The sequence below is a fragment of the Streptomyces sp. NPDC104096 genome (assembly GCF_055584385.1).
In genome coordinates, this window is record NZ_JBVJMD010000027.1 from 1 (window position 1) to 55,137 (window position 55,137).

Annotated in this window: 53 protein-coding genes and 1 tRNA gene; 27 read left to right on the top strand and 27 right to left on the bottom strand. The window is 70.1% G+C overall.

Annotation, left to right across the window (positions count from 1 at the left end; genetic code table 11):
* Nucleotides 1-107: 107 nt before the first annotated feature.
* The 5 genes from ACZ60B_RS25140 to ACZ60B_RS25160 all read right to left on the bottom strand — a co-directional run bounded on the left by ACZ60B_RS25140 (nt 108) and on the right by ACZ60B_RS25160 (nt 5,486).
* Nucleotides 108-1,142 carry a glycoside hydrolase family 6 protein gene (locus ACZ60B_RS25140; RefSeq protein ID WP_469390581.1) on the bottom strand — a complete coding sequence of 345 codons (1,035 nt, stop codon included), beginning with the start codon at nt 1,140-1,142 and terminating at the stop codon, nt 108-110.
* Between the two features lie 382 nt (nt 1,143-1,524).
* Nucleotides 1,525-1,833: a hypothetical protein gene (locus ACZ60B_RS25145; RefSeq protein WP_469390583.1), complete on the bottom strand. Its 309-nt coding sequence runs from the start codon at nt 1,831-1,833 to the stop codon at nt 1,525-1,527.
* Between the two features lie 125 nt (nt 1,834-1,958).
* Complete coding sequence (locus ACZ60B_RS25150; RefSeq protein ID WP_469390585.1) at nt 1,959-2,738, bottom strand: HAD-IIA family hydrolase; 780 nt, start codon at nt 2,736-2,738, stop codon at nt 1,959-1,961.
* 84 nt (nt 2,739-2,822) lie between these two features.
* Nucleotides 2,823-4,064 (bottom strand): hypothetical protein, encoded by a 1,242-nt coding sequence (locus ACZ60B_RS25155; protein ID WP_469390587.1) that lies wholly within the window; start codon nt 4,062-4,064, stop codon nt 2,823-2,825.
* Nucleotides 4,065-4,268: 204 nt separating this feature from the next.
* A complete protein-coding gene (locus ACZ60B_RS25160) occupies nt 4,269-5,486 on the bottom strand; it encodes an ROK family protein (RefSeq protein ID WP_469390589.1) in 1,218 nt (405 codons plus the stop codon).
* A gap of 56 nt (nt 5,487-5,542) precedes the next feature.
* Between ACZ60B_RS25160 and ACZ60B_RS25165 the strand changes: the two genes are divergently transcribed.
* The 3 genes from ACZ60B_RS25165 to ACZ60B_RS25175 all read left to right on the top strand — a co-directional run bounded on the left by ACZ60B_RS25165 (nt 5,543) and on the right by ACZ60B_RS25175 (nt 8,093).
* Nucleotides 5,543-6,610: a Gfo/Idh/MocA family oxidoreductase gene (locus ACZ60B_RS25165; protein ID WP_469390591.1), complete on the top strand. Its 1,068-nt coding sequence runs from the start codon at nt 5,543-5,545 to the stop codon at nt 6,608-6,610.
* A complete protein-coding gene (locus ACZ60B_RS25170) occupies nt 6,610-7,110 on the top strand; it encodes a heme-degrading domain-containing protein (protein ID WP_469390593.1) in 501 nt (166 codons plus the stop codon). The genes ACZ60B_RS25165 and ACZ60B_RS25170 overlap by 1 nt, the downstream gene beginning before the upstream one ends.
* A gap of 98 nt (nt 7,111-7,208) precedes the next feature.
* A complete protein-coding gene (locus tag ACZ60B_RS25175; protein ID WP_469390595.1) occupies nt 7,209-8,093 on the top strand; it encodes an LLM class F420-dependent oxidoreductase in 885 nt (294 codons plus the stop codon).
* A gap of 39 nt (nt 8,094-8,132) precedes the next feature.
* On the opposite strand, the gene ACZ60B_RS25180 is transcribed toward ACZ60B_RS25175, so the two are convergent.
* The 4 genes from ACZ60B_RS25180 to ACZ60B_RS25195 form a co-directional block, all read right to left on the bottom strand.
* Nucleotides 8,133-8,993, bottom strand: a complete 861-nt coding sequence (locus tag ACZ60B_RS25180) for a fumarylacetoacetate hydrolase family protein (protein ID WP_469390597.1) — start codon at nt 8,991-8,993, stop codon at nt 8,133-8,135.
* Between the two features lie 163 nt (nt 8,994-9,156).
* Nucleotides 9,157-9,876 carry a YidC/Oxa1 family membrane protein insertase gene (locus ACZ60B_RS25185; RefSeq protein ID WP_469390599.1) on the bottom strand — a complete coding sequence of 240 codons (720 nt, stop codon included), beginning with the start codon at nt 9,874-9,876 and terminating at the stop codon, nt 9,157-9,159.
* A 142-nt stretch (nt 9,877-10,018) separates the two neighbouring features.
* Complete coding sequence (locus tag ACZ60B_RS25190; protein WP_469390604.1) at nt 10,019-10,330, bottom strand: DUF6412 domain-containing protein; 312 nt, start codon at nt 10,328-10,330, stop codon at nt 10,019-10,021.
* Between the two features lie 95 nt (nt 10,331-10,425).
* A complete protein-coding gene (locus ACZ60B_RS25195) occupies nt 10,426-10,968 on the bottom strand; it encodes a winged helix-turn-helix transcriptional regulator (protein WP_469390606.1) in 543 nt (180 codons plus the stop codon).
* Nucleotides 10,969-11,091: 123 nt separating this feature from the next.
* On the opposite strand from ACZ60B_RS25195, the gene ACZ60B_RS25200 reads away from it, so the two are divergent.
* Complete coding sequence (locus tag ACZ60B_RS25200) at nt 11,092-12,498, top strand: MFS transporter (protein WP_469390608.1); 1,407 nt, start codon at nt 11,092-11,094, stop codon at nt 12,496-12,498.
* On the opposite strand, the gene ACZ60B_RS25205 is transcribed toward ACZ60B_RS25200, so the two are convergent.
* Nucleotides 12,476-13,249 carry a class E sortase gene (locus ACZ60B_RS25205; protein ID WP_469390610.1) on the bottom strand — a complete coding sequence of 258 codons (774 nt, stop codon included), beginning with the start codon at nt 13,247-13,249 and terminating at the stop codon, nt 12,476-12,478. The two genes, ACZ60B_RS25200 and ACZ60B_RS25205, sit on opposite strands and share 23 nt — an antisense overlap.
* Nucleotides 13,250-13,653: 404 nt before the next feature.
* Between ACZ60B_RS25205 and ACZ60B_RS25210 the strand changes: the two genes are divergently transcribed.
* The 7 genes from ACZ60B_RS25210 (at nt 13,654) to ACZ60B_RS25240 (ending at nt 24,167) form a co-directional block, all read left to right on the top strand.
* Nucleotides 13,654-14,904 carry a cytochrome P450 gene (locus ACZ60B_RS25210; RefSeq protein WP_469390612.1) on the top strand — a complete coding sequence of 417 codons (1,251 nt, stop codon included), beginning with the start codon at nt 13,654-13,656 and terminating at the stop codon, nt 14,902-14,904.
* A 167-nt stretch (nt 14,905-15,071) separates the two neighbouring features.
* On the top strand, nt 15,072-16,547 hold the full coding sequence (locus tag ACZ60B_RS25215) for a glycoside hydrolase (protein WP_469390615.1): 1,476 nt from the start codon (nt 15,072-15,074) through the stop codon (nt 16,545-16,547).
* Nucleotides 16,548-16,634: 87 nt separating this feature from the next.
* Nucleotides 16,635-17,654, top strand: a complete 1,020-nt coding sequence (locus ACZ60B_RS25220; RefSeq protein ID WP_469390617.1) for a hypothetical protein — start codon at nt 16,635-16,637, stop codon at nt 17,652-17,654.
* A gap of 183 nt (nt 17,655-17,837) precedes the next feature.
* Nucleotides 17,838-19,418: an ATP-binding protein gene (locus ACZ60B_RS25225; protein ID WP_469390619.1), complete on the top strand. Its 1,581-nt coding sequence runs from the start codon at nt 17,838-17,840 to the stop codon at nt 19,416-19,418.
* 118 nt (nt 19,419-19,536) lie between these two features.
* Nucleotides 19,537-22,455, top strand: coding sequence for a Z1 domain-containing protein (locus tag ACZ60B_RS25230; protein WP_469390749.1), 2,919 nt, complete (start codon nt 19,537-19,539; stop codon nt 22,453-22,455).
* Between the two features lie 47 nt (nt 22,456-22,502).
* Nucleotides 22,503-23,477: a NaeI family type II restriction endonuclease gene (locus ACZ60B_RS25235; RefSeq protein WP_469390621.1), complete on the top strand. Its 975-nt coding sequence runs from the start codon at nt 22,503-22,505 to the stop codon at nt 23,475-23,477.
* Between the two features lie 171 nt (nt 23,478-23,648).
* Entirely contained in the window at nt 23,649-24,167 is a 519-nt protein-coding gene (locus ACZ60B_RS25240) for a very short patch repair endonuclease (RefSeq protein WP_469390624.1), read from the top strand.
* On the opposite strand, the gene ACZ60B_RS25245 is transcribed toward ACZ60B_RS25240, so the two are convergent.
* Complete coding sequence (locus ACZ60B_RS25245) at nt 24,145-24,399, bottom strand: hypothetical protein (protein WP_469390626.1); 255 nt, start codon at nt 24,397-24,399, stop codon at nt 24,145-24,147. The genes ACZ60B_RS25240 and ACZ60B_RS25245 overlap by 23 nt on opposite strands.
* 709 nt (nt 24,400-25,108) lie before the next feature.
* Here ACZ60B_RS25245 and ACZ60B_RS25250 point away from each other — a divergent pair.
* From ACZ60B_RS25250 to ACZ60B_RS25260, 3 genes are all read left to right on the top strand, one after another.
* Nucleotides 25,109-25,741: a hypothetical protein gene (locus ACZ60B_RS25250; RefSeq protein WP_469390628.1), complete on the top strand. Its 633-nt coding sequence runs from the start codon at nt 25,109-25,111 to the stop codon at nt 25,739-25,741.
* Nucleotides 25,742-25,818: 77 nt separating this feature from the next.
* The gene (locus tag ACZ60B_RS25255; protein WP_469390630.1) at nt 25,819-27,234 is read left to right on the top strand and encodes a ParB N-terminal domain-containing protein; all 1,416 of its coding nucleotides are present in this window, start codon (nt 25,819-25,821) and stop codon (nt 27,232-27,234) included.
* Nucleotides 27,231-29,060 (top strand): DEAD/DEAH box helicase, encoded by a 1,830-nt coding sequence (locus tag ACZ60B_RS25260; RefSeq protein ID WP_469390632.1) that lies wholly within the window; start codon nt 27,231-27,233, stop codon nt 29,058-29,060. Before ACZ60B_RS25255 ends, ACZ60B_RS25260 begins: the two co-directional genes overlap by 4 nt.
* 64 nt (nt 29,061-29,124) lie before the next feature.
* Here ACZ60B_RS25260 and ACZ60B_RS25265 read toward each other — a convergent pair whose 3' ends face one another.
* Both ACZ60B_RS25265 and ACZ60B_RS25270 read right to left on the bottom strand, forming a co-directional pair.
* Nucleotides 29,125-30,255, bottom strand: coding sequence for a DNA cytosine methyltransferase (locus tag ACZ60B_RS25265; RefSeq protein WP_469390634.1), 1,131 nt, complete (start codon nt 30,253-30,255; stop codon nt 29,125-29,127).
* Between the two features lie 358 nt (nt 30,256-30,613).
* Nucleotides 30,614-31,246, bottom strand: coding sequence for an ATP-binding protein (locus ACZ60B_RS25270; RefSeq protein ID WP_469390636.1), 633 nt, complete (start codon nt 31,244-31,246; stop codon nt 30,614-30,616).
* A 218-nt stretch (nt 31,247-31,464) separates the two neighbouring features.
* On the opposite strand from ACZ60B_RS25270, the gene ACZ60B_RS25275 reads away from it, so the two are divergent.
* The 5 genes from ACZ60B_RS25275 to ACZ60B_RS25295 all read left to right on the top strand — a co-directional run bounded on the left by ACZ60B_RS25275 (nt 31,465) and on the right by ACZ60B_RS25295 (nt 34,006).
* Nucleotides 31,465-32,310 carry a helix-turn-helix domain-containing protein gene (locus tag ACZ60B_RS25275; protein WP_469390638.1) on the top strand — a complete coding sequence of 282 codons (846 nt, stop codon included), beginning with the start codon at nt 31,465-31,467 and terminating at the stop codon, nt 32,308-32,310.
* Entirely contained in the window at nt 32,311-32,508 is a 198-nt protein-coding gene (locus ACZ60B_RS25280) for a DUF397 domain-containing protein (protein ID WP_469390640.1), read from the top strand. It begins immediately after the preceding gene.
* A gap of 189 nt (nt 32,509-32,697) precedes the next feature.
* Nucleotides 32,698-32,994: a hypothetical protein gene (locus tag ACZ60B_RS25285; protein ID WP_469390642.1), complete on the top strand. Its 297-nt coding sequence runs from the start codon at nt 32,698-32,700 to the stop codon at nt 32,992-32,994.
* Between the two features lie 105 nt (nt 32,995-33,099).
* Complete coding sequence (locus ACZ60B_RS25290; RefSeq protein ID WP_392610853.1) at nt 33,100-33,402, top strand: hypothetical protein; 303 nt, start codon at nt 33,100-33,102, stop codon at nt 33,400-33,402.
* 154 nt (nt 33,403-33,556) lie between these two features.
* A complete protein-coding gene (locus ACZ60B_RS25295) occupies nt 33,557-34,006 on the top strand; it encodes a hypothetical protein (RefSeq protein ID WP_469390645.1) in 450 nt (149 codons plus the stop codon).
* Nucleotides 34,007-34,061: 55 nt separating this feature from the next.
* On the opposite strand, the gene ACZ60B_RS25300 is transcribed toward ACZ60B_RS25295, so the two are convergent.
* Both ACZ60B_RS25300 and ACZ60B_RS25305 read right to left on the bottom strand, forming a co-directional pair.
* Entirely contained in the window at nt 34,062-35,579 is a 1,518-nt protein-coding gene (locus ACZ60B_RS25300; RefSeq protein ID WP_469390647.1) for an MFS transporter, read from the bottom strand.
* Nucleotides 35,580-35,679: 100 nt separating this feature from the next.
* Nucleotides 35,680-36,942, bottom strand: coding sequence for a DUF445 domain-containing protein (locus ACZ60B_RS25305; RefSeq protein WP_469390751.1), 1,263 nt, complete (start codon nt 36,940-36,942; stop codon nt 35,680-35,682).
* A 275-nt stretch (nt 36,943-37,217) separates the two neighbouring features.
* Between ACZ60B_RS25305 and ACZ60B_RS25310 the strand changes: the two genes are divergently transcribed.
* Complete coding sequence (locus tag ACZ60B_RS25310) at nt 37,218-38,549, top strand: SGNH/GDSL hydrolase family protein (RefSeq protein ID WP_469390649.1); 1,332 nt, start codon at nt 37,218-37,220, stop codon at nt 38,547-38,549.
* A 109-nt stretch (nt 38,550-38,658) separates the two neighbouring features.
* Here ACZ60B_RS25310 and ACZ60B_RS25315 read toward each other — a convergent pair whose 3' ends face one another.
* From ACZ60B_RS25315 to ACZ60B_RS25330, 4 genes are read right to left on the bottom strand one after another with little or no spacing between them, the layout of a single operon-like run.
* Nucleotides 38,659-39,501: a DUF1707 SHOCT-like domain-containing protein gene (locus ACZ60B_RS25315; protein WP_469390651.1), complete on the bottom strand. Its 843-nt coding sequence runs from the start codon at nt 39,499-39,501 to the stop codon at nt 38,659-38,661.
* 33 nt (nt 39,502-39,534) lie between these two features.
* A complete protein-coding gene (locus ACZ60B_RS25320; RefSeq protein WP_469390653.1) occupies nt 39,535-40,620 on the bottom strand; it encodes an ABC transporter ATP-binding protein in 1,086 nt (361 codons plus the stop codon).
* Between the two features lie 14 nt (nt 40,621-40,634).
* Nucleotides 40,635-41,399 (bottom strand): ABC transporter permease, encoded by a 765-nt coding sequence (locus ACZ60B_RS25325; RefSeq protein ID WP_469390753.1) that lies wholly within the window; start codon nt 41,397-41,399, stop codon nt 40,635-40,637.
* 49 nt (nt 41,400-41,448) lie between these two features.
* Nucleotides 41,449-42,249 (bottom strand): ABC transporter permease, encoded by an 801-nt coding sequence (locus tag ACZ60B_RS25330; protein WP_469390756.1) that lies wholly within the window; start codon nt 42,247-42,249, stop codon nt 41,449-41,451.
* 472 nt (nt 42,250-42,721) lie between these two features.
* On the opposite strand from ACZ60B_RS25330, the gene ACZ60B_RS25335 reads away from it, so the two are divergent.
* Nucleotides 42,722-45,418, top strand: a complete 2,697-nt coding sequence (locus ACZ60B_RS25335; RefSeq protein WP_469390758.1) for a transglycosylase domain-containing protein — start codon at nt 42,722-42,724, stop codon at nt 45,416-45,418.
* A gap of 16 nt (nt 45,419-45,434) precedes the next feature.
* Here the strand turns inward: ACZ60B_RS25335 and sugE are convergent, their stop codons facing one another.
* From sugE to ACZ60B_RS25350, 3 genes are all read right to left on the bottom strand, one after another.
* On the bottom strand, nt 45,435-45,755 hold the full coding sequence (gene sugE / locus ACZ60B_RS25340; protein ID WP_469390656.1) for a quaternary ammonium compound efflux SMR transporter SugE: 321 nt from the start codon (nt 45,753-45,755) through the stop codon (nt 45,435-45,437).
* Between the two features lie 232 nt (nt 45,756-45,987).
* Nucleotides 45,988-46,290: a GroES family chaperonin gene (locus ACZ60B_RS25345; RefSeq protein ID WP_450661011.1), complete on the bottom strand. Its 303-nt coding sequence runs from the start codon at nt 46,288-46,290 to the stop codon at nt 45,988-45,990.
* Nucleotides 46,291-46,392: 102 nt separating this feature from the next.
* On the bottom strand, nt 46,393-46,731 hold the full coding sequence (locus ACZ60B_RS25350) for a DUF3618 domain-containing protein (RefSeq protein WP_469390658.1): 339 nt from the start codon (nt 46,729-46,731) through the stop codon (nt 46,393-46,395).
* A 95-nt stretch (nt 46,732-46,826) separates the two neighbouring features.
* Between ACZ60B_RS25350 and bcp the strand changes: the two genes are divergently transcribed.
* From bcp to ACZ60B_RS25370, 4 genes are all read left to right on the top strand, one after another.
* The gene (gene bcp, locus ACZ60B_RS25355) at nt 46,827-47,294 is read left to right on the top strand and encodes a thioredoxin-dependent thiol peroxidase (RefSeq protein ID WP_384724442.1); all 468 of its coding nucleotides are present in this window, start codon (nt 46,827-46,829) and stop codon (nt 47,292-47,294) included.
* A 141-nt stretch (nt 47,295-47,435) separates the two neighbouring features.
* Nucleotides 47,436-48,077, top strand: a complete 642-nt coding sequence (locus ACZ60B_RS25360; protein ID WP_469390660.1) for an HNH endonuclease signature motif containing protein — start codon at nt 47,436-47,438, stop codon at nt 48,075-48,077.
* Complete coding sequence (locus ACZ60B_RS25365) at nt 48,074-48,802, top strand: HNH endonuclease signature motif containing protein (protein ID WP_469390662.1); 729 nt, start codon at nt 48,074-48,076, stop codon at nt 48,800-48,802. The genes ACZ60B_RS25360 and ACZ60B_RS25365 overlap by 4 nt, the downstream gene beginning before the upstream one ends.
* Nucleotides 48,767-48,839 (top strand) — tRNA-Leu (locus ACZ60B_RS25370). Before ACZ60B_RS25365 ends, ACZ60B_RS25370 begins: the two co-directional genes overlap by 36 nt.
* Nucleotides 48,840-48,890: 51 nt before the next feature.
* On the opposite strand, the gene rdgB is transcribed toward ACZ60B_RS25370, so the two are convergent.
* From rdgB to ACZ60B_RS25390, 4 genes are all read right to left on the bottom strand, one after another.
* Nucleotides 48,891-49,493 (bottom strand): RdgB/HAM1 family non-canonical purine NTP pyrophosphatase, encoded by a 603-nt coding sequence (gene rdgB / locus ACZ60B_RS25375; RefSeq protein WP_469390664.1) that lies wholly within the window; start codon nt 49,491-49,493, stop codon nt 48,891-48,893.
* A gap of 34 nt (nt 49,494-49,527) precedes the next feature.
* Entirely contained in the window at nt 49,528-49,929 is a 402-nt protein-coding gene (locus tag ACZ60B_RS25380) for a hypothetical protein (RefSeq protein ID WP_469390666.1), read from the bottom strand.
* Between the two features lie 151 nt (nt 49,930-50,080).
* Complete coding sequence (gene rph, locus ACZ60B_RS25385; protein WP_469390668.1) at nt 50,081-50,818, bottom strand: ribonuclease PH; 738 nt, start codon at nt 50,816-50,818, stop codon at nt 50,081-50,083.
* Between the two features lie 78 nt (nt 50,819-50,896).
* Nucleotides 50,897-51,130 carry a PTS sugar transporter subunit IIB gene (locus ACZ60B_RS25390; RefSeq protein ID WP_152892847.1) on the bottom strand — a complete coding sequence of 78 codons (234 nt, stop codon included), beginning with the start codon at nt 51,128-51,130 and terminating at the stop codon, nt 50,897-50,899.
* A 177-nt stretch (nt 51,131-51,307) separates the two neighbouring features.
* On the opposite strand from ACZ60B_RS25390, the gene ACZ60B_RS25395 reads away from it, so the two are divergent.
* Together ACZ60B_RS25395 and ACZ60B_RS25400 are read left to right on the top strand one after the other, a co-directional pair.
* Nucleotides 51,308-52,594, top strand: coding sequence for a PTS transporter subunit EIIC (locus ACZ60B_RS25395; protein WP_469390670.1), 1,287 nt, complete (start codon nt 51,308-51,310; stop codon nt 52,592-52,594).
* Between the two features lie 204 nt (nt 52,595-52,798).
* Nucleotides 52,799-54,049: a PTS transporter subunit EIIC gene (locus ACZ60B_RS25400; RefSeq protein ID WP_469390672.1), complete on the top strand. Its 1,251-nt coding sequence runs from the start codon at nt 52,799-52,801 to the stop codon at nt 54,047-54,049.
* 121 nt (nt 54,050-54,170) lie between these two features.
* On the opposite strand, the gene ACZ60B_RS25405 is transcribed toward ACZ60B_RS25400, so the two are convergent.
* Nucleotides 54,171-54,923 (bottom strand): MBL fold metallo-hydrolase, encoded by a 753-nt coding sequence (locus ACZ60B_RS25405; protein WP_469390674.1) that lies wholly within the window; start codon nt 54,921-54,923, stop codon nt 54,171-54,173.
* Between the last annotated feature and the right edge of the window lie 214 nt (nt 54,924-55,137).

Genomic DNA, 55,137 nt, shown 5'->3' on the forward strand with positions numbered 1-55,137 from the left:
CGCCCCCTCCGCGGCCGGGGGCCCCCGCCCCCCCCGGGCCGGGGGGGGGGGGGGGCCGCCGGCCGCAGCGCGGGGAACCCGCCCGCCGGGTGAGCGTGCCGCCGGTCTCAGTGCGTGGCCCGCGCCAGGTCCAGCGCGTACTGCGGCCACCACTGGCCCGCCTTGGGGCCGCCCTTGCACTCGCCGTCCGACTCCCCCGGTCGTTTGACCCACAGGTAGGCGTCGGCCAGCTCGTCCGCCGTCCTGGTCGTCGGCGGCGTGCCCAGCGCCCGGCCCGGCGGGTTGCACCAGCGCTCGTCCGGATCGCCTTGTGAGTAGGGCCCGTTGCCGTTGCGACTGGTGTCGACGACGAAGTGCTTGCCGTCGACCTTCGCCGAGAGCCGCCTGCCGTAGGCGAGGGAGTCCTTCGTGGAGTAGAAGTTGGAGACGTTCACCGCGAAGCCGTCGGCCTTCGCGACGCCCGCCCGCCTCAGCGCGTCCGCCACCTGGTCGGGGTGGCCCCAGCCCGCGTTGCCCGCGTCGAGGTAGACCTTCGTGTTCTTCAGGGACTTGAGCTTGTCGACGGCACCGCGCAGGAGGTCGTAGCGCTCCGCGTGGAAGTCCTCCGGGGTGCAGCCGTCGACCAGGTGCAGCAGGGCGTCCGGTTCCAGGACCACCGTGCTGGGACGGTCCCCGATGCCCCGGGCCACGCCGTCGATCCAGGCCCGGTAGGCGTCGCCGTCGCCGGCGCCGCCCTGCGAGTACTGGCCGCAGTCGCGGTGCGGGATGTCGTAGAGGACCAGTAACGCGGTGCGGCCCACCCGGTCGGCGGCCTCCGTGAAGCCCCGGGCCTCCTGCTCCGGGTTCTCCGGGCCGATCCACTCACCGGTCGGCTGCTCGGCGATCTTGCGGATCTGCCCGGCCTCGTCCTTGCGGCCGGCCTTGGCGTAGGACGCGAGCTGCCGTGCCGCGTTGCCGTCCGGGTTCACCCAGAACGGGTCGGTGCGCTCGGGCTGTTGAGTGATCCCGGCGCTCGCCGCGCCGCCCGGCTCGCCGTCGTCCCCGCCGCCCGAGGAGCATCCCGTGACAGCGAGCGCCGCCCCCAGCGCCACCACGGAGATCCCACCCCGGACCGAAGACCGCGCCCCCCTCGTGCGATACATCCAACTCCCCCTAGAGCGCACTGTTCTGCCCAGTTTTTCCCGGTGCCAATCCTGGCATACCTCCCCGTACGCCCACGGGATCGCCCGGACTTGTCAGCGAGCTGTTACGGCCTCGACGCGGCACGCTCCGGGCCATCCACGGCAGTTGACGGAGAGCCACGGCGGGGGAACCCGGTGTCAGACGCCCTCTAGGCCCGCGGACCCATCCGTTCTACAGTCTTCTCGGACGGCCCCGGCCCCGGCCGGCCCTGCACTCACCGTGGCCTTTGCGACCTCCCGCGTCGCTCGCCGGGTTACTCCCGCGACCCGTGCGCACGCGGTCGAGGACCGGCCCGGCCGGCGTCCCCAAGGGGGAGCGGGCCGCCGGCCGGGCCGGTGACCTTCAGTCCGTCCCGCGGCCGCGGCGCGTGCCGCGGAGCATCACCGCGGTGGCGGCGACGCCTGCCAGGACCAGGCCGGTGACCGGGCGGGAGGCGCCCGGCCCGTCGGCGTAGATGTCCACCGAGACGAAGGGGGCGCCGCCGTCGCCGTCCACGGCACCGGGGGCGACCGCGGGGGCGTGCGCGGCCGTCGCCGCGGGGGCGACGGGGGCGGTTGAGGGCGCGTGTGCGACCGCCGCGCGGGCCGCCGGTGCCAGTACCGCTACGACGGCCGCGACACCGGCACAGAGAGCGACGTTCCTTGAACCCATCGTGAAACCTCCTGGTACCTGGAGGCTCCTCCGGAGAGCCCGACCGCGCATCCACAGCCGGGGCCGCGCTGCTCCGTACGGGTGGATCTCCCGGTGCCGGGCGTTTCGGATCCGTTCCGATCCGTTCAGATCCGTTCGACGAGATCCGCGATGGAGTCCACGATCTCCGACGGCCGGTACGGGAAGTCCTCGACCTGCTCGGGCCGGGTCAGTCCGGTGAGCACCAGGAACGTCCGCATCCCGGCCTCCATGCCGGCCAGCACGTCGGTGTCCATCCGGTCGCCGATCATCGCGCTGTTCTCGGAGTGGGCGCCGATCGCGTTGAGGCCGGTGCGCATCATCAGGGGGTTGGGCTTGCCGGCGAAGTACGGCTTGCGGCCGGTCGCCTGGGTGATCAGCGCGGCCACGGCGCCGGTGGCGGGCAGCGGGCCCTCGGCGGACGGGCCGGTCTCGTCCGGGTTGGTGCAGATGAAGCGGGCACCGCCGAGGATCAGCCGCACCGCCTTCGTCATCGCCTCGAACGAATACGTCCGGGTCTCGCCGAGCACGACGTAGTCCGGCTCGTGGTCGGTGAGGATGTAGCCGATGTCGTGCAGCGCGGTCGTGAGGCCGGCCTCGCCGATGACGTACGCCGTGCCGCCCGGCCGCTGGTCGTCCAGGAACTGGGCGGTGGCCAGCGCCGAGGTCCAGATGGACTCGACCGGTACCTCGAGGCCCATGCGCCGCAGCCGTGCGTGCAGGTCTCGCGGGGTGTAGATCGAGTTGTTGGTGAGCACGAGGAACGGCTTGCCGGACTCACGGAGTTTCTTGATGAAGGCGTCGGCGCCGGGAATCGGGACGCCCTCGTGGATCAGCACACCGTCCATGTCGGTGAGCCACGACTCGATGGGCCTGCGGTCTGCCATGTGCGAGGTCTCCTGCCGTACGCGGTACGTGAGCCCCAGCCTAGACACAGGCCCGATCTTGTGGAACGGCCGTCCGCTCCCCGGTCAGCGCCGCCTGCGCACCAGTACCAGCACCAGCACACCGCCGGCGAGCAGCAGGGCGAGGGACGCGGCGAGCACGGCGGCCGGGGCACCGAGACCGGTACCGGCGAGTTCCTCGACGAAGGGGAGGTCGTCGGCGGAGGCGGAAGCGGCCGGGTCGTCGGGGTCGGTGGAGTCCTCGGAGGCGGCAACGGACGCCGAGGAGGTGCCCGAGGCGCTGGGCCGCGGGGCGGCGCTGGGGGCGGGGGAACCGGCGGGGGTGCGTGGCGCGGCGTCCGGATCGTTGCCGGTGCCGGGACCGGGACTCGGGCGGGGGGACGGCGCGGCGGGCGGGCGCACGGTGCCGGTGGCGGCGGGGGCGTCGGTGCGCGCGTGGCCGCCCGCCTCGATGTCCGGGTTCGGGTTCGGGTTTGGTTTCGGGTTCGGGTTCGGGTTCGGTTTCGGGTTCGCGTCGGAATGCGCGCCTGTACCCGTGGTCGAGTTCGTGTCGGCGTCGGCGTCGGCGTCGGAATGGGCGCTGGAGCCGGCGCCCGTCGCGACGCGGAAGCGGTAGGCGTTGGACTCGCCGACCCAGTCGCCGTCGTCCTTGTGGCGCTGGACCACGGCCGCGTTGACGGTGATGTCCTCGGCCGCCGTGTCGGAGGTGAGGGCGAGCCGGACCTTCACCGTGAGGGTCTTGCGCGGGGCCACCGTGAAGCCCGCGAAGTCGTCCTTGCCGTCGTCCTCCGCGTCGAACGCCCCGACCAGTTCGTCCTCGTCGGTCGTCTCGAAGTGGACGGCACGCGGGCGCGGGCCGTCGTAGAACTCCAGGAGCGGCTGGGTCGGCTTCAGGGCGTGCTGCCCGTCGACCAGCACGACGACCGGGTGGATTCCCTCGCAGGGGCGGGTGGTGGTGTTGGTGAGGTCCAGGTACCAGGTGCCGTAGCCGCCGCCGGGCTCGTAGGAGCCGGGGCCGCCGCGGATCCGGGTGGTGAGGGGGAAGGCGCGGCCGTCGGAGGTGGCACACGTCGGATCGGGGGCGGCGAGAACCGCCGAGGCGTTCGCCATGGAAGCGGTCGCCGCCGAGGCGGTCGCGACGGGACCCGTCGCCACGGAAGCCGTCGCCACGGAAGCCGTCGCCGCCGAGGCGGTCATGGCAGCGGCGGTCGCCGCGGGGACGGTCGCCGCAGAAGCGGTCGCCGCGGACACGGGCAGCAGGGCGGCGGCTGCCGCCAGGCACAGGGAGGCGGGCGTGCACGGTCGCATGGTCAAGTGACCCTGCCCGACAAGGACGGCCGCGCCCTGACGCCGTGCCGGGCCGAAGGCCGACAGAACTCGAACGAGTGTGCAATTCCGGCTGATCGGCGCACCCCCGGTTGCCGCCCCGGAAACCGCGGCCCCGCACCCCGCAGCATCCCGCTCCCGGAGTCCCGTGCCCGGGAGCCGCACCCTCCCCCGCGGCTCCCCGCCTCAGGTGTCGTCCCGCCCGAACAGCGGCCCGAGCAGCAACTGCGCCGCCCCCTCCGCGACCGCGCGCGCCCCGCCCGGCGCCACCCGTACCGGCACCGCGTTCTCGACCGCGCCCCCGCGCCGGGCCCGCGCGTCGAGCACCTGCGCCACGCCCCGCACGAACCGCTCCGGCGCCGCGGCGACCGTACGTCCACCGAGCAGCACCTGGTCGATGTCGAGCAGTCCCACCAGGTTCGCCGCGCCCGCGCCCAGCACCCGGGCCGCCTCCTCGATGTCGCCGCGCGCCACGGCGTCCAGGCACAGGGCCTCGATGCAGCCGCGGTCGCCGCAGCCGCACGGCGGCCCGTCGAGCTGGATGACCTGGTGCCCGAACTCCCCCGCCCCGGTGCGCGCGCCCCGGTGGACGCCGCCTCCCACCACCAGGCCGGCGCCGAGTCCGGTGCCGAGGTGCAGATAGGCGAAGGAGCCGCCCTCGCCGCCGACGGCCAGCCCGAGCGCCGCCGCGTTGGTGTCCTTGTCGACGACCACCGGCACCCCGCCGAGCCGTCCGGCGAGCGCGTCCCGCAGCGGGAATCCGTCCCACTCGGGGAAGCCGGTGACCCGGTGCAGTACGCCGTGGGTGTGGTCGAGGGGACCCGGCAGGGCCACGCCGACCCCGAGGAGGGAGCCGGAGCGCCGGGCCGCGGCCAGGAGTTCCGCCTCCCGGGCCACCGCCGCGACCACGGCCTCGGCCCCCGCGCCCAGGTCCAGCGGACCGCCCCGCTCCGCCACCACGTTCCCGGCGAGGTCGACCAGGACGGCCCGCGACTCGTCCCGGTCCAGGTGCACGCCGACCGCGTACCCCGCCTCGGGCACCAGCCGCAGCACCGTGCGCGGTTTGCCGCCGGTCGAGGCGCGCCGCCCCGCCTCCGTCGCCAGCCCCTCGGCCCGCAGCCGGGCGATGATCTTGCTGACGGCCTGCGGGGTCAGCCCGGTCCGCTCGGCGAGTTCGAGCCTGCTTATGCCGTCCGCGCCCCCGGTGCCCGCCGTGCGCAGCAGGTCGAGGACCAGCGCGGTGTTGTGGCTGCGCAGCGCGAGCAGATTGGCGCCGGCGGTCGCGCCCGTACGGCCGCCGCCGTTCCCGCCGCCACCGCCGGTCCCGGTCCCAGCCCCGCTCCCGCCGACCGCACCGCCGCTGTCGGCGCTCCCGCCGACGCTGCCACCCCTGGTCCTGTTCACCCCGCCATTCTCCCCCGCGCTTGCACTTTGGCAACAGCGTTGCGAAAGTAGGAGGCATGACTGCTACCCCCCTCCGCGTGGGCCTGATCGGCTACGGCCTGGCCGGCTCCGTCTTCCACGCCCCGCTGATCGCCGCCACCGAGGGCCTGGTCCTCGACACGGTGGTCACCTCGAACCCCGAGCGCCAGGAACAGGCCCGCAAGGAGTTCCCGGACGTCCGCGTCGCCGTGAACGCCGAGGAACTGTTCGACCGCTCCGCCGAACTCGACCTGGTCGTCATCGCCTCGCCGAACAAGACGCACGTCCCGTTCGCCACGGCCGCGCTGAAGTCCGGTCTGCCGGTCGTGATCGACAAGCCGATCGCGGGCACCGCGGCCGAGGCCCGCGAGCTGGCGGCCCTCGCCGAGGAGCGCGGCCTGCTGCTGTCCGTGTTCCAGAACCGCCGCTGGGACAACGACTTCCTCACCCTGCGCAAGCTGATCGAGGGGGGCGAGCTGGGCGACGTCTGGCGCTTCGAGTCGCGCTTCGAGCGCTGGCGCCCGCAGCTCAAGGGCGGCTGGCGCGAGTCCGGCGACCCGGCGGAGATCGGCGGTCTGCTCTACGACCTCGGCAGCCACGTCGTCGACCAGGCGCTCGTCCTGTTCGGCCCCGTCACGCAGGTGTACGCCGAGTCGGACGTCCGGCGCGCGGGCGCGGCGGCGGACGACGACACCTTCATCGCCCTCACGCACGCGAGCGGTGTCCGCTCCCACCTCTACGTCTCCGCGACGACCGCCCAGCTCGGCCCACGCTTCCGGGTGCTGGGCTCGCGGGCGGGCTACGTCAAGCACGGCCTGGACCCCCAGGAGGCGGCGCTGCGCGACGGCGAGCGCCCCGGTGCCGGCTGGGGCACGGAGCCCGAGCCGCTGTGGGGCCGTCTCGGCTCCGGCGAGTCCCCGCTGTCCGGCGGCGGCGACGCCGTACCGACGCTGCCCGGCGACTACCCCGCCTACTACGCGGCGGTGGCGAAGGCCCTCACCGACGGCGGTCCGAACCCGGTGACCGCGCTGGAGGCGGCCGCGGCCCTCGACGTCCTGGAGGCGGCCCGCCGCTCGGCCCGCGACGGTGTGACGGTGAACCTGTGATGAGCGGTCGCGAGATCACCCCCCGGTTCGCCCCCGAGATCACCCCGAGCGTGGAGGACCTGGAGGTCCAGGAACGCCGGCTGGTCTTCCGTCAGTTCACCCACGACGACGCCTGGGCCCTCGGCTCCCTCCTGGTGGAGCTGGCCCGGGAGCGCCAGGCCCCGGTCGCCATCGACATCCACCGCGCGGGCCAGCAGCTCTTCCACGCCGCGCTGCCGGGCTCCACCCCCGACAACGACGCGTGGATCGCCCGCAAGCGCCGGGTCGTCGAGCGCTACGGCGCGGCGTCCTACCTCGTCGGCGCCCGGTTCCGGGCCAAGGGCACCACGTTCGAGGACTCCTCCCGCCTCGACCCCGACGCGTACGCGGCGCACGGCGGCTCCTTCCCGATCAACGTCGAGGGCGTCGGCGTGATCGGCTCGGTGACGGTCTCCGGACTGCCGCAGCTGGAGGACCACCGGTTCGTGGTGGCGACGCTGGAGCAGTTCCTGGGTCTGTGAGCCCGGTCCGTACGCGGGATTACCGCGCGGCTCCCTCCGGTTGGCACGGACGTGCACGACGATCACTGCACGACAGCCACCCGGAGGGAACGGACCCGATGACGGAGTCGACGAGCGGCCCCCGCACCATCAAGGAAGCGATCGGCAGGTACGGCGTCTGGAGCACGGGGCTGCGCTCGGAGGACCCGGCCCGGCGCGGCGAGATCGCCGAAGCGGCCGCGGAACTGGAGGAACTCGGTTACGGGGCTGCCTGGCTGGGCGGCAGCAGCGCTCCCCGGCACGCCTCGCCGCTCCTCGAAGCGACGTCCCGGCTGGTCGTGGGCACCAGCATCCAGAGCATCTGGCAGTACGAGGCCGACGAGAGCGCGGCCGCGTTCGCCGAGCTGGAGTCGTCCCACCCGGGCCGCTTCGTGCTCGGCCTGGGCGTGAGCCACGCGAAGCTCACGGACCAGTACCGCCGTCCGTACTCGGCGCTGGTCGCCTATCTGGACGCGCTGGACACGGCCGGAGTGGCCGCCGGGCACCGCGTGCTGGCCGCCCTCGGCCCGAGGACCCTGGAGCTGTCCCGGGACCGGGCGGCGGGCGCGGTCCCCTACCTCGTCACGCCCGAGCACACCGCGAGCGCCCGCGAACTCCTCGGCGACGGTCCGCTGCTGGCCCCGGAGTTCGCGGTCGTCCCGGAGGCCGACCCGGCCCGTGCCCGCGCCCTGGCCCGCGGGCACCTGGCGCTGTATCTCTCGCTGCCCAACTACACCGGCAACTTCCTGCGTCTCGGCTTCGCCGAGGACGACCTGGCCGACGGCGGCAGCGACCGCCTGGTCGACGCGCTGTACGCGTGGGGCGACGAGGAACGGATCCGGGACCGGGTCGAGGCCTTCCACCGGGCGGGCGCCGACCATGTGGCGATCCAGGTGGTGGACGCGGGCGACAGGGACGGCCTGCCGCGCGAGACCTGGCGCAGGCTCGCGGCCGTACTGATGTGACCGATGGGGGCCCGGCCGCCGCGCCCCGGCCGGCCGGGCCTACGCGTCCTTCAACTCCTGCCGCTGACGGCCGAGTCCCTCGATCTCCAGCTCCACCACGTCCCCGGCCCGCAGGAACGGCTTCGGCTCGGGCCGCCCCACGGCGACCCCGGCCGGAGTCCCGGTGTTGATGACGTCACCGGGATACAGGGTCATGAAGTGGCTTACGTACCGCACCACTTCGCCCACCGGGAAGATCTGCTCGGCGGTCGTCCCGTCCTGCATCGGCTCCCCGTTGACCCACAGCCGCAGCGAGAGGGTCTGCGGGTCCCCCACCTCGTCGGCGGTGACCAGCCACGGGCCCAGCGGGTTGAACGTCTCGCAGTTCTTCCCCTTGTCCCAGGTCCCGCCGCGCTCCATCTGGAACTCGCGCTCGGACACGTCGTGCGCCACCGCGTACCCCGCGACATGGGCGAGCCCCGCCTGCGCCGACTCCAGGTAGCGGGCGGTCCGTCCGATGACGACGGCCAGCTCCACCTCGTAGTCCGTCTTGGTGGAGCCCCGCGGTACGAGAACCGTGTCGTTCGGCCCCACGACGGTGTCCGGCGCCTTGAAGAAGACGACGGGCTCGGTGGGCGGCTCGACCCCCATCTCCCGCGAGTGGTCGTGGTAGTTCATCCCGATGCACACCACTTTGCCGATCCGCCCCAGTGGCGGCCCGACGCGCAGCCCGGCCGGGTCCAGTTCCGGCAGCCCGCCCTCGACGGCTTCGGCGGCGCGGATCCGGTCGAGTGCGGCGTCGTCGGCGAGCAGCGCCCCGTCGATGTCGGCCACGAGACCCGACAGGTCCCGCAGGACGCCTCCGGCGTCGAGCAGCGCGGGCCGCTCCGCGCCCGCCGTCCCCACTCGCAGCAGCTTCATGGTCACCGTCTCCTTCGCTCGCGGGCGCCCGGCCGACAGGTGCGGCCATCGAAGAACCGGTCGATCATCCAAGCTCCGCGTCCAGTCCGCAAGACCGTGTTCACGGACCGGACCGAACCGGACGGAACCGGACCGAACCGAATCGGTGAGGCTGGGCGGCCCGTCAGCGATACAGCGCCGCCCGCTCCACCGCACTCCAGGCCGCACTGGTCACCACGTACAGCGCGGCCGCCAGCGGCATGACGGCCACGGTGAAGAGGGTGAGGAAGGACATGTACGGCATGACCTTGCCGACCGCGCCGAGACCGGGCGGCTGCTCGCCCGCGCCACCCCCGTCGCCGACCCCGGCCGCGGCCGTGGCCGTCCGCTTCGCACGGCGGTAGCCGAAGGCGGCGACGGCGGCGACGACCACGAAGAGTCCGAGATACACGACTCCCGCCGCGCCGAACATCCCGCCGTCGGCCAGGGCGTCGGCCCAACGGCCGCCCAGGGGCGCGGCGAACAACCGGTGATCCAGCAGGCCGTTGGGGACACCGCCGATCGTCCGGTTCGAGAACAGGTGGTACAGCAGGAAGAACGCGGGCAGTTGGAGCAGGCTCGGCAGACAGCCCGAGAGCGGCGACACCTTTTCCTCGGCATGCAGTTCCAGCACCGCCCGCTGGAGCTTCTCGGGGTTCTTCGCGTGCCGCCTGCGCAGTTCGGCGATCCGCGGTTGCAGCGCGGCCCGGGCCCGCCCGCCGCGGGCCGCGGCCCGGGACAGGGGATGCACCAGGAGTCGTACGAGAGCGGTGAACAGGACGATCGCGGCGGCGGCCGCGGAGGCGTGGAAGAGCGGTTCGAGCAGGTCGGCGAGCTGCTCGACGAGGTGCGCGAAAACGGACATGGCTGAGCCCTCCGGGGGTCTCGTCGTGCCGGGAGCGGGTGGCTGTGCGACGGCATGACGATCCGGGTGCGGACACGCCGGAGGGTGCGGGGTCACCGCAGGAAGGAAGTGCGGTGCCCTGATCGCGCCCGGCCGACGTGCTTTACCCGGAGATCGCCGGGAGGGCGGGTCCGGGGGCCCGGGGCCTGCGCCGGCCGGGGGCGTCGGGGTCGCGCTGGGGCAGGAACGCCGTACGGCGGGCCCGGTCGCGGATGGCCGTACGCACCCGGGTGGGCGGCACGGCGGGTGCGCAGCGCGCGGCGAGGCGGGAGCAGAGGCAGAGGGCGGAAGCGGCCGCGGCGGTCGCGGCGAGCGCGACGGTGGCCGAGAGGCTGCCGGTGTCCAGCAGCGCGATCTGGAGCAGCAGGACCAGCAGCACGGCGAGCGGGCGCACGGCGGCCCGGCTGCGGATCATCGCCCCTTCTCCTCTCGCCCTCTCGTACTCATCCGTGTCCTGCCGGCCGTACGTGTGCCCTGCCGGTCGTACGCGCTCCGCCGGCAGGGGATCCGTCAGGCGGGTTCCGCGCCGGCGGGTTCCATGACGACGGGTTCCAGCAGTCGCCTGGGCTTCAGCAGGGCCCGGCTGACCGGGTTCGCCGGGTCCGGATCGAGGTCCGGTCCCGGCAACATGAGGACGTCCGGAACCGGCACGACGGTTGCGCAGGCGGGGCACTCTCCGTACGAGCCGAGTTCCGTGCCGCAGTCGGCGTGCCGGAACTCGCGCAGCACGGACCCGTCGATGTTCTCGCGCCCCCACCGGCCGAGTGAGCGCAGCACCGGCCACAGGGCCGTGCCGCGCTCGGTGACGACGTACTCGTCGCGCGGCGGCGACTCCTGGTAGCGGTGCTTCTCCAGGATCCCCTCGGCCAGCAGCGACTGGAGCCGGGAGGCGAGGACCGCGCGCGGGATGCCGAGGTGGACGAGGAAGTCGTTGTAGCGCCGTACGCCGTACAGGGCGTCGCGGATCACCAGCAGCGTCCAGCGCTCGCCGACGATCTCCAGCGCTCGGGCGATCGAGCACTCCTGCGATGCGTAGTCCTTGCCCAGTGCCATGACGTCCACTGTAGCCACTTTCCCCCTTGTTGGTTCAATGACCGAACCATGAGTGCTACGGTCGAGGACGTCGGTAAGTTCAATGACCGAACCCGCACGGACGCCGTCCACGGAAGGGCAGTCATGACCCGGCTCGACTCCACCGCCACGACCACCGGCACGGCCACCGGCTCGAGCACCGGCGCCGTGCCCGGGCAGCACCCGGACCCGCCCGCGCGCCCCCGGGCGACCCTGGCCCTGACCAGCGCCGCGACCGCCGTGGCGCTGATGACGTACACCGCGCCGATGGTCACGCTCCCCGACATGGCCGTCGATCTGCACACCCCGGTCTCCGCGCAGGCCTGGCTGCTCAACGGCACCCCGCTGGGCCTGGCCGCCCTGCTCCTGGTCGCCGGCAGCCTCGCCGACGACTACGGCCGCCGCCGGATCTTCGTGGCCGGCACGCTCGCGCTCGGTCTCACCACCGCGCTCGGCGCGCTCGCCGGCTCGACCTGGCTGTTCACCCTGGCCCGGGTCGCCCAGGGCGCGGCGAGCGCGGCCCTGCTCGCCAGCAGCCTGGGACTGCTCGTGCACGCCTTCCCGACCCCGCGCGGCCGACTGCACGCGACCGGCGTGTGGGGCGCGTTCGTCAGCGGCGGCATCGCCGTCGGCCCGCTGCTCACCGGGTCGCTGCCCGACTGGCGGCTGGGCTACGCCGTCCTCGGCGTCGCCGCCCTGGTCGTGGCCGGGCTCTCGGCGCGCGCCCTGTCCGAGTCGCGCGCCCCGCGCGGCGGCCGCCCCGACCTCCTCGGAGCGGTGACCTTCGGGCTGGCGCTGGTCGCCCTCGTCGCGGCGCTCACCCTGGGCCGGGACGGCTGGCTGCGCGCGCCGGTCGGCCTGCTGCTGGCCGCGTTCGTGCTGCTGACCGGTGCCTTCGCCCTGGTCGAACGCCGCTCCGCCACCCCGATGATCGACCTCGCGCTGCTGCGCAGGCCCCGCTTCCTCGCCTCCTCGGCGAGCGGGCTGTTCACCGGTCTCGCCGTCATCGGCCTGTTCAGCTTCCTGCCGACCCTGCTGCAACGCTCCCTCGGGCTCTCCGCGCTGGAGACGGCGTGGCTGTTCCTGCTCTGGTCCGGGCTGTCCTTCACGGTCGCGTTGCAGGCCCGGCGGCTCGCGGGCCGGATGGCTTCGCGCCACCAACTGGCCCTCGGTTTCGCGCTGCACGCGGTCGGCGTGCTGGCCATGCTCAGCGCGCTCGACGCGGGATCCTGGCCGCGGCTGCTGCCCGGCCTGCTGATCGCGGGTGTGGGCAGCGGCCTGCTCAACGCCGCCCTGCCGCTGCTCTCGGTCGAGTCCGTACCGGCCCAGCGGGCCGCGATGGGCTCCGGAGCGCAGCAGACCTTCCGCTACATCGGCTCCTGCGCGGGCGTGGCCCTGACGATCGCGATCGCCACCTCGGCCGGCAGTCTGGCGCACGGCGCGGACGTCGCGATGGTGGTGTCGGCGGCCCTCGCCGCGGTCGGCGCGGTCAGCGTGGCCGCATGGAAGTGAGCGTGCCCCACACCACCAGGCGGTAGCGGGAGGTGTACTCCGGGGTGCACGTCGTGAGGGTGAGGTAGTGGCCGGGGCCGCGGTAGCCGTAGCCGGGCCGCACCAGACTGCGGGGTACGGGGGCGATGACGCCGGAGTCGCGCGCCGAGGTCTGCGGGAGCGTCCGGTCGACGGTGTACGTGTAGACGGCGCCGGCGGTCTCCACCCGGACCTCGTCGCCCTTCCGCAGCCGGTCGAGGTGCCGGAACGGCTCGCCGTGGGTGTTGCGATGCCCGGCGACGGCGAAGTTGCCCGCCCGGCCCGGCTGTTGGGTACCGCGGTAGTGGCCGACGTAGCCCTTGTTCAGCACATCGCGCTTGCCGGTCCCCTCGGCGACGGGGACGCGCAGGTGGAGGCGGGGGATGTCGAGGACCGCGTAGGCCTGGGACCACCGGGGTGCCGTGGACTGCCGGCCGGCGGTGGCGCGGGTGCCGCTCGGCCCGCCGGACACGGCCGACTCGGGGGACGCGGTCCCGGGGGCTGTTCCGGAACCGGCGGTACCGCTGCCCGTGGACGGATCCGTCTCCGTGCCCCACTGCCGTTCCAGCGCCTGCACCTTGCGGTCGGCGCCCTGCCGGGCCTCGCGGTTGGTCCACCACAGCTGATGGACGACGAGGAGCAGCAGCACGAGCCCGGCGGTGACGAGGAGTTCACCCGTCCCCCACAGTGCGCGCCGCAGCCGTGCGCGGTGGCGCCGGGTGCGATGCTCCACGACCCGGGAGCGCGGCCGGACGCGGGGCCAGGGCCGCCCCCACGCCCACACCCGTAAGCGTGGCCGCGTACCCACACGTATACGTGGACTCGTACGCACATCTGGGCTCGTACGCACACGGGAACTCGTACGCATCCGCACGCCGTCACCTCCGCCCGCCGGGGCCGACCGCAGGACGGACGGCCGCAAGATAGACGGCCGCGGCCGAAGTCTCCAGGCCCGCGCACCGCCGACCGTCCGCCCAAGGCCCACGCACCCCTGCCCCTCGCCTCCCTGACCCCCTGCCCCCTGGCCCCCACGAACGGCCGCACCGACGCGCGCCCGGCCGCGGGCTCGGGCAGGCTGTCCATGGCGGAAGCCCCAGCCGGCTCCCGGAACCCCAGGACGCACGGGAGTGGTGTGCCATGCCCTTCGACCCCGACTCCGAGCCCTCCACCGCCTCGGGTGCCGCCGCACCGCCCCCGCCCGTGCGGTTCTGGCCCGTCGACGACCTGCCCGCGCTCGACCCCGACCCCTTCCTGGACGGGCTCCTGCGCGACGAGCCGGTCACCCGGATCAGGCTGCCGCACGGCGAGGGGCACGCCTGGCTGGTCACCCGCTACGAGGACGTCCGGTTCGTCGTCTCCGACCCGCGTTTCTCCCGCGCGGAGCTCGTCGGCCGCTCGGTGACCACCATGCGGCCCACGCCGGTGGCGTCCCAGACGGCCGGACTCCAGTACATCGACGCGCCCCGGCACACCGAGCTGCGCCGGGTCGTCGCCCGCGCGTTCACCGGCAGAAGCATGATGCGGCTGCGCCCGATGGCCGAGCGCACGGCCGCCGGGCTGCTCGACGCGATGGAGGCGGCGGGTCCCCCGGCCGACCTCATGCAGCAGTTGCACGGCCCGTTCCCGATCGCCGTGATCCGCGACTTCCTCGGGGTGGAGGAACGTGACTGGCAAAGCTGGGCGCAGACCGGCGAGGCCCTGCTGTCCGCGGGCGCGGACTCCGAGGAGCGCGCGGCGGCGGCCCGGGCGGCGACCCGCGCCCGTGTCGTCGACCTCCTCGCACGACGGCGCGAGGACCCGCGGGACGACCTGGCCGGCGTCCTCGCGCAGGCCGCCGCCACGGGTGAGATCACGGACGACGAGGCGGTGTCCCTCGCCATGGCCATCCAGGTCAGCGGGGGTCACGCCGTACGCAACAACAGCGGCTCCATGATGTACGCGCTGCTCACCCACCCCGAGCACCTCCAGCGGCTGCGCCGCGAGCCCGAGCTGCTCCCGAAGGCGGTCGACGAGCTCTTCCGCTACGTGCCCCACCGCAACGGCGTCGGCATCCCCCGGGTCGCCACCGAGGACGTGACGGTCGGCGGTCATCTGGTGCGCGCGGGCGAGGTGATCTACAACGCCTATGTCGCCGCCAACCGCGACCCCGACGTCTTCCCCGACCCCGACGCCCTCGACTTCGACCGCGACGGCGCCGGTCATGTCGCCTTCGGGCACGGCCCGCACCACTGTCTGGCCGCCATCATGGCCCGCATGGAGGCCGAGGTGATCATCAGCTCGGTGCTGGACCGCTTCCCCGGCATCCGGCTCGCCGTACCGGCCCGGGAGGTGGAGTTCCAGCTCCAGGGCCTCATCCGCGGACCACGGACGCTCCCGGTCACCTGGTGACCCCGGTCGCCCGTCCGCCCAAATCCCGGCTTTTTCCATAGGTTTGAGAAAGGGCTGTCAGAACGCTCGACATCCCACGCGTCACACCCGATGCTTCCTGTTGCCATGAACGGGACAGGCACCAACGCCGGTTCGACAACCGGTGGTTGAGGGAATCGGAGACGCGAATGATCCGACGCAGAACCCTGCTGGCCGCGGCGGGAGCCGGAGTCCTCGGCAGCACCCTGGCGACGGGCACCGCCCGCGCCGACGCCACGATCGCGGTGAACCCCTCGGTGGGTTACGGCACTTGGGAGGGCTGGGGCACCTCGCTCGCCTGGTGGGCCAATGTCTTCGGCGCCCGGGACGACTTCGCCGACGTCTTCTTCACCACCAAGTCGGTGACGTACAACGGCACGGCCCTGCCCGGCCTCGGCCTGAACATCGCCCGCTACAACCTGGGCGCGTGCAGCTGGAACAGCGTCGGCGGCGAGAGCATGACGGCCTCCGCCAACATCCCCGCCTTCAAGCAGATCGAGGGCTACTGGCAGGACTGGAACAACGAGGACCCGACCTCCACGGCCTGGAAGTGGACGGCGGACGCGACCCAGCGGGCGATGCTGGTGAAGGCCACCGCCCGGGGCGCGACGACCGAGCTGTTCGCGAACTCCCCGATGTGGTGGATGTGCCTGAACCACAACCCGTCGGGCGCGGCCGACGGCGGCAACAACCTCCAGTCCTGGAACTACCGCCAGCACGCCTCCCACCTGGCCGCGGTGGTGCTGTACGCGAAGTCGAACTGGGGGGTGAACTTCGCGACGGTCGACCCCTTCAACGAGCCCAGCTCCAGCTGGTGGACGGCGACCGGCACCCAGGAGGGCTGCCACATGGACGCCACCGTCCAGGCGGCCGTACTGCCCTATCTGCGCAGCGAGTTGGACAAGCGCGGCCTGACGGGCACCAGGATCTCGGCCTCGGACGAGACGAGTTACGACCTGGCCCGCACCACCTGGAACTCCTTCAGCTCGACGACGAAGGGGTACGTGAACCGGGTCAACGTCCACGGCTACCAGGGCTCGGGCGGCCGTCGCGACCTCCTCTACACGGACGTGGTGACGACGGCGGGCAAGGCCCTGTGGAACTCGGAGACCGGCGACAACGACGGCACCGGCCTGACCCTGGCGAGCAATCTGCTCTACGACTTCCGCTGGCTGCACCCGACCGCCTGGGTCTACTGGCAGGTCATGGACCCGTCCACGAACTGGGCGATGATCGCGTACGACGCGAACACCCTGGCGGCCGGCGCGGTGACGACCAAGTACTACGTGATGGCCCAGTTCAGCCGCCACATCCGCCCCGGAATGAAGATCATCGACACGGGTGTGAGCTACGCGGCCGCCGCCTACGACGCGAGCGCGAAACGCCTGGTGGTCGTCGCCGCGAACACCGGGACCTCGGCCCAGACCCTGACCTTCGACCTGTCCCGCTTCACCACCGTGACCGGCGGTTCGGGCGGCCTGGTCCCGCGCTGGAACACGCTCACCACCGGCGGCGGCGACCTCTACACCGCCCGTTCGGACACGTATCTGAGCGGGAAGACGGTGAGCGTGCCGTTCGCGGCGAAGTCGGTGCAGACGATCCAGGTGGACGGCGTGACCGTCTAGGCCCCGTCCGCCCGGCGCCTTCCGGGCCCGGCGCCCTGGCCAGCAGATATCTCACTTTCCGCCGGGCCCGGCAGTACGGTGTCAACCATGCGCCCCGACACGCCTGCCGAGAACGTCGACCACACCGCCGAAGCGGCACGCCTGGAGCGGACCGCCGGCCTGTATCCCGAGGACGCGGAAGCCCTGCTGCTGCAGGCCGCGGCCCATCTGGAACTGGCCGGCGACCGCCCCGCCGCGTCCACCCTCTACGACCGCCTGCTGAGCACGTCCGACCCGCTGGACAACCCCCACCTGGTCCGCGCCCTGAAGGCCTCGAACCTCTGGGAGTACGGCCACGAGGCGGAGGCGCGGGCGATCATCGACGGCATCCGCACGGCCGCCCCGCGCGACCCGGCCCCCTGGGTGATCGTGGCGGAGTCCCTGGAGTCCCACGACGAACTGGAGGCGGCGCAGGAGACGTTCACGGAGGGCGTACGGCTCCTCCTCACGGACACCTCGGAGCCCCCGTACGCCACCCACCCGCTGCTTTTCGGCCGCCACCGGGTACGCCGCATGCTGGGCGTGGCGCACGACGACTGGGACACCCTGGCGGACTCCCTGCACTCGTCCCCGATCCCCCTGGACGAACTCCACGACCCCAAGCGCGTCTGGTCGCTGGGCTCCGACAACCCCGAGGAGCTCGCGGCGGAGATCTCCCGCCTGCGCGCCGAACTCGGCACCTACCGCGAGGCCCTCTCCCGCCCCTTCCCGGTCGCGGTCCTGCACTGGCCGACCCAGGAACTGACGGAACTCCTCGCCGCCTACCCGCCCCTCGCCTCGGAGTACCCCTCCCACGAGGAGCACCTCGCGACGATAGAGGCCTCCCTGCGCGAGCTGTCCGCGTCCGGCACCCCGAACCTCGGCATCGTCACCGGCACGGTCCCGTCCTACGAGGCCTTCGCCGCCTCGGAAGCCACCACCCCGTCCGACTCCGCCCTCCTCCCCCAGTACGCCACCACCCTGGCAGCCCGAGGCCGAGCCATCGTCTGGCCACCGCAGCGCGGGGCGGTCTGCTGGTGCGGATCGGGGCGGGGGTACGAGGGGTGTCACGGGATCCAGGCGACCTGAGACCGGGTGGCGTCGCGCTTCCCGGCCCCCCCCCCAGAAGACGCGTCGACGGACACCGAGTGCATTTGTTCCGATCCCGTTACACCCCGCACAAGTCGCTCACGATAACTTCACACGTGAACAGCTGAAACTGGCACGCCCGCACGCACTCCGGGCATGTCCCGGCCCGCGAGGAAGACCTGCATGCCGCCCTACCAGCCGTCCTCGGACTGGCAGTTCGACGTACCCACCAGTGGAAGCAAGCGGCTCCCCCCGGCGGCCAGGTCCTTCGAATCGCTCGCGCACCAGGGCTACGGCTTCGAGGCGGCCATCGCCGACCTGATCGACAACTCGATCGACGCGAAGGCCCGCAACGTCGTCGTGAGCTTCCTGCGGGACACCGGTGAGCGCGGCGGCCGGGACCGTCTCGTCGGGCTGCTCGTCATCGACGACGGCGAAGGCATGGACGAGGCGGGTCTGGACACGGCGATGACCGTCGGCGGCCGCGAGCGCTACGCCGCCGACGCTCTCGGGCACTTCGGCGCCGGTCTGAAGGCCGCCTCGCTCTCGCACGCCGACGCGCTCACCGTGATCAGCCGGACCAAACGCAGCCCGTCGGTCGGCCGCCGCTGGCTCACCGCCCGCGCGCAGGCCGACTTCACGTGCGACATCGTCGACGCGACGTACTGCCAGAACCTGGTCGACCGCTACGACGGGATCATCGGCTGGCACGGCACGATCGTGCGCTGGGACCAGGTCCGCGCGTTCGAGACCATCGTCGCCGGCCAGACCGACCGCTATCTCAACGACGCGATCGAGCGGTTGGAGACCCACCTCGGTCTCTACCTCCACCGCTTCCTCGCCCGCGAGGGCTTCCACATAGACATCGTGGTCGAGGACGTCCACACCCGGGAGGAGCTGGACCACCGGGGCGTGGAGCCCATCGACCCGTTCGGCTATCGCGTCCCGGGCCGCGCGGGCTATCCCCGTACCTACCTCGCGCCCGTCGAAGGCGTCGGCGACGTCGCGCTCACCGCGCACATCTGGCCCGCCAAGTCACCGCTCGTCGCCTACCGGGGCATCGGCCCGCTCGCCGAACGCCAGGGCTTCTACCTCTACCGCAACGACCGGCTCGTCCAGGCGGGCGGCTGGAACGACACCCGCAGCCCGGAGGGCCACCTCGCCCTCGCCAGGATCGCCGTCGACCTGCCGCCCGAGCCCAACGACGTCTTCGCCCTGACCGTGAAGAAGGACGGCGTCCAGGTCACCCCGGCGTTCGCCCGAGGTCTGGAGCAGGCGGCCGTCCCCGCCACCGGCCACACCTTCACCGAGTACGTCCACGAGGCCGACGCGGTCTACCGGGAAGCGGCCAGACGGAACACCGAGGTCAAGCGCACGGCCGTCATCCCGCCCGGCAAGGGCATGGACCCGAAGCTGAGGCGGACGCTGCGGGACGAACTGCCTCAGCTGGAGGGCGACGACCCCATCACCTTCACCTGGGCCCGGCTCGACGTGCCGTCCGGCACCGATTCCGCCGAACTGCTCTTCACCGTCGACCACAAGGAGCGCGTGGTCGTCCTCAACAAGGACTACCGGCAGGCCTTCAACGGCGGCCGGCGCGGCGGCTCCAACGACGCCCCGGTCCTCAAGAGCCTTCTGTACCTGATGCTCAACGAGATCTTCCAGAAGGAGCGGGTCCGGGCCAACCAGACCGACAAGATCGCCCTGTGGAACAGCGTGCTCGTCACCGCGGCACGCGCCGAGCTCGACCGCGCCGCCGACTAGTCGCCTCCCGCCCCACGCCTCCCCGCACCTCCAGAAAGGCCGCCCCGCCGCCGTGACCGCCGAGAACACCCCCCTTTCCGACCGCCTCACCGACCTGCACGGCGAGGTCCTCGACGCGATGAGCCGGCGCGGCCCCAAACACTTCGCCAAACTCGCCTTCGTACTCTCCGACGCCGACGATCCGGAGGACACGGACGAGACCCGCTTCCGGGCCCGCGTCCTGGCCGCGGCCCCCGGCGACGACCTTCTCGCCCTCTGGCGCCGCAAGCTCACCGCCTGGGACTTCGAGCAGTCCCCCACCTGGTCGGCCACCGCGCCGCGCACCCCCGAGCGCCGCGCCGAGGTCCACGACAAGCTCGCGTTCGGCCCGGATCTGCGCAAGGCGCTCGACGCGGCCGTCCCGGTGCACGAAGAGGCGGGCCCGGTCACCATCAGTCGCGAGTTCCAGCCCTGGTACACCCGGGAACAGGCGGCGAACCGCTCCTTCTACTGGGCCTCGTACGAGCGTCTGCTGCGCCGCAAGGGCTGGCCCGACGTGGCGGTCTCCAGTCTGGACGAGGCCACCCACGCGGTCGTCGAGCGGCTCGCCGACCCGACCCGGGACGACGCCTACGGCGCGCGCGGACTCGTCGTCGGCTACGTGCAGTCCGGCAAGACCGCCAACTTCACCGGCGTCACCGCCAAGGCCATCGACGCGGGCTACCGGCTGGTCATCGTGCTGGGCGGCACCCTGAACCTGCTGCGCGGCCAGACCCAGCGCCGCCTCGACATGGAACTGATCGGCCAGGAGAACATCCTGGGCTCCGCCGACCCCGACGACCCGGACGCCCTGGTCGGCATCGACTACCAGGACGACGAGGACTGGCCCGCGAAGTTCGTCTCGTTCGGCGCCCGCCCGTCCGCCCTCGGCGCCTTCGACATCGAACGTCTCACCTCCCGCGACCGTGACTACATGTCCCTGGAACGCGGCATCAGCGCCCTGGAGTTCGAGAAGCCGGACCGCACCCGTCCGCTGTACGACCCGGCGAACCTGCACGCGGCCCGCGCCCGCGTCATGGTCGTGAAGAAGAACAAGTCCGTGCTGGAGAAGCTGGTCAAGGACCTCAAGAAGTTCGGTCCGATCCTCGGCGAGGTACCGGCCCTGATCATCGACGACGAGTCGGACCAGGCTTCGGTGAACACCACGGACCCGAAGAAGTGGGAGGACGGCAAGGTCACCCGCACGGCGATCAACGGCCAGATCAGCGCCCTGCTCAAGCTCCTGCCCCGCGCCCAGTACGTCGGCTACACCGCCACTCCCTTCGCCAACGTGTTCATCGACCCGGGCGACGAGGAGGACCTGTTCCCGCGCGACTTCCTGATCTCCCTCCCCCGCCCCACCGACTACATGGGCGTCCAGGACTTCCACGACCTGGACACGGTCGACGACGGCGAGGGCGCGGGCGAGGCCGAGGAGAAGCACGTCCGGGGCATCTACGACAGCACGGGCGACCGCCTCCAGGAAGCCCTGGACGCCTTCGTCCTCACGGGCGCCCTGAAGGTCTACCGCGCGGAGCACGGCGTCCCCGACGGCCCGTTCCGGCACCACACGATGCTGGTGCACGAATCGGTCCGCATGGCCGAGCACACGGCACTCGCCCTGCGCATCAACACCATGTGGCACAACGCCGCGTACACGGGCCCGGAGGGCCACGCCCGCCTGGCGGACCTCTTCGAGAGGGACTTCCGCACCCACGCGGACGGCTCCCTGCCCACTCCCACGGCGTACGCCGACCTCAAGCCGTACGTCGCCGAGGCCCGCCGTCTGATCAACCAGGGCGGCAGCCCCGTCATGGTCATCAACGGCGAGAGCGAGCGCGACTACACCCAGCCCGACCTCGACTTCGACCGCACCCCGCACGTCTGGAAGATCCTCGTCGGCGGCACCAAGCTGTCCCGTGGCTTCACGGTCGAGGGCCTGACCGTCACGTACTACCGCCGTACGACCCAGCAGGCCGACACCCTGATGCAGATGGGCCGCTGGTTCGGCTTCCGCCCCGGCTACCGGGACCTGGTACGGCTGTACATCGGCCGCGAGGAGACGCTCGGCCGCGGCCGCAGCGCCAAGACCGTCGACCTGTACGAGGCCTTCGAGGCGATCTGCCGGGACGAGGAACTCTTCCGCGCCGAGCTGGCCCGCTACGCCCCGCTGGTGGACGGCCGTCCCCAGGTCACCCCCGCCCAGATCCCGCCCCTGGTGGCCCAGCACCTGCCCTGGGTGAAGCCGTCGGCCAGGAACAAGATGTTCAACGCGGAGCTGGTGGAGGTGCGGTCGCCGGGCAAACCGATCGAGCCGGCCGCGTACCCGCAAGACGCCGTGCTGACCGCACGCAACACCGAACGCTGGAAGTCCGTCCTCGCTGCTCTCAGCGGCACCTCAGCGACCTGCGTTCTGCGGCCGGACGAGACTTCGCCCCTGCCCCGCAGCTTCCAGGCATCGACCACGGTCATCCCGCACGCTCAGCTCCTTTCCGTCCTGAGTTCGCTGGAATGGGAGGACGGCAACGTTCTCGCCCCGCACCTGACCTACTTGTCCCAGCTCGACGGCCGACTGGCCAAGGTTGACGACTGGCTGGTCATCGCTCCGCAGCGAACCCAGCGCAACCGGATCGAGGCGAACGTGCTGGGCCAGGGACCGTTCTCCCTGTTCCGTCGAAGCCGCCAGTCCGGAAAGCAGTCCTTCGGCCGTATCTCAGGCCTGGAACACCGCCTGTTCGCCCAGCAGTTGATCGAACAGCCGGACCTGGCTTCCACGGGAGACGCTTTTCCCGCACTCGGATCGACGCGCGGCGTGGTGCTCCTGTATCCCGTCGTAGAAGCCGCCCAGGACGATGAGGTCAAAGCCATTGCCACGACGGGCGCTGCGGCAACTGACCGCGTCATCATGGCGTTCACCGTGATTCCGCCGAGGGCAGCCATCGACACGAAGAAGCAGCTCGTGCGCTTCCAGACCAAGGACTCCACTCGTCCGGACGCGGTTATCGTCAACGCGGACTGAGGCACGAGGGCTCTGCGCGCAGCGGATCACTCACCAACGGGGAGAAGATGCTTCCTTTCGAAGAGGCCGACATCCAGGCCGCCATTTCGGTAGCTCTACCGAACTTGGCGGCCGGGGTGGACCCTGAACTGGACCGGGTCTACGACCGCATCAAGGCGTACGACCCTACGGGCCGGCGGTTCGCCAGGGTCCTCCGTGACACCATCGACCAGCTGCTCAACGGCGAGGTGACCGGACGCTACGACTGGAAGACGCTCTTCAAGACCGAGAAGACCCACGCGGGAACTCTCGTGGAGATCAATCTCCAGCGGGAGTTCAGGTTCGCCGACGGCGACGCCATGGACTACCAGATCGACGGCGTCGACGTGGACTGCAAGTACTCCCAGCAGTTCGGCGGCTGGATGATTCCGCCCGAGGCGATGGACCACCTCTGTCTGCTGGCTTGGGCGGATGACTACAAGTCCCTCTGGAGCATCGGGCTTGTCCGGATACGTCACGAGTGGCTGAACACGGGGAACAACCGAGACCTCAAGCTCACGATCAAGGCTGAACACCGGGACAAGATCCGGTGGTTGTGGCGCGACGAGCCTCTCCCCGAGAACGTGCTCCTCCACATGGACGCGGCGGACCGGGAGGCAGTGTTCGCCTCTGGCTCGGGCCAGCAACGCTTGAACGAACTCTTCCGGCGTGCCCAGCGGCGGCGCATCGGCCGCAACGTGGTCCGCACGGTGGCCCAGCAGAAGGACTACATGAAGCGAGTCCGCGGCAACGGCGGCAGCCGGTCGGCACTGAGGCCAGAGGGCATCCTCATCATGGGCGACTACACCAGCCACCGCGAGATCGCCGGCCAGCTGGGCCTTCCTCTGCCGGAGGAGGGCGAATTCGTCAGCGCCCGGGTGGCCCCGTCCGGGCCCCGGCATGGGGATGCCCCGCGAGTCTCCCTGGACGGGGAGGAATGGGTCCTCGCCCAGCCCGGCGACCTGGTTGTGCCGGCACCGGCTCTTCCTTCACACACCAAATGACACCGGGCTGACGCTGAACACGCCTTCCGCATTCGCCTGACGCAGTACCCTATAAGCGGAAATAAAGACTGATCGATCACAAAGCGCACACCGTTAGATTCTTCACGTACTCAGGCCCCGGCGCGCCCGGAACATTGCCGCCAACTCTGCTCGGCTGGTAACTCACTACCGATGACTACTCCCACCCCAGAACCCGATCCCTCCCAGCCCGCCTGGGTGCCGCCCGAGGGCTCGTGGGCGTCGTCCGCCGCGCGTCGCCGCAACATGCAGGCGATCCGGAGCCGGGACACCACTCCGGAGCGTCTTGTCCGTCGACTGGTGCACGCTCGGGGACTGCGGTACCGGGTGGCGGCCCGCCCGCTGTCAGATCTCCGCCGCACCGCCGACATGGTCTTCCGGCCGGCGAAGGTAGCCGTCTTCATAGACGGGTGCTACTGGCACGGCTGCCCCGAGCATTACGTCCCTCCAAAGACCAACCCCGGCTACTGGTCCGACAAAGTGGCCCGGAATATGGCCCGGGACCGCGATACGGATGAGCGCCTTCGGCAAGCCGGCTGGCTCGTCTTGCGCTTCTGGGAACACGAGTCAGCGGAAGCGTGCAGCGAGGCGATCTGCCTCGCCGTGACAACCAGACGCCAGGCTTCTCCGACCAGTCGGCAGGGGACCTCTACCGGGCAAGCGACATCTTGAGCACTCGCTGGGCCATGCCGCTGTCTTCGACCTTCAAGAACTCATAGGCGATCTCGGCGAGCTGCCGCCCACTGCGCCCACTCTGTGCATACCTGAGAATCACATCCGCTTCGGAACGCAGCCCGCTCGCCCTGCACGCGACCACGGCCTGAGCGACCTCTGCCGAGTCGCCGGCCACCCCGACATGCCGCAGGACGCCGGCAACATCCTCGGCTCTTCTGGTCTGCTTCATGCCCAACAAGGTCACTGTCGTAGGCCAGTGGACTTGGCCGTGTTGCCGGTCCCCCTGCGCCAAGGGGACCGGCAACACAGGTTCCTGGCAACTCACACACAGAGGCGCCGGCGGCTCGCACGCCTTCGCACGGAGATCCTCAAGTTCCTCCCAGGCAATTGGCAGGGGAACCGCGCTCGCCCTCGCGATGGACTCCGCCAAGTCGTAGAGCGCGCGGATCACCTCTCGTCTGGGCCTGCGTATGCGCCCGCTGAGCAGCTCCGAGAGCGCGCTCGCTGAAGCGTCACAGCCGCTGCTGCGCCTGATCAGCTCCTCATGCGTTCGCCTCAACGACATTCCAATCACCGACATCAGACCGCGCAGTGCCTCGGCAAGGGCCCTGCACTCATCCGGAATTTCGTCATCCAGTTCTCTGAAGTGACCCGGTCGCGACATGCCAGCTCCTTCTGCCCTCACCGTGCTGAGAGGCAACAGCATTTGACAACAGTGTGCCGCTTCCCGTCGACAACTGCCGCCTCTTCTTTGTCCGGATGCCCATCCGGACACTCACTCACTTCCGTTTCCGACTGACTTGATGTTCTGTTGGCTTCAGCGGGTCACTGTCAGGCACCAACCGTTCTGACATGCAGTCGGGCTGACCCCATCAGGCTCTGCGAGGTGGCAGATGAGCACGGCCTTGCCTTCATGGCAGGACAGCAAACTGGGCACGATGAAGCGCGCCGCACTCTGGCTCGTCCAGGTGGTCGGCGAAGGGAACGTCTTCACCAAGTCACAGCTACGTGAGGCCTTTCCTGATGTGGCACAGATCGACCGGCGAATGCGCGACCTCCGCGACTTCGGGTGGAAAATCGACACCAAGCGCGAGGACTTCAACCTCGACGCCAATGAACAGCGGTATGTCCAGCGCGGCGAGCCCGTCTGGGAACCGGGCCGTGGCACCCGGCCCAAGAGCGCGATCACGGTGAACCAGCGTCGCGAGCTGCTGGCCGCCTACAACCATAAGTGCAGTTCTTGCGGTGCCACCCCCGGAGACACGTACGCCGACTCGGACGTCACGGCCCAGCTCGACGTAGCCAGGCGTGAAGTCCTGCACGCGGACGGCACCAGAGCTCTCCAGTACGTCATCGAGTGCAACCGCTGTCGTGTCGGTGGCATCGGTTCTACGTACGACGTGCCGGCGCTGCTCTCCGAGGCCACGTCGCTCCCCTCCCTCGAGCTCGACATCCTGAAGACCTGGGTCAAGCAGGACGCCCGGACGTTCAGCGCCGCCGAAGAACTCTGGGCGAAGTACCGTGCACTGCCGGCTGAGGCACGCGACGCCTTCCGTGAGGGCCTGAACTAAACGCTCGCAGGGGGCGGACCAGGTGTCGGCACGCCCCCCTTCGTTCCCCAAGCTCACCCCAGTTACGAGAGGTACCCATGCCGACGGACTTTGGCGTCCCGCCGACCGCGGAGAAGAACCGCGCCCTGGTCGAGCAGCGGCTTCAGGACGCGCGCGCAGGCGACGCGGTGCCGGAGACGCTCCGCGTGGAGTTCCGGGGCCGCCCGATCCACGTCGAGGTCATCGACATGCCAGTGGATCATCTCTACTACAACCCCGCGACGCACAGAGTCAGTGCGCAGCGCGCGCACGACCCCTTGCAGGAACAGGAACTGGCGAAGGACACATGGTCCGACGCAGGGCAGAGGTATCTGCACCATCTGCTGATGGCGAAGCCTTCTGACCCGCACCAGCGCGATCCGGATTTCAGCAAGCTGATGGAGAGTCTTCGCGATCACCGTCAGAACGAGCCGGGGCTCATCTCCCGTGAGGGTGTACTCGTCAACGGGAACACCCGCCGTGCGGCGCTCAAGGAACTGGGCGTCGAGATCATCCGCGTAGGCGTGCTGCCGGCCAGCTGCACCTGGGACGACATCCGTTCAGTCGAACTGTCGCTGCAGCTCAGGCCTGATCGCCGACGTGAGTACTCCTACATCAATCGCCTCATGGCCGTTGAGGAGCAGATCCAGCTGGGGCTTCCGCTTCCCGCCATCTCCAAGCTGTTCCACACGTCGACACCAGCGCTGGAACGGGACACCTGGGTCCTCGGGCAGTTGCGTGATTTGGTAAAGCGCAGCGAGCACGACCGGATCAAGCTGCGCCTTATGGACTTCGAGGACGCCCAGGAGCGCTTCGCTGAGCTGTATCGGGCCTACGTGAAGGAGAAGGCGAACAGCAAGGAAAAGGCAGACACGCTTCTTGAGTACCGGCTTGCAGCCATCGTTCTCGATATCGCCAAGACTGACATCCGGGCCATCCGTGCCGACTTCCGCGAGAAGTTTCTAGAGCATCGCCTGCCTGAGGAATCCCGGGCTGTGGCACCGGAGCCGCCAAAGGCGGTTTCCATCCCGGGCCTCAATCGTTCCGTCCCCGCCCCAAGTTCCGCGGCGGTCCAGGCACGCGCCCTCACTGACGCGCTCCTCCGGGCGAAGGCCACGCAGAAGTCCCCAGCCGTCGCGACTCCCGAGGCGATCACGGACGCCAACCGCTCCGTGACCCTTCTGAGGGAAGCATTCGGCGAATCGATCCGGGCCGCTGTTGATGAGAACCGCAAGCAGAAGAAGCGGCTTGCCGCTCCCGACCGGGTCGTCGCCGCAGTGGACGATCTCCAGCAGTGCGTTACTGACCTGGTGATGGCCCGTGGCAACAACAGCTTGGACGAGGGCGCCTTCGACGACGCTCTGATCGCGCTCCAGCAAGCCTTGACGAAGGTGTCCGCTGAGGCCGCAAAGACCATTCAGCTGCCAGGAGAGGGCCTGTCTTGGCTGCGTGAAGCCGTGGCGGGCCAGCGGTGACACACTCGGACAGCCCGTCTCTGCGCATCGCGTTCGACGTCACGCGAACGCGGGCGGTGCTGCGTGCCAGGCCAGGCCTGGAAAGAGACTTCGGCATGCTGGCCACGCGGGTAACTCCGGGTGGCCAGCTGGGCCCGCTGACGTCGGATACCGACCTGGACAGCTTCCTCTCCGTCATCGGCGAACTGGCAGGCTGGCCCCACTCCGACGTCGAGTGGGAACCGGAGCTGGCCAGCCTGGTGACTGGTGTTCTCGATGACTCCGAGACCGTGCAAACCAAGCTGGACTCGCTGTCTGCCGACGCCCCGTCGGTGCCGACCGCGCCAGAAGGCATCCACACCCTGCTCAGCGCAGGCTGGCAAGCGGACCTGACTTCATTCCAGCTGCGTGATATCGGGGAGTTGCTGTCCCTGGGTCATGGTGCGAACTTCAGTGTTCCCGGCGCCGGCAAGACCCGCACGGCACTGGCCGTGTTCAGCGCCCTGCGAGAGCGGGGCGAAGTCCGGCGTCTGCTCGTCGTCTGCCCTAAAGCAGCGTATGAATCCTGGCGTTTCGAAGGTGACGTCTGCTTCAAGGAACCGCTGCAAGTCTCCGTGATGGACAACGGATCCCTGGATCCAGAAGCTGATGTCGTCCTGGTCAACTACGAGCGGCTGTCCAGCTCCGTCAGCCGGCTGTCAGAGTGGCTGCGTACAGCCCCGGCTATGTTCGTGCTCGATGAGGCGCATCGGATGAAACTCGGAGCGCGTGGCACGTACGGCGCTGCCTGTCTCTCGCTCGGGCCACTGGCCCGCCGGCGTCTCATCCTCACTGGGACGCCAGCCCCAAACAGCGCCCGGGACCTGGAGAACCTGCTCTCGTTCGTCTGGCCGGGGCGTGGTAAACAGCTCGTAGTCGAGGCTGTCGGCGGCGGCGACCTCGCTTACGCCAGCCGGGCCCTGCGTCCGCTGTTCACCCGGACGACGAAGAAGGAACTGGGGCTCCCGCCCTTCGAACCCGTGGTCCGATACGTCGACCTTCCCCCACTGCACCGCGAGTTGTACAAGGCACTCAAAGGGCAGCCATCCGCTCGCCGTGGTGATCTGGCTTCTCTCGGCAAGGCGGCGATGCGCATGCTGATGGCCGCCATCAGCCCGGCGCTGCTGGCCCCGAGTGACAGCCCCTACGATCCGCTCGCCTTCCAGCTGCCCGCACTCGACATCCCTGACAGCGACTCATTGCATACGTTGCTCCAGCGGCTTCCTCGGCATGAGCTCTCACCGAAGTACGCCGAAACTGTTCGGATCGTCGCCAGGAACGCGCAGGCCGACCGCAAGACACTGGTGTGGACTGGGTTCATCAGAAGCCAGAAAACCCTGGAGGAGCTGCTGGCACCGCATGCCCCGGCTTCTGTTTACGGCGCTACTTCGGGCCAGGAGCGGGAAGCTGAGCTGAGCCGCTTTCGCGAGGACCCGTCCTGCATGGTCCTGATCTCCAATCCCGCCACCCTTGGCGAAGGCATCAGCCTTCACCAGGTTTGCCACGATGCCGTGTACGTGGACCGCGACTTCATGGCTGGCCGCTTCCTGCAGAGTCTCGACCGCATTCACCGTCTCGGACTGCCTCCGGACACCGTGACACGCGTGACGGTACTAGCGGCCCGGGGCACCATCGACGAAATCGTTGCCATGCGCCTCGAAGAGAAGCTGCACTTCCTGGGCAGCGTGCTCGACGATCCTGCGGTGCGCCAGCTCGGCGACCTCCAAGAGGAGGAGATCACGGGTATGGGCATGGACGCCGATGACATCCATGCCCTACTCGCGCACTTGAACAGCCGACTGCCCTGACGGACGGCTGAGCTGCGACGCCGCCTATGCGCGCCGCCGCTCAGCCACCCTCAGTCACCCTCAGTCACTGGCTGGCGGCGCGATTGCGGTCCGCCTTGAGCACTTCCATGATCGATTCGCCGATGGCCTGTGCGACGGGCGGCGGAAATGCATTCCCGACCTGCCGGTACTGAGCCGTCTTGCCTCCCGTGAATTCCCAGTACGTCGGGAACCCCTGGATGATCGCGGCCTGGCGAACCGTGAGCATGGGCCCCCCGGTACGGAACAGATCGCGATGCTCGGTGCCGGTCGGTTTGCCGTCCACTGGCGCGTTGGCCACGCCCAGGCCCGAGACACCCAGCTTCTCCCACGCCTTCTTAGCCCGGCTGGGACCGAGGTCAGCGCCTCCGTGCTTCTTGGAGCCGCCTACGAGCGTGGGGGCTACGCCCTTCTTAGCGCCGTCCGCCCAATCGTCGAACACCTTCTGCGCCTGGGCAGCTTGAGGTCCGTCCAAGAACGGCTTGATGCGCTCCATCATCGTCTCTTCAAGCGCATCCTTGACGGTTACCGTCTCGGCACTGGGCGCCGGAGCTTCGTACTTCAGGTCCTTGAGGACGTCTTTCCGGAAGGCGACAAGGATGGAGCGCGGCCGAAGCTGCGGAACACCGAACTCCGCCGCCTCGTAAACCTTCCACCCCACGACCTCGTAGCCTGGCCGTCCGTCCTCGTCGGGCTCCATCTCCTCAAGGCTGGCCTGGATCCGCGACCGGTAGTCGTCGAACTTGGGGTCCATGAGTCCACGGACGTTCTCGATCATCACTGCGCGAGGGCGGATGAGTTCGGCCAGCTCCAGGATGCGCGGAAAGAGATCACGCTCATCGTCTTCACCGAGCTGCTTGCCAGCGTGGGAGAAAGGCGGGCACGGCACACCCCCGGCAAGCAGGTCGACCTCACCCCGCTTGTAGAGACCGGCACTCTTCACCAGGTCACGCGCGGGATCGAACTCCACCACGTCCTGGCAGAGAACATCGCAGTTGGCGCGCTCCCAGTCCCACTTCGGGTGCACCTCGATGTTCTCGCGCAGGGTCGCCGCCGCGTACTTGTCGATCTCGACGAGAGCAAGATGCCTGAAACCGGCCATGTGCAGCCCGATCGCTTGTCCGCCAGCGCCAGCGCAGATCTCGATCGACGTGTAGCCCCGGTCAGTCCCGGTCATGGCCCCTCCTCTTGCACGAATACCAGTGACGCCTCATACGGCAGCCATCACAGAGGGTGACACGACCCACTGACATTGCGACTCGACACGGCGGCACACACCAGTGTGCGGCATCCCCTGCACCACCTTAGTCATCAGCTACAAGCTTTTCGAACGTTCATACGATGCCGCTGAGGCGGAAATCTGAGACGCGGAGCAGCGCCCTGAAGCGCCGCTCCCCCCACAGCGCCAGCCCCAAGGCGGGCGACAACGCGGCAGTCCATGCCGAGAGCGGCAACTGAGGCGTGAAGTGGTGACCGACTTCACGACGGCAGCCGCTCACGGAGACGCATAAGGGAGGCCACTCAAACGCTGCCCGCTAGGCAGCTTCGGCTTCGTAATGCATCTGAGCGCGATCGAGGACATCGTCCGGGTCGAGTCCGCGAGCGGCAGTCCAGTGGAGCAGATCGGCGATCAGTTCCACAGCGGTTTCCTCAAGCCCGACATCCCGCCCGTTCACGCGCAGCGGAGCACCACGGCTGATCCCCTGATAGCCCTCCAGCGCCGTAACTGCGCGCTCGATGCGTCGGCACGTCCGGCCTGAGCCGATCCAGATCTCGCACCAGACCGCCTTCCCCACCGCGGTCAGCACAGTGCCCCAGTCCACCGCCAGGGCCGCGAGCATGTGCAGACCGCGGCCGCACTCCGCCTCACAGTCGGGCGTTCCCGGTGACGGCACAGCCCGGCTCTTGTCATGCACTTCGAGACGCAACCGCTCCCCGCGCCATTCAAGGACCAGAGTGGCTGATGAACCCTCGCCGACATGCTTGACGACGTTCGTCGCCAGCTCAGTGACGAGCAGTTCCGCTTCGCCAGCGGCAACGGGCACACCCCATCTGCTCAGCTGTGCCGCCGTGGCCCTCCGAAGCAAACGCACTTCCGCCGGCGCCGCCTCAAAGGGCAGGACACAACGGAGTCGAGGTCGAGGTTCAGTGACTTCGCAGCCAGACATAGGCCGCTCCTCCCTCACGCGCCACGCACGTGCTGCGCCTGCCGTATCCGTACGACTGCACTGCGTAGCGATCCGTGAGTGAGCATCGCATAGAGAACTCTCTCTGCGTAACTTCTCATCGGAATCTATCGGGTGAATCCGGTAGTGAAGCCGCGTACGGGCTGCCTAGCCTGACGGGGAGCGCCGGACCCACCGTCCGGCCACGGCAAAGGAGCCGCATGCCCGAACGGATCACCACCCGGCGTCGGCAACTAGGCGCGATGATGCGCAAATTGCGCGCTCGCGCGGGGCTGACCCTTGAGGAGGCCGGGCAGCTCGTCGGCGTCTCGAAAGCGACGGTCAGCCGGTACGAGACTCAGTCAGGACCGGTCAAGTGGCTTGTTATCGATGGGTTGTGCCGAGCGTACGGATCAACAGAGCTCGAGCGCACGGCCATTGTTGGGCTGGCAAGGGACGCGAAGCAGCAAGGCTGGTGGAGCTCCTTCGCTGATTCCATCCCGGAGAGCATGAACCTGCTGCTCACACTTGAGGACGAGGCCGTACGCGAGAGTCATTTCGCCTGTGTCTACGTCCCCGGTCTCCTTCAGACACGCGCGTACAGCACAGCGCTACAGAGGGCCAACGAAGTCCCTTTGGCACCAGCGGAAATCGAGCGTCTGGTCGACATCCGCATGAAACGGCAGCAGATTCTCGACCGGCCGAAGCCTCTCCGCTTGTGGGCGATCCTCGACGAATCTGTGATCCGCCGCGTCGTCGGGTCACCCCGGATCATGCAGGAACAGTTGGACCGCTTGCTGGAAGCGAACGAGTCCCCGCACATCACTCTTCAGGTGCTGCCCTTCGCCAAAGGCGCCCACGCGGCAGCGCTGGGAAGCTTTGTCATCATCGGCGGCTCCGAACCAGCCCTTGATGTGGTGTACGTCGACTTCCACACCGGCTCGCTCTTCCTGGAGAAGGACGAGGAGCTAAGCCGATACAGACTTGCGTTCGAGTACCTCCAGGCGCAAGCGTTGGACATGGAGGCCTCCTCCGCCATGATCCATCGCGCTCGCAAGGAGCTGTGAATGTCGGCCAGTCCTGAGCCCGTCTCCGAATCCGCCTGGTTCAAGTCGTCGTACAGCGGCGGCAACGCCACCGAATGCGTGGAGACGGCGTTCGTAGCATCCGGCGTCCATGTGCGGGACTCCAAGCGGCCCGACGGTCCTCGTATAGCTGTGTCGGCCTCGGCGTGGCGTCACTTTCTGGCTGCCTCCGCAAGGTGACAGTGTCGCCAGTTCCCCAGCTCGTCGTTCCAGCCATCACCACGCGCCCGCCCCGTGCTGCATGTCGGCAACCTGCCTTTCCCCTGCGGACGTTGAGTACCGCCGGTGAGGTCCGGGAGACAAACGCGGCAAGCTCTGATCCGTCGCAAAGGACAGTCGACCGCATGATCAAGGAGGTCTGGAGAGCGGATGGTGAGCGCGCAGAATCCGCAAGCGTCCGCACCTGCCATGCCATTGAGGACCCTCGGCGAGCTCCGAGCCGCACTCCGGGCCGGGCATGGCTTTCCCGGTGACCGGGAGTCCTTCGATGCGGATCTTCAGTATGCGCTGAATACGTCGACGGAGACGGACCTGAGCGCGGTCGCCGCGGTGATCGTCGACTATCGGGGAAGGATCCGCCTCCGTCAGGACCCCAAGTTCGAACTTGCGGTCCAGGAGGGCATCGACCTCTCGATCCGGCTGAAGCGGGAGTACCGGAACCAGTGAAGGGCGTGGCCTGGGACAGCCATGCGACCGAGCCCCGCACCAGGGGGCAAGTCCGTCGCGCTGAGCCAGGACGTTAGCCTCAGGGGGACAAATGAGGAGGTAATCATGGCGAAGGTTCCCAGTGCGGTGGTGGCTGCGGGTGGGCTCGTCGGTGGGTACGGGGTTGCCCGGTGGACGAAGAAGCGGCAGCTCGGTGGGGCCGTGCTGGCCGTGGCCGGGGTCGCTGCCGCCCGGCAGTGGCGGGAGCAGGCCGGCGGGGCGGCCGCGGGTGCGCTGACCGCCGCGTACGTCGCCGCGTTCGCCGGGTCCCACCCGCTGGCCAAGAAGGTGGGCGCCTGGCCCGCCGTGTTCGGGGTGGCGGGGGCCGTCGCCCTGGCGTCCTGGGCCGTCGCCGACCGGCAGGCGTGACCCCGCAACGACGACACCGGGAGCGGCCGCGGGCCGTCCTCGCCTCGACGTCGTACGGCCGACAGCGGCCGTACGGCAGGTGGTGGCGAGAATCCGTTGGTCCATGGCACTCCTGCCACTTCTGTACCGGTGGGCCGCCGCCTACCGTCGGGGCGTGAACAAGTTCCTTCTCGCCGTCCATGTCCTTGCCGCGATCGTCGCGATCGGGCCCGTGACCGTCGCCGCCAGCATGTTCCCGCCCGCCGCGCGCCGGGCGCTGGCCGCGCCGGACGATCTCCGGGCGGTGGAGACCGTACGGCTGCTGCACCGGATATGCCGGGTGTACGCCGTCGTCGGTGTCGTCGTTCCCGTGTTCGGGTTCGCCACGGCGAGCAACATGGGCGTGCTCGGTGACGGCTGGCTGATCGCCTCCATCGTGCTGACCGCGCTGGCCGCGCTCGTGCTGGCCGTGCTGGTGCTGCCCCGGCAGGAGGTGCTCGCCGAAGGGGGCGGGACGGCCGGGGCGACCGTGCGGCTCGCCATGTTCACCGGGATGTTCAATCTGCTCTGGGCGGCCGTGACGGTGCTGATGATCGTCCGGCCCGGGTCAACGACCGGGGTCTGATCCACGTCCTGGAGGTCCGGTCAAAAGCCGGAAACGGTCCGGGGCGCGGTGAGCGCTACGCCGACTTCACGTGCGGCCCCTTCGTGCCGCGGGGCTTCGCCGCCGCCGTGCGGGCCTTGTCCGCCACCGCCGTCAGCGGGCGGGCGATGTCCTCCAGCGAGCGGCGTTCGGCGTTCACCGCCAGGAACGCCGCCACCAGGCCCGCCGCGCACATCAGGGCCGCGCCGATCTGGAAGGCGAGGACCGTGTCGGCGACCTTGCCGGTGCTGGTCAGGTCCGCGAAGAGCAGGGGGCCGCTGATGCCGCCGGCGGCCGTGCCGAGGGCGTAGAAGAAGGCGATGGACATGGCCCTGGTCTCCATCGGGAAGATCTCGGAGACGGTCAGGTAGGCGCTGGAGGCGCCTGCCGAGGCGAAGAACAGCACCGCGCACCAGCACGCCGTCATCGTCGTCGCGGTCAGGGAGCCCCGGTCGAACAGCCACGCCGTGCCGAAGAGGAGGAGGCCGGAGAGGAGATAGGTTCCCGAGATCATGACTCGGCGGCCCACCGTGTCGAACAGCTTGCCCAGCAGCAGCGGGCCGCAGAAGTTGCCGACCGCTATGACCGCGAAGTAGTAACCGGTGTTGCCGCTCGGCACTTTGAAGAACGTCGTCAGGATCGCGCCGAAGCCGAAGGTGATCGCGTTGTACAGGAACGCCTGGCCGATGAAGAGCGAGAAGCCCAGGACCGAGCGCTTGCGGTAGTCGGCGAACAGCGTGCGGGCGATCTCCGCGAAGCTCACGCTGCTGCGCTGGTGGATGGTGATCTCGCCTTCCGGGCGCGCGAGTCGCTCGCCCTTCTGCGTCTCCACCTTCTCCTCGATCGACGTGACGAGCTCCTCCGCCTCCCGGTCCCTGCCGTGGATCAGCAGCCACCGCGGGCTCTCCGGGACGTGACGTCGTACGAGCAGGATGACCAGCGCGAGCACCGCGCCCAGGGCGAAGGTCAGGCGCCAGCCGAGATCGGCCGGGAAGATGTCCGTGTCCAGCGCCACGATCGACAGCAGCGAACCGCCCACCGCGCCCAGCCAGAAGCTGCCGTTGATGATCAGGTCGACGCGGCCGCGGAACCTCGCGGGGATCAGCTCGTCGATCGCGGAGTTGATCGCCGCGTACTCGCCGCCGATGCCGAAACCGGTCAGGAAGCGGAAGGTGAAGAACCACCAGGGGGAGAAGGAGACCGCGGTGAGGGCGGTGGCGGCCAGGTAGACGGCGAGGGTGATCATGAAGAGCCGCTTACGGCCCCATTTGTCGGTCAGCCGGCCCCAGAACAGCGCGCCCACGCACGCGCCGGCCACGTACAGCGCTGCCGCGATGCCCGTGATCTGGCCCGAGCTGATCGGCAGACCGCTGCCCGGCTCCGAGAGACGGCTGGCGATGTTGCCGACGACCGTGACCTCCAGGCCGTCGAGGATCCACACCGTGCCGAGGCCGATGACGATCGTCCAGTGCCAGCGCGACCACGGCAGGCGGTCCAGGCGGGCGGGAATGTTGGTGGTGACGGTACGGCCGCTCGTGGCCTGCGCGGTGGTCATGCGCCCCCTCCTCGTCGTCGAGCGAGAACGCTTTCCGGGTGCCCCGGACCTGCCGGTCCACTCCCTCCGCCGAGCCGAGCCGCGCCCCGCCCCGTCCCGCCTACGCCCCCAGGACCCGGGACAGCGTGTAGATCGCCAGGCCCGCCAGTGAGCCGACCACCGTGCCGTTGATCCGGATGAACTGGAGGTCTCGGCCGATGTGGGCCTCGATCTTCTTCGTGGTGTGGCGGGCGTCCCAGCTCGCGACGGTGTCCGTGATCAGGGAGGTGATCTCCTTGCGGTACGTCGTCACGACGTGCACCGCCGCGCCCTCCACCCAGCTGTCGACCTTCTCCTGCACCTTCGGTTCGTTCGCCATCCGGGCGCCCAGCGTCAGCAGCGAGGCCCGTACCCGCAGCCGCAGCTCGCTGCGCTCGTCCTCCGCCGCCGACACGATCATGGACCGTACGGCCGTCCAGACGGACCCGATCAGGTCCTGGACCTCGCCGCGGCCCAGCACCTCGCCCTTGAGCCGTTCGACCCGCGCGCGGGTGTCGGTGTCGGACTGGAGGTCGGAGGCGAAGTCGGTGAGGAAGCGGTCCAGGGCGCCACGGGCCGGGTGGGAGGGCATGTCGCGCATCTCGGTGACGAAGCGCAGCAGCTCCTTGTAGACGCGCTCACCGACCTTGCGGTCCACGAACCGCGGGGTCCAGCCGGGCGCGCCGCCCTGCACCGCGTCCATCACGGAGTCGCCGTGCAGCACCAGCCAGTCGTGCGCGCGGGCCACGACGAGGTCCACCGCCCGGCGGTGACCTCCGTCACCGACTATCCGCTCCAGCAGTTTCCCGATGCCGGGCGCGATCTCCTGGGCGCCGGCGCGGCGGGTGATCGCCTCGCTGACCACCGCCTGCACGTCGGAGTCGCGCAGCACGGTCAGCGCGCCGCGCAGGGCGGTGGCCAGTTCGGCCGTCACCCGGTCGGCGTGCTCGGGATCCGCCAGCCAGGTGCCGAGGCGGCTGCCGATGCCGACGGCGCGCAGCCGCTGCCGTACGACGTCCTCGGAGAGGAAGTTCTCGCCGACGAACTCCCCCAGGGAGACGCCGAGCTGATCCTTCTTGTTGGGGATGATCGCGGTGTGCGGGATGGGCAGGCCGAGGGGATGGCGGAACAGGGCGGTGACCGCGAACCAGTCGGCGAGCGCGCCGACCATGCCGGCCTCGGCGGCCGCGGCGACGTACGCCGTCCAGACCCCGGCGCCGGAGTGCCGGGCCACGGTGGCGAGGACGTAGACGAGGGCCACGAGGAGCAGCAGGCCGGTCGCGGTGAGTTTCATCCTGCGCACCCCCCGCCGCTTCTCCTCGTCGGCGGGGCTGAAGGTCGTCATCGTGCGCCGGCTCGCGGCGGGCGAACCCTCTTCGGTCGCTTCGTCTGCTTCGTCCTGATTCGTGACGTTCATCCACTCCACCCGTTCGCTGCCCCTCGGACCTATTGTCCCTTCCTCGTCCCTCAGTGACGGACTCCTGGAACGGAACAAGAGTTCCCGTCGTTTGTGTTCGAGGAAGGTTCGAGGGGGGTTCCGAGCAAGCCGGGCCTCTCCGTCCTTCATGAGCTGTCACAGCGGAGCCCCGGGCTCCCCATGCCCGAGGAGACCCGCGCCGCATGACCAGGCGTCACGGTTGTGCCCTGCTGTCCGCGATCACCGCCCTGATCGTGGCCCTGTCCGCCGCCATATACGTGGGCGTCTCGGTCGGCGCCGGCCGCACCGGCGCGAAGAACGGCGGTTCCCCCGTCCGCGCCGACGCCGTCCCCGCCTCCACCGGCGTCTGGGTCGGCGCCTGGTCCGCCTCCCCGTCCGGCGCCGAGCCGGGCACGGAGACGACCGGCACGGCGGGCCGCTCGATACGCAACGTCGTGCACGCGAGTGCCTCCGGTACGAGTGCCCGCATCACCCTGTCCAACCTCTACGGCACCCGGCCGCTGACCGTCACCCGCGCCTCGATCGCCGTCGCCGCCGGTCCGGACACCGCCGCCGCGGCCACCGGCACCCTGCGCCGGCTCAGCTTCGGCGGCGCCGGTTCGGTCGTCATACCGGCGGGCGGGCAGACGGTCAGCGACGCCGTGCCCCTGCTCGTCCCGCGCGGCGCCGACCTCCTCGTCAGCACCTACTCCCCCGCCTCCTCCGGCCCGGTCACCTACCACGAGGCGGCCCGCCAGATCAGTTACGCCGCCGACGGCGACCACGTCCAGGACGCGACGGGGACGCCGTACGGGGAGCACGACGGCCACTGGCGCTACCTGACCGCCCTGGACGTGCTGAGCAACGAGGCCGACGGCACCGTCGTCGCCCTCGGCGACTCGCTGACCGACGGCGTCACCTCCACCGAGAACGCCAACCGCCGCTGGCCGGACGCCCTTTCGGACCGGCTGCGGACGGCCCTCGGCTCGGGTGCGGACGTGCCCCGCTACAGCGTGGTCAACGAGGGCATCAGCGGCAACCGCGTCCTCGTCGACGGGGGGCCGGGCAGCCCCGCGGGCAACACCAGCGGTCTGAAGCGCTTCGCACGGGACGTACTGGACCGCCCGAACGTCAAGGTCGTCGTCATCGACCTCGGCATCAACGACATCCTGCGCAGCGAGCAGCGCGCCGACCCCGGGGCGATCCTCGACGGCCTGCGCGAGCTGGTACGACAGGCGCACGCCCGGGGGATCAAGGTCGTCGGCGCGACGCTGATGCCCTTCCAGGGCCACCCCCGCTACACCGACGTCCGCGAGGAAGTCCGCCAGGAGGTCAACGCCGTGATCCGGGCCGGGAAGGTGTACGACACGGTCGTCGACTTCGACGAGGCGCTGCGCGACCCGTACGACCCCCGCGCGTTCCGCCCCGACTACGACTCCGGCGACCACCTCCACCCCAGCGACAAGGGCTACCGGGCCATGGCCCGGGCGCTCGACCTGGAGGATCTGAAGGGGTCGGCTCCGGCACGGCTGTGACCGGCGGAGCGTCGGCGGACGGACAGGCGGGACCCGAGCGGGCTCTGCCGGGACCCGGTCCGGGTCCCGGCAGAGCCCGCTCGGGTCCTCGTACGGCCGCCGGTGCCGCTCAGTCCTCGTACCGCCGCCGGTGGCGCTCCTCGCGTCGGGCGTCCCGCCGCTCCCGCTGCGCTTCCCGCCGCTCCTCGTGGTGCGCCCGCCGCAGGTCGCGGTGGCCGTCGAGCATCTTGCGGTGCGCGCCCTCCACCTCGTCGCGGAAGGTGGAGTGCAGGTCCCGCATCGCGGCCTTGCGGTCCAGCTTCTCCTGGCGCCGCTCCTCCTTCAGGCGCAGCCGCTCGGCCCGTGTCACCTTGCGCTCGACGCCCACCCCGCCCCAGAAGGCGAAGCCGCTCAGGATCACCCTCGGCGCCCCCGGGTCCCCCGGCACGCCCGCCTGGGTGTGGTCGAAGCCGCCCATGATGCCGATGCCGCGCACCACGACCTCGACGCCGGGCGGCACGATGACGTTCAACCCGCCCATGATCGCGACGCAGTTGATCTCCACCTCGCGGTCGGCGAAGTTCGCCTCGCGCAGGTCGATCTCACCGCCGCCCCAGAAGGCGAAGCAGTTGAACCGCTTCGGCATCGTCCAGCGCCCCCTGCGCTGGAAGCCGGACATCACGGCGACGGCCCACGGCGACGAACCCTCGCCGCCGACGATCCGCCCCGCCCAACTCCCGTCGCCCTCGGGCTCCTTGATCAGGGAAACGGAGGGCGGCGTGACCCCGGCCGACGGCAGGTCACGGGTGATCGGGGCCAGTTCGCCGTACGTCCGCGCCTTGTACGTCGCCTCCAGCCGCTCCTCGAACTCCTCCATGTCGAGGCGGCCTTCGGCGACGGCGTCCCGCAGGACCTCGGCGACTCGCTCACGATCGGCGTCGGAGGCACGCAGCTCCGGGGCATCGTCGGTCATGCCCGACAGCCTACGAGTTCCCGGCTCCCGGCACTACGCGCCGGCCCTCTCCGTCGGGGGCTCGAGGGTCCCCGCTCCCGGCTCCGCCCCCGCCGGAGGTCGCGTCGCGTCCGTCGACCACAGCATCTTGGCGATCACGGCCTCGATGTCCGGCTCCCGCACCGACAGATCGACCAGCGGGTACGACGCCGCGATCCGCGCCACCAGCGGCGCCGCCGACTCGGTCGCGGGGAAGGCCAGCCACTGCCGCGGCCCCTCCACCTTCACCACCCGCGCCCCCGGCACCTCGACCGGCGGCACCTCCCGCTCCAGGTCCACCACCAGGGTCCGCTCGCTCTCCCCCACCTCGTGCAGCCCCGCCAGCGCGCCGTCGTACACCAGCCGCCCGTGGTCGATCACCATCACCCGCGAGCACAACTGCTCGATGTCCTGGAGGTCGTGCGTGGTCAGCAGCACCGTCGTGCCGCGCTCGGCGTTCAGCTCGCGCAGGAACTCCCGCACCCTGGCCTTGGAGATCACGTCCAGACCGATGGTCGGCTCGTCGAGGTAGAGCACCTCCGGATCGTGCAGCAGGGCCGCCGCGATGTCACCGCGCATCCGCTGCCCCAGTGAAAGCTGCCGTACCGGAACGTCCAACAGGTCGCCGAGTTCCAGGAGTTCCACGCACCGGTCGAGGTTCTCCCGGTAACGCCCGTCCGGGATGCGGTACATACGGTGTATCAACCGGTACGAGTCGATCAACGGCAGGTCCCACCACAGGGTCGTCCGCTGCCCGAACACCACCCCGATACGCCGTGCCAGCCGCGCGCGCTCACGGGACGGGTCGATGCCCGCGACCCGCAGCCGGCCGGCGCTGGGCGTCAGGATGCCGGTCAGCATCTTGATGGTGGTCGACTTCCCGGCGCCGTTCGGCCCGATGTAGCCCACCATCTCCCCGCGCACGACCGTGAAGGAGATCGAGTCCACCGCCCGCACCTGCCGCGACTCCCGGCGCAGGAAGCCCGTCTTCCTGCGCACGGAGAAGACCTTCTCGACCCGGTCGAGTTCGATGAGAGCGCCGCCCTCACCGAGAGCACCACCCTCACCGGGAGAACCGCCCACGTCGCCCGTACCGCTCATGCCCCGGGTCCCTCCTAACTTCCCGTACTCCGATAGGCCCGCAGTCCCGCCCGCCAGGCCACGCCCGCCAGCGCGCAGCAGGCCACCGCCACCGCAGGACCGGCGAACGCCACCCAGCCGGGCAGCCCCAGCGGCAGCGGCCGCCCCAGCACGTAGCTCGCCGGCAGCCAGTTGACGAAGGCCAGCGGCAGCACGAACGTCACCCCCCGCACCAGGTCCTGGGCGAACACGGTCGGCGGATACTGGAGCAGCGTCGTACCGCCGTACGTGAACGCGTTCTGCACCTCCGAGGCGTCCTGCGCCACGAACTGGAAGGCCGCGCCCGCGACGAACACCGCGCCGAAGATCCCGCAGCCGCTCACCACCATCCACGGCATCAGCAGCACCCTGGCCGGGGTCCAGTCGATGCCGAGCGACGCCAGCGCGTAACCCAGCACCAGCGCCCCCTGCACCACCCGGCCCAGTCTGCGCAGCCCGAACCGGTCGGCGGCCACCTGCGCGAGCACCGGCACCGGCCGCACCAGCAGGGTGTCCAGCGTCCCGTCCCGCACCCGGCCGCCCAGCCGGTCCATCGACCCGATCGCCAGATCGGCCAGCCCGAACGCCATCCCGGACAGGCCGTAGAGGAACGCGACCTCCGGCAGCGACCAGCCGCCCAGCGCGTCCACCCGGGAGAACATCAAAAGGATCGCCACGAAGTCCAGCGCGGTCGCCGCGAAGTTCCCGAACGTCGTCATGACGAAGGACGCCCGGTAGGCCATCGTGGAGCGGATCCACATCCCGGCGATCAGCCGGTACGCCCGCACGCCCTCCGCGAACCGCCCCGGCTCAGCCACCCTGCACCACCACCCGCCGCGTCGCCGCCGACTGCACCAGCCGCCCCGCCCCCAGCAGCACCACCGCCCACCCCGCCTGGAAGGCGTACGTGGACCACGGGCCGGCCTCGCCCAACAGCACGTCGGCCGGCGCCTGGAGCAACGCCGACCACGGCAACATCCGCACGATGTCGCCCAGTTCACCCGGGAACACGTTCAACGGGACGATCATCCCCGAGCAGAAGAACCCCACGATCCACGACATCTGCTGCGCGCCCGTGCCGTCCATCAGCCAGAACGCGCTCAGCGCCACCAGGAAGCGCACCCCGAAGCCGACCACCATCGCCAGCGCCACCGCGACCAGGAAGGCCGCCCAGGTCAGCACGTCGTGGGGCAACGCGGTCGGGAAGAGCAGCGCGCCGAACACGAAGGGCACCACGCCCCGCCCCAGCAACTGGAACAGGGCCCGGCCCAAGTCGGCCGACAGCCACCACAGTTGGAGATCGGCAGGCCGGTACAGGTCGATCGCGATGTCGCCCGTGCGGATGCGCTCCATCAGCTCCGTCTCGACCCCGCCGCCGCCCAGGGCGAGCGTCGACAGAAGAGCCTGTCCCAGCCACACATAGGTCACCGCCTGCGCCTGGTCGTAGCCGCCCAGATGCGGTTTCTCGTCCCACAGTGCGAGATATGTGTAGACCAGGATCAGGCCGAAAACAGTGTTCGTGAAGACCCCCGCGGCCGTGGCCACCCGGTACGTCGCGTACCGTCGGAATCCCCCCGCCGCGACGGCCCCGTACAACCGTCCCGCGCCCACGCCCACCGCCTTCCAGGTCCGCCCGGCACCGAAGCGCAGGAGCCTACTGCGCGTGTGACCCGGCACACCACGCAATTTCCGGCGGAACGCGTGCCGATTTTCGGGAACGAAACGCTTGGTGCGACAGTCTTTAACTGGGGGCAGAGAAGGCGTACGAGGGCGTACGGGAACGTACGACGCGAAACAGGAGTCCGTGCACGACATGAGCGACGAGCCGCAGCCGCAGCAGCCGACCGAGGGCCCGGCCCGGAGCGCACCCCAGCCGGCCGACGAGCCGGGCGGCGACCGCGACCGCGGCGGCCGGGGCGACGGCGAGGGCGGCGAGGGCGGGGGCGCCGGGAACCAGGGGGCCGCCGAGACCGCCCGGCCCACCCCGGCCACCGAGACCACCAAGGCCGCCGAAGCCGCCGAAGCCGCCGTGCGTGACGAGGCGGCCACGAGCGACGCCGAGGCCGGAGCGGCCGAGGCGGAGATGACCGCGCGACTCCCCCGGGCGACGCCCGAGCCGGACGCCACCGCGCAGCTCCGCCGCGTGACCCCCGAGCCGGACGCGACCGCGCAGCTCCGCCGGGTGACCGCCGAACCGGACGCGACCGCGCAGCTCCGCCGCGTGACCCCCGAGCCGGACGCGACCGCCGCCCGGACCGCCCGCCCCTCGGTTCCCGCGCAGGGCGCCCGCCGCCCCTCCGTCCCCGCCCAGGCCGCCCCGCTCGCGGCGGCGGCGGCCGCCGCCCGGACGGCCCACGCACCCCAGCCGGCACCGGCGCAGGCGCACGGACAGGCGCAGGCCGGCTACGCACCCCAGGGTCCCCGGACCGCCCAGGCCGTGCAGACCGTCGCACCCGACCAGGCCGCCGAGCCCGTGAACAGCGGGAAGAAGCCCAAGCGCCCCAAGCGCACCGGCTGGCGCCGGATCTTCCCGACCTGGCGCATGGTGCTGAGCACCCTCGTCATCGGCGTCCTGCTGCTGATCGGCCTGTTCTTCCTCGGCTACTCCATGGTCAAGATCCCGCCGGCCAACGCGCTCGCCACCAAGCAGAGCAACGTCTACCTCTACGCCGACGGCGCCGAGATCGCCCGGGACGGCGAGATCAACCGCGAGAACGTCACCCTCGCCCAGGTCTCCAAGGACGCCCAGCACGCCGTGCTCGCCGCCGAGGACCGCGACTTCTACACCGAGTCCGCGATCGACCCCAAGGCGATGCTCCGGGCCGGCTGGAACACCGCCACCGGCAAGGGCAAGCAGTCCGGCTCCACGATCACCCAGCAGTACGTCAAGAACTACTACCTCGCGCAGGAGCAGACCGCCAAGCGCAAGGTGAAGGAGTTCTTCATCTCCATCAAGCTCGACCGCACGGAGAGCAAGGACAAGATCCTCGAGGGCTACCTCAACACCAGCTACTTCGGCCGCAACGCCTACGGCATCCAGGCCGCCGCCAAGGCCTACTACGGCGTCGACGCCGTGGACCTCGACCCCGCCAAGGGCGCCTACCTCGCCGCACTGGTCAACGCGCCCAGCGAGTACGACGTCATCGCGCACCCCGAGAACAAGGCGGCCGCCCAGGCCCGCTGGAACTACGTCCTCGACGGCATGGTCACCAAGGGCTGGCTCAGCGCCTCCGAACGCGCCGGCATGAAGTTCCCGGCGCCGAAGGAGAACAGCGCCGCCGCCACGGGCATGTCCGGGCAGCGCGGCTACATCGTCGACGCGATCAAGGAATACCTGAAGGACAACAAGATCGTCACCGCGGACGAGCTGGAGGCCGGCGGCTACCGCGTCACCACCACGCTCCAGAAGTCCAAGCAGGACGCCCTCGTCGACGCCGTCAACGACAAGCTCATGTCCAAGCTGGACAAGAAGGACCGCAAGGTCGACAACTCCGTCCGCGCGGGCGGCGCCGCCGTCGACCCCAAGACCGGCAAGGTCGTCGCGATGTACGGCGGCGTCGACTACATCAAGCAGTACACGAACAACGCCACCCGCGGGGACTTCCAGGTCGGCTCCACCTTCAAGCCGTTCGTGTTCACCTCCGCCGTCCAGAACGGGTCGAAGACCCAGGACGGCCGCGCCATCACCCCGAACACCTACTACGACGGGACCAACAAGCGGCCCGTCCAGGGCTCGAACGGCGACGCCTACGCGCCGGCCAACGAGGACGACGTCTCCTACGGCAACATCACCGTGGGCACCGCCACCGACAAGTCCGTCAACTCCGTGTACGCGCAGATGGCCGTCGACGTCGGCCCCCAGAAGGTCAAGGACACCGCGGTCGCCCTCGGCGTCCCCGCCGCCACCAAGGACCTCAACCCCTACCCGTCCATCGCCCTGGGCACCGCCACCGCCAGCGTCCTCGACATGGCGGAGGCCTACGCCACCCTCGCCAACCACGGCAAGGCCGGCGCGTACACGATGATCGACAAGGTCACCAAGGACGGCCGGAGCATCATGGACACGCCCGAGGCGAAGACCCGCCGGGCCGTCACCCGCGAAGCCGCCGACACCACCACCTACGTCCTGCGCAGCGTCGTCCAGAACGGCACCGCCACCGCCGCCCAGGCCGCCGGCCGCCCCGCCGCCGGCAAGACCGGCACCGCCGAGAACGACACGGCCGCCTGGTTCGCCGGCTACACCCCCGAGCTGGCCACCGTCATCTCGGTCATGGGCCAGGACCCGGTCACCGCCGCCCACACCCCGCTCTACGGCGCGATGGGCCTCCAGCGCGTCAACGGCGGCGGCGCCCCCACCGAGATCTGGGCGCAGTTCACCAGGAACGCCCTCAAGGGCAAGCCGGTGACCGACTTCGACCTCCAGCTCCAGGCGGGCGCCGACCAGCCCGCGCCCCCGCTCCCCGACCCCTCCCAGAGCGCCCAGGCGCCCTCCGGCCAGAACGACGGCAACGCCACCGAGGGCACGGACAACGGCGGCACCGACGGCTCCACCACGACCGGGAACACCGGCACGCCGACCGACGGCGGCACCGACGGCTCCACCACGGGCGGCGGCGCCGACGGCTCCACCACGACCGGGAACACCGGCTCGACGACCGACGGCGGCACCGGTGACGGCTCGTCCGGGGAGACCACCGGCGGCACCACCGGGGACACCGGCAGCACCGGCACCGTCGGCACCACGCTGGGGACGGGCGCCCTCGGCACCCGCAGGGAGTGACCGGCCGGTCCGCCGGTCAGTGACCCGAGGTCGCCTTCAGCCCCACCACGGCGACCAGCAGCAGACCCACGAAGAAGATCCGGGCGGCGGTCGCCGGCTCACCCAGCACCACCATGCCGACCACCGCCGCACCGGCCGCCCCGATCCCCACCCACACTCCGTACGCCGTGCCGATCGGCAGCGACCTCGTGGCGTACGACAGCAGCACCATGCTCGCGACGATGCCGCACCCCGTGAGCAGACTGGGCACGAGGCGGGTGAAACCGTCGGTGTACTTCATGCCGACCGACCAGCCGACCTCCAGCAGACCGGCGACGACGAGCAGAACCCAGGCCATGACAGGCACCTCCGAGACGTACGGACTCTTCCGGGGTGCGTCGTCCTTCCCTGTCACGCCGGCTCGCCGACCCGCGTCGGCAGCCTGTGACCCCGGTACGGCGCGTCTCGTCGGGCTCCTTCCCAACGTAGCAAAAGCACGAAGAGGGGGCTGGTGACCATGGTCACCAGCCCCCTCTTACGTTCTCGAACGTGCTCGAACGCTCTCGGACCGCGAGATCGAAGATGCGGAATCAGAGATACAGCCCCGTGGAGTCCTCCGACCCCTCGAACCGGTCCGCCGCCACCGCGTGCAGGTCGCGCTCGCGCATGAGCACGTACGCCACGCCCCGCACCTCGACCTCGGCACGGTCCTCCGGGTCGTACAGCACCCGGTCGCCCGGCTCCACGCTGCGTACGTTCTGCCCCACCGCGACGACCTCGGCCCAGGCCAGCCGGCGCCCCACGGCGGCCGTGGCCGGGATGAGGATGCCGCCGCCGGAACGCCGCTCGCCCTCGGCGGTGTCCTGCCGCACGAGTACGCGGTCGTGCAGCATCCGGATGGGCAGCTTGTCGTGCTGCGAACTGTGTCTGTTGGCGCTCACACCTTGAACCTACCTGCCCTCTGCGAATCCGTACGCGGGTGGGTCGCCCGCCGCTCAGCGCCTGCGGCGCCTGGAACCGACGACGAGCAGCCCGACCAGGCCGACCGCGACCAGCGCGACGGGCACGACCCGCTCCATCCTCGGCGTGCCCGTCTCGTCGACGAACTGCGCCTTCACATCGCTCACGACCCGGTTCACACCGACGTACGCCCGTCCGAGCGTGTGGTCGATGTTGGAGACGACCTTGGCCTTGGCGTCGCCGACGATGGTCTTGGGGTGCACCCGCACACCGATCTCGTCGAGGGTCTCCGCCAGAACGTCCCGACGGCGCTTGATGTCCGCCTCGATCTGCGCCGGGCTTCTGGTGTCCGACGTTTCCGACGTGTCCGCCACCGTACGGCCTCCAAAATCTGCTGATGCGTTGTTCCGGACAGTCTGTCAGGTTCGCGGCGCGCCGCACGGTCAGGACCCCCGGTTACGCTAGGCCGATGAGCGAGCGACTCCAGCCCGGGGACACCGCCCCCGCCTTCACCCTGCCCGACGCCGACGGGAACGAGGTGTCACTGGCCGACCACAAGGGCCGCAAGGTGATCGTCTACTTCTACCCGGCGGCCCTGACTCCCGGCTGCACCAAGCAGGCGTGCGACTTCACGGACAACCTGGACCTCCTGGCCGGCGCCGGGTACGACGTCATCGGCGTCTCCCCCGACAAGCCGGAGAAGCTGGCCAAGTTCCGCGAGAAGGAGTCCCTGAAGGTCACGCTGGTCGGCGACCCCGACAAGACGGTCCTGGAGGCGTACGGCGCCTTCGGCGAGAAGATGAACTACGGCAAGACCTACATGGGCGTCATCCGCTCCACGATCGTCGTGGACGAGGACGGCAAGGTGGAGCGGGCCCTCTACAACGTCCGCGCGACGGGCCACGTAGCCAAGATCATCAAGGACCTGGGCATCTGAGGTCCCCGTCCCGCACCTGTGAAGCGGCCCGCCCCGGACACCCGGCGCGGGCCGCTTTGCATTCCGGGCGTGACTGTCCGACGAGCTGCTCGTTGGTCCGTACGAGCCACGAACAGGTGGCCGAGAACGGAGGGGGTCTCGATGGGCGCGAGCGCGTACACCAGGGAGCGACTGGAGGAGGCGGCCCGGGAGGCTCGGACGCTGTCCGAGGCGCTGGAGAGGCTGGGAGTGGAGCCGGGGGGTCCGACGCGGGGATACCTCCGGGAGCGGATGCGAAAGCTCGGGGTGGACACGTCGCACTTCGAACGCGAGGGGGTGCGATGGACCAGGGAGGTGCTCCAAGCGGCGGTCTCCGCGTCGACGAACATGTGCGAGGTGCTGCGCCGTCTTGGGCTGGAGGTTGTGGGCGGGCATCACACGCACATCAGCCGCAGGATCAGGGCGTACGGGATCGACACGTCGCACTTTCAGGTACCGACGCGGCGCGGCAAGCCACGGCGGCCCCGGACCCCCGAGGGACTGCTCGTCGAGCAGCCGGAGGCGGACGCCCGCCGTATCCCCAGCGACCGCCTGAAATGGGCGATGAAGGCCTCTGGCATGCCGGAGCGCTGCGCTCTGTGCGGGGTCGAAGCGATGTGGCAGGGGCATCCGCTGCCACTCGAAGTCGACCACATCGACGGCAACTGGCGCGACAACCGCATCGGAAACCTGCGCCTCCTGTGCCCCAACTGCCATTCGACGACGGACAGTTATCGAGGACGCGGCAAAGGGCGGAACTCATGAAGGGGGGCACGCATTACACCCGGGAGCAGCTGGCCGAGGCGGCCGCGCAGTGTTCTGACATCGAGGAGGTCATCGCCTTCTTCGGCACTCGCCCATACGGCCAGCTCCGCCGCCACCTCTTCCGACGCTTCGAGCACTTCGGGATCGGCGTCTCTCATATGCCTCGCCAGAAGCGAAGGAAGGCGACATCCGCCAGACCGGCCACTGACGAGTTGCGCCGTGCAGTCGAGGGCGCGACCTCCCTCGCGGACGCGCTCCGCGCTCTGGGGATGGAGCCCTATAACTCCAGGCTGCGCAGCCTGCTCCGCCAATGGGCGGCGGAGGACGGCCTCGACACCACCCATTTCCTGGGGCAAGCGCACCGGCGGGGCAAACCGGGCTGCGTACCGCTCAGGCTCGCTGCGGACATCCTGGTCCGGCACGACGGCAGCCGCAGAACGAGGTCCCATCTGCTGCGCCGAGCCCTGCTGGAGGTGGGTGAACCGGAGAGGTGCGCCGAATGCGGCGTCGGCCCCGAGTGGCTCGGCAGGCCCATGACGCTGGAGGTCGATCACATCAACGGTGACTGGAGCGACGACCGGCTGGCGAACCTGCGGTTGTTGTGCCCGAATTGCCACGCGGTTACCGACACCTGGTGCAGAGGCGGCAGACGCCGACGCACGTCGCCCAGTAAAGTAGGCCCGACACTGGCGCCCGTACGCCAAGGGCTGAGCGGCGATCTTTAGGTGGTCGTGTCTGTCGGTTCGAATCCGACCGGGCGCACAAATCAGCCCCTCGCCTTCGTCATCGAAGACGAGGGGCCGTTGTACGAGCTCAGCCCAACAGCTCCCGCACCACCGGTACCAGACCCCGGAACGCCTTGCCGCGGTGGCTGATCGCGTTCTTCTCGGACGGGGTCAGTTCCGCGCAGGTCCGGGTCTCGTCGTCCGGCTGGAGGATCGGGTCGTAGCCGAAGCCGTTCGTGCCGGCCGGGGCGTGGCGCAGGACGCCCCGCAGTCGGCCCTCGACCACGCGTTCCGTGCCGTCGGGCAGGGCGAGGGCGGCCGCGCAGGCGAAGTGGGCGCCGCGGTGTTCCTCGGCGATGTCGGAGAGCTGGGCGAGGAGCAGGTCCAGGTTGGCCTTGTCGTCGCCGTGGCGGCCGGCCCAGCGGGCGGAGAAGATGCCGGGTGCGCCGCCCAGGACGTCGACGCACAGGCCGGAGTCGTCGGCCACGGCGGGGTGGCCGGTGGCCTGGGCGAGGGCGTGGGCCTTGAGGAGGGCGTTCTCGGCGAAGGTGACGCCGGTTTCCTTGACGTCGGGGATGTCGGGGTAGGCGTCCGCGCCGACGAGGTCGTGGGGCAGTCCTGCGTCGGCGAGGATCGACCTCAGTTCGGTGATCTTTCCGGCGTTGCGGGTGGCGAGGATCAGGCGGGTCATGCCGACCAGTATCCCGGGCCCCGGCCGGCGGTCCCTACGGTGTGCAGACCTTGGTGAGTTCGCCGGCGGCGTCGGTGACGGGGCTGAGGTCGGGGGTGTTGTCGCCGTTGTCGACGGCGGTGCGGACGTTGGCGACGGCCTTGCGGAGGTCGTCGACCGCCTTGTTGACGTCGGCGTTGTCGGTCCTGTCGCCGATCCGGTCGAGGTTGCTCTCGATGGAGGCGATGGACTGGCTGGTGCGGGTGGGGTCGTCGGCGGTGTTCTCGACGGCCTGCTGGAGGTCGGTGACGCTGTCGGCGATGGTGTCGGCGGTCTGGACGCAGTCGAGGGCGGTGCCGACGGCGTCGCAGCCGGTGGTGAGGCCGGTGGTGAGCGCGACGGCCGCCAGGGCGGTGGCGATGGTGGTGCGGTGGCCTCGGCGTCTGTTCGCGCCCATGGGTGGTTCCCTCCCCGTTGTCGGGCCCGTGGGCCCCGTTCCCGTTGTGGTGCCGCTGGGGGCGCACGGTGGTGTGCCGTGCGCCCGTACTCGTAGACGCGGCGGGTGAGGGGGCGGTTGCCCGGCCGAGCCGTTCCGCTTGGTGCGTCTTTTACTTTTCGAGGACGGCCTCGAGTGCCGTGCGCTGTGCGGCGGCGAGGTCGATGCAGCCGGAGACGGCGAGGTCGAGGAGGGAGTCGAGTTCGGCGCGGTCGAAGGGCTGCGCCTCGGCGGTGCCCTGGACCTCGACGAAGCGGCCGTCGCCGGTGCAGACGACGTTCATGTCGGTCTCGGCGCGGACGTCTTCCTCGTAGCAGAGGTCGAGCAGGGGCACTCCGGCGACGATGCCGACGGAGACGGCGGAGACGGTGCCGGTGAGGGGCTGGCGGCCGGCCTTGACGAGCTTGCGGCCCTGGGCCCAGGTGATGGCGTCGGCGAGGGCGACGTAGGCGCCGGTGATGGCGGCGGTGCGGGTGCCGCCGTCGGCCTGGAGGACGTCGCAGTCGAGGACGACGGTGTTCTCGCCGAGGGCCTTGTAGTCGATGACCGCGCGCAGGGAGCGGCCGATGAGGCGGCTGATCTCGTGGGTGCGGCCGCCGATCTTGCCGCGGACGGACTCGCGGTCGCCGCGGGTGTTGGTGGCGCGGGGGAGCATGGAGTATTCGGCGGTGACCCAGCCTTCGCCGCTGCCCTTGCGCCAGCGGGGCACGCCTTCGGTGACGGAGGCGGTGCAGAAGACCTTGGTGTCACCGAAGGAGACGAGGACGGAGCCTTCTGCGTGCTTGCTCCAGCCGCGTTCGATGGTGACGGGGCGGAGCTGTTCGGGGGTGCGGCCGTCGATTCGAGACATGGCGCCGAGCCTAGTCGCACAACGGGAGGGGCCCCCTCCCTTACCGGGAAGGGGCCCCGTCCGAGGGAGGCGGATGCCTCACATCATGTCTTCGATCTCCGCGGCGATGGGGTCGGCGTCGGTGCCGATGACGACCTGGATGGCGGTGCCCATCTTCACGACGCCGTGGGCGCCGGCGGCCTTGAGCGCGGCGTCGTCGACGAGGCTGGCGTCTGCGACCTCGGTGCGGAGCCGGGTGATGCAGCCTTCGACCTCTTCGATGTTCTCGATGCCGCCGAGCCCGGCAACGATCTTCTCAGCCTTGGTGGCCATGTTCCTTCTCCCTGTTACGAACCGCTTTGTCGCAGTAACCCACAGTTGGCCCAACTTTGCGAGCGGCCGTGTCGTGGGTGCCGAATGCTGGTGTTCACGACAACGGAACCGTCCGCGAACTGGTCTACACCACCAGATGGACGCCCGCCAAACCAGGCCCCCACCGCGAGGAGCCCGATGAGCGCAGACGCCACGATCAGCCCCGCCCGTCAGCGCTGGAACGGCCTGTTCCAGGGTTTGCAGAAGATGGGACGCAGTCTCCAGCTGCCGATCGCGGTGCTTCCGGCGGCGGGCATCCTCACCCGGCTGGGACAGCCCGACGTGTTCGGGGACCAGGGGCTGGGCTGGACGGACGTCTCGAAGGTGATGGTGGGGGCGGGTGGCGCGCTGCTCGACAGCGCCTTCGGGCTGCCGATGCTGTTCTGCGTGGGTGTGGCCATCGGGATGGCGAAGAAGTCGGACGGGTCGACCGCGCTCGCGGCGGTCGCGGGATTCCTCGTCTACTTCAACGTGCTGCGCCAGTTCCCGGAGGACTGCGCGGCGGGGTCCGAACCGGTCGCCACGGGCTGCCGGTTGACGGACGGTTCGGTGACGGTGTTCGCGTACCAGAATCCGGGGGTGTTCGGCGGCATCGTAATGGGGCTGCTGTCGGCGTTCTTCTGGGCGCGCTACCACCGTACGAGGCTGGTGGACTGGCTGGGCTTCTTCAACGGCCGCCGACTGGTGCCGATCGTCATGTCGTTCGTCGCGATCGCGTTCGCGGCGCTGTGCCTGTGGGTGTGGCCGCCCGTGGGTGACGCCCTGGAGGGTTTCTCCGACTGGCTGGACGGTCTGGGCTCTTACGGCGCCGGCATCTTCGGGGTGGCGAACCGCGCGTTGCTGGTGATCGGTCTGCACCAGTTCCTGAACGTGCCCATCTGGTTCCAGTTCGGCAGCTTCACCAAGCCGGACGGCACGGTGGTGCACGGTGACATCAACATGTTCCTGGCGGGCGACCCGACCGCGGGCCAGTTCACCTCGGGCTTCTTCCCGATCATGATGTTCGCGCTGCCGGGGGCGGCGCTGGCGATCACGCACTGCGCGCGGCCGGACCGGCGCAAGGAGGTCGGGGGCCTGATGCTGTCGGTGGCGCTGACGTCGTTCGTCACCGGGATCACGGAGCCGCTGGAGTACTCGTTCATGTTCGTGGCGCCGCTGCTGTACGTGTTCCACGCGCTGTTGACGGGTGTGTCGATGGCGGCGACATGGGGGCTGGGGGTGCACGACGGGTTCAGCTTCTCCGCGGGACTGATCGACTACGTCATCAACTGGAACCTGGCGACCAGGCCTTGGCTGATCGTGCCCATCGGTCTGGGCTTCGCCGCCGTCTACTACGCGGTCTTCCGATTCGCCATCACGAGGTTCGATTTGCGGACACCTGGGCGGGAACGGGCTGATGAAGTGGAAGACATCACAAAGGTGTAGAGCGTCGCTTTTGTCACAAAGCCCTCGGACCGACGGTCCGGGGGCCTTACTTTTGTCCGGACTGCACTGGATCGTCCCTCTCGGCGAGCACCACGCGTAGTGATCCGGTAGCTGATTTCACGGGTTCCTTAGAAGGTTCCTAATCGGCTATAACTGGTCTACACCACTGAGTGGTGTAGACCATCCCCTTGATGGAGGAACGCTATGAGCACCGCCACCGCAACGGCGGCTCCCGCAAAGAAGCGGGGATCCGGCCTGTTCCAAGGCTTGCAGAAGGTCGGTCGCAGCTTGCAGCTGCCGATCGCCGTCCTTCCGGCGGCGGGCATCCTGCTGCGACTCGGCCAGCCCGATGTGTTCGGCGCCGACGGCCTCGGCTGGAACAAGGTCGCTTCCGTCTTCGCCACCGCCGGTGACGCGGTGTTCAGCAATCTGCCGCTGCTGTTCTGCGTCGGCATCGCCATCGGCTTCGCCAAGAAGGCCGACGGCTCCACGGCCCTGGCCGCGCTGGTCGGCTTCCTGGTCTACAAGAACGTGCTGACCGCGTTCCCCATCACCGAGGCCCAGGTCACCAAGGGCGCGGACATCGCCGCGACGTACAACGACCCGAAGGTCCTCGGCGGCATCGTCATGGGCCTGATAGCCGCCGTCACCTGGCAGCGGTTCCACCGCACCAAGCTGCCCGACTGGCTCGGCTTCTTCAACGGCCGTCGCCTGGTCCCGATCCTGATGGCCTTCATCGGCACCGCCATCGGCGTCTTCTTCGGCCTGGTCTGGGAGCCCATCGGCGACGTCATCACCAACTTCGGTGAGTGGATGACCGGTCTCGGCGCTGTCGGCGCGGGCATCTTCGGTGCGATCAACCGCGCGCTGCTCCCGGTCGGCATGCACCAGTTCGTCAACACGGTGGCCTGGCAGGAGATCGGCTCGTACAAGGACGCCTCGGGCGCCCTGTGGCACGGCGACCTGCCGCGCTTCTTCCACGGTGACCCGACCGCAGGTCAGTTCATGACCGGCTTCTTCCCCATCATGATGTTCGCGCTGCCGGCCGCCGCCCTGGCGATCACGCACACCGCCCGCCCCGAGCGCCGCAAGGTCGTCGGCGGCATGATGATGTCGCTCGCGCTCACCTCGTTCGTCACGGGCATCACCGAGCCGATCGAGTTCGCGTTCATGTTCATCGCGCCGGTCCTGTACGTGATCCACGCGGTCCTGACCGCCCTGTCGATGGCGGTCACCTGGGCCCTCGGCGTGCACCACGGCTTCAGCTTCTCGGCCGGTGCGATCGACTACTTCTTGAACTGGAACCTCGCCACCAAGCCCTGGATGATCATCCCGATCGGTCTGGTCTTCGCGGCGATCTACTACGCGGTCTTCCGCTTCGCCATCACCAAGTGGAACCTCCCCACCCCGGGCCGCGAGCCCGAGGAGGAGGTCGAGGACCTCACGAAGGCGTGAGTCGCCTCTGACCTGAACGTCCGAACGGCAGAAGGCCCCCGGAGCTCCTGGCTCCGGGGGCCTTCGTCATGTCGGGGGACCTGCCCGGCGGTTCGTCACGCCGTGGCGCCGCCCGCGGGTCCTAGACGTCGTACGACATCCGCGGCGCCGCCAGTTCCAGCGGTCCGTCGTACACCGCTCGCGCGTGCGCCAGGTTGATCGCGGGGTCCGTCCACGGCGGCACATGGGTCAGCACCAGGCGGCGGGCGCCCGCGCGGGCCGCCGTCTCGCCCGCCTCGCGGCCGTTGAGGTGCACGTCGGGGATGTCCTCCCGGCCGTGGGTGAAGGCGGCCTCGCACAGGAACAGGTCGGTGTCCCGGGCCAGTTCCGTCAGCACGTCGGTGACTCCCGTGTCGCCGGAGTACGTCAGCGAACGGCCGCCGTGCTCGATGCGGATGGCGTACGCCTCCACCGGGTGGGCCACCCGCTCGGTGTGCACGGTGAACGGGCCGATCTCGAACGTGGACGGCTTGACCGTGTGGAAGTCGAAGACCTCGCTCATCGACGAGGCGGTGGGGGTGTCACCGTAGGCCGTGGTGAGGCGGTGCTCGGCGCCCTCCGGCCCGTAGACCGGGATCGGGGCGCACCGGCCGCCGTCGTGGCGGTAGTAGCGCGCGACGAAATAGGCGCACATGTCGATGCAGTGGTCGGCGTGCAGATGACTCAGGAAGATCGCGTCGAGGTCGTAGAGACCGCAGTGGCGCTGCAACTCTCCGAGGGCACCGTTGCCCATGTCGAGAAGCAACCGGAAGCCGTCGGCCTCGACGAGGTAGCTCGAGCAGGCCGATTCCGCGGACGGGAACGACCCCGAGCAGCCGACGACGGTGAGCTTCATAAAGCAGAAACCTCCGCTGGCGGGAATGCTGGGAAAAGGGGTGACGGGGGTCGTGCGGTCCGTTGAGCGTAAGGCGCAAAACCGTCGGTCGCTCCTCCGCCTGGGGCCGTTGTGGGCGAACTCACCCGTGGTGTCACCGGATCGGCTGGAAGCGGAGCCCGGGGGCGTGGGGGTAAGGCGCGCGGCGGGGATTGCGCGCCGGTAACGTCGTCGT

Bases quoted from the DNA above. Each gene is read 5' to 3' on its own strand.
- ACZ60B_RS25140 (WP_469390581.1), bottom strand. From the start codon at position 1,142: ATGTATCGCACGAGGGGGGCGCGGTCTTCGGTCCGGGGTGGGATCTCC.
- ACZ60B_RS25145 (WP_469390583.1), bottom strand. From the start codon at position 1,833: ATGGGTTCAAGGAACGTCGCTCTCTGTGCCGGTGTCGCGGCCGTCGTA.
- ACZ60B_RS25150 (WP_469390585.1), bottom strand. From the start codon at position 2,738: ATGGCAGACCGCAGGCCCATCGAGTCGTGGCTCACCGACATGGACGGT.
- ACZ60B_RS25155 (WP_469390587.1), bottom strand. From the start codon at position 4,064: ATGCGACCGTGCACGCCCGCCTCCCTGTGCCTGGCGGCAGCCGCCGCC.
- ACZ60B_RS25165 (WP_469390591.1), top strand. From the start codon at position 5,543: ATGACTGCTACCCCCCTCCGCGTGGGCCTGATCGGCTACGGCCTGGCC.
- ACZ60B_RS25170 (WP_469390593.1), top strand. From the start codon at position 6,610: ATGAGCGGTCGCGAGATCACCCCCCGGTTCGCCCCCGAGATCACCCCG.
- ACZ60B_RS25175 (WP_469390595.1), top strand. From the start codon at position 7,209: ATGACGGAGTCGACGAGCGGCCCCCGCACCATCAAGGAAGCGATCGGC.
- ACZ60B_RS25180 (WP_469390597.1), bottom strand. From the start codon at position 8,993: ATGAAGCTGCTGCGAGTGGGGACGGCGGGCGCGGAGCGGCCCGCGCTG.
- ACZ60B_RS25185 (WP_469390599.1), bottom strand. From the start codon at position 9,876: ATGTCCGTTTTCGCGCACCTCGTCGAGCAGCTCGCCGACCTGCTCGAA.
- ACZ60B_RS25190 (WP_469390604.1), bottom strand. From the start codon at position 10,330: ATGATCCGCAGCCGGGCCGCCGTGCGCCCGCTCGCCGTGCTGCTGGTC.
- ACZ60B_RS25195 (WP_469390606.1), bottom strand. From the start codon at position 10,968: ATGGCACTGGGCAAGGACTACGCATCGCAGGAGTGCTCGATCGCCCGA.
- ACZ60B_RS25200 (WP_469390608.1), top strand. From the start codon at position 11,092: ATGACCCGGCTCGACTCCACCGCCACGACCACCGGCACGGCCACCGGC.
- ACZ60B_RS25210 (WP_469390612.1), top strand. From the start codon at position 13,654: ATGCCCTTCGACCCCGACTCCGAGCCCTCCACCGCCTCGGGTGCCGCC.
- ACZ60B_RS25215 (WP_469390615.1), top strand. From the start codon at position 15,072: ATGATCCGACGCAGAACCCTGCTGGCCGCGGCGGGAGCCGGAGTCCTC.
- ACZ60B_RS25220 (WP_469390617.1), top strand. From the start codon at position 16,635: ATGCGCCCCGACACGCCTGCCGAGAACGTCGACCACACCGCCGAAGCG.
- ACZ60B_RS25225 (WP_469390619.1), top strand. From the start codon at position 17,838: ATGCCGCCCTACCAGCCGTCCTCGGACTGGCAGTTCGACGTACCCACC.
- ACZ60B_RS25230 (WP_469390749.1), top strand. From the start codon at position 19,537: ATGAGCCGGCGCGGCCCCAAACACTTCGCCAAACTCGCCTTCGTACTC.
- ACZ60B_RS25235 (WP_469390621.1), top strand. From the start codon at position 22,503: ATGCTTCCTTTCGAAGAGGCCGACATCCAGGCCGCCATTTCGGTAGCT.
- ACZ60B_RS25240 (WP_469390624.1), top strand. From the start codon at position 23,649: ATGACTACTCCCACCCCAGAACCCGATCCCTCCCAGCCCGCCTGGGTG.
- ACZ60B_RS25245 (WP_469390626.1), bottom strand. From the start codon at position 24,399: ATGAAGCAGACCAGAAGAGCCGAGGATGTTGCCGGCGTCCTGCGGCAT.
- ACZ60B_RS25250 (WP_469390628.1), top strand. From the start codon at position 25,109: ATGAAGCGCGCCGCACTCTGGCTCGTCCAGGTGGTCGGCGAAGGGAAC.
- ACZ60B_RS25255 (WP_469390630.1), top strand. From the start codon at position 25,819: ATGCCGACGGACTTTGGCGTCCCGCCGACCGCGGAGAAGAACCGCGCC.
- ACZ60B_RS25265 (WP_469390634.1), bottom strand. From the start codon at position 30,255: ATGACCGGGACTGACCGGGGCTACACGTCGATCGAGATCTGCGCTGGC.
- ACZ60B_RS25270 (WP_469390636.1), bottom strand. From the start codon at position 31,246: ATGTCTGGCTGCGAAGTCACTGAACCTCGACCTCGACTCCGTTGTGTC.
- ACZ60B_RS25275 (WP_469390638.1), top strand. From the start codon at position 31,465: ATGCCCGAACGGATCACCACCCGGCGTCGGCAACTAGGCGCGATGATG.
- ACZ60B_RS25280 (WP_469390640.1), top strand. From the start codon at position 32,311: ATGTCGGCCAGTCCTGAGCCCGTCTCCGAATCCGCCTGGTTCAAGTCG.
- ACZ60B_RS25285 (WP_469390642.1), top strand. From the start codon at position 32,698: ATGGTGAGCGCGCAGAATCCGCAAGCGTCCGCACCTGCCATGCCATTG.
- ACZ60B_RS25290 (WP_392610853.1), top strand. From the start codon at position 33,100: ATGGCGAAGGTTCCCAGTGCGGTGGTGGCTGCGGGTGGGCTCGTCGGT.
- ACZ60B_RS25300 (WP_469390647.1), bottom strand. From the start codon at position 35,579: ATGACCACCGCGCAGGCCACGAGCGGCCGTACCGTCACCACCAACATT.
- ACZ60B_RS25305 (WP_469390751.1), bottom strand. From the start codon at position 36,942: ATGACGACCTTCAGCCCCGCCGACGAGGAGAAGCGGCGGGGGGTGCGC.
- ACZ60B_RS25310 (WP_469390649.1), top strand. From the start codon at position 37,218: ATGACCAGGCGTCACGGTTGTGCCCTGCTGTCCGCGATCACCGCCCTG.
- ACZ60B_RS25315 (WP_469390651.1), bottom strand. From the start codon at position 39,501: ATGACCGACGATGCCCCGGAGCTGCGTGCCTCCGACGCCGATCGTGAG.
- ACZ60B_RS25320 (WP_469390653.1), bottom strand. From the start codon at position 40,620: ATGAGCGGTACGGGCGACGTGGGCGGTTCTCCCGGTGAGGGTGGTGCT.
- ACZ60B_RS25325 (WP_469390753.1), bottom strand. From the start codon at position 41,399: ATGTGGATCCGCTCCACGATGGCCTACCGGGCGTCCTTCGTCATGACG.
- ACZ60B_RS25335 (WP_469390758.1), top strand. From the start codon at position 42,722: ATGACCGCGCGACTCCCCCGGGCGACGCCCGAGCCGGACGCCACCGCG.
- sugE (WP_469390656.1), bottom strand. From the start codon at position 45,755: ATGGCCTGGGTTCTGCTCGTCGTCGCCGGTCTGCTGGAGGTCGGCTGG.
- ACZ60B_RS25345 (WP_450661011.1), bottom strand. From the start codon at position 46,290: ATGCTGCACGACCGCGTACTCGTGCGGCAGGACACCGCCGAGGGCGAG.
- bcp (WP_384724442.1), top strand. From the start codon at position 46,827: ATGAGCGAGCGACTCCAGCCCGGGGACACCGCCCCCGCCTTCACCCTG.
- ACZ60B_RS25360 (WP_469390660.1), top strand. From the start codon at position 47,436: ATGGGCGCGAGCGCGTACACCAGGGAGCGACTGGAGGAGGCGGCCCGG.
- ACZ60B_RS25365 (WP_469390662.1), top strand. From the start codon at position 48,074: ATGAAGGGGGGCACGCATTACACCCGGGAGCAGCTGGCCGAGGCGGCC.
- rdgB (WP_469390664.1), bottom strand. From the start codon at position 49,493: ATGACCCGCCTGATCCTCGCCACCCGCAACGCCGGAAAGATCACCGAA.
- ACZ60B_RS25380 (WP_469390666.1), bottom strand. From the start codon at position 49,929: ATGGGCGCGAACAGACGCCGAGGCCACCGCACCACCATCGCCACCGCC.
- rph (WP_469390668.1), bottom strand. From the start codon at position 50,818: ATGTCTCGAATCGACGGCCGCACCCCCGAACAGCTCCGCCCCGTCACC.
- ACZ60B_RS25390 (WP_152892847.1), bottom strand. From the start codon at position 51,130: ATGGCCACCAAGGCTGAGAAGATCGTTGCCGGGCTCGGCGGCATCGAG.
- ACZ60B_RS25395 (WP_469390670.1), top strand. From the start codon at position 51,308: ATGAGCGCAGACGCCACGATCAGCCCCGCCCGTCAGCGCTGGAACGGC.
- ACZ60B_RS25400 (WP_469390672.1), top strand. From the start codon at position 52,799: ATGAGCACCGCCACCGCAACGGCGGCTCCCGCAAAGAAGCGGGGATCC.
- ACZ60B_RS25405 (WP_469390674.1), bottom strand. From the start codon at position 54,923: ATGAAGCTCACCGTCGTCGGCTGCTCGGGGTCGTTCCCGTCCGCGGAA.